Source organism: Rosenbergiella metrosideri (genome assembly GCF_022602565.1).
Taxonomy (GTDB): Bacteria; Pseudomonadota; Gammaproteobacteria; order Enterobacterales; family Enterobacteriaceae; genus Rosenbergiella; species Rosenbergiella metrosideri.
The window spans coordinates 173015-213389 of record NZ_JALBCV010000004.1 but is presented as its reverse complement, the minus strand read 5'-3'; the positions used below and the strand labels follow the sequence as shown (position 1 = coordinate 213389).

General features: G+C 47.3%; 37 protein-coding genes, 1 rRNA gene and 1 riboswitch (1 of these 39 only partly in view). Of the genes, 27 read left to right on the top strand and 11 right to left on the bottom strand.

What is annotated here, in order from left to right; translation table 11 throughout:
* The 3 genes from rrf to MKR94_RS06645 all read left to right on the top strand — a co-directional run.
* Positions 1-78, top strand: a 5S ribosomal RNA gene (gene rrf / locus MKR94_RS17160); the annotation flags it as partial.
* Between the two features lie 166 nt (positions 79-244).
* Entirely contained in the window at positions 245-1174 is a 930-nt protein-coding gene (gene metA, locus MKR94_RS06650) for a homoserine O-acetyltransferase MetA (RefSeq protein WP_241646219.1), read from the top strand.
* 88 nt (positions 1175-1262) lie between these two features.
* Positions 1263-2882 (top strand): Na/Pi cotransporter family protein, encoded by a 1620-nt coding sequence (locus MKR94_RS06645; RefSeq protein WP_241646218.1) that lies wholly within the window; start codon positions 1263-1265, stop codon positions 2880-2882.
* 43 nt (positions 2883-2925) lie between these two features.
* On the opposite strand, the gene panS is transcribed toward MKR94_RS06645, so the two are convergent.
* Together panS and lysC are read right to left on the bottom strand one after the other, a co-directional pair.
* Positions 2926-3837 (bottom strand): ketopantoate/pantoate/pantothenate transporter PanS, encoded by a 912-nt coding sequence (panS, locus tag MKR94_RS06640; RefSeq protein ID WP_241646217.1) that lies wholly within the window; start codon positions 3835-3837, stop codon positions 2926-2928.
* A gap of 11 nt (positions 3838-3848) precedes the next feature.
* Positions 3849-5204: a lysine-sensitive aspartokinase 3 gene (lysC, locus tag MKR94_RS06635; protein WP_241646216.1), complete on the bottom strand. Its 1356-nt coding sequence runs from the start codon at positions 5202-5204 to the stop codon at positions 3849-3851.
* Between the two features lie 78 nt (positions 5205-5282).
* Positions 5283-5475, bottom strand: a riboswitch (Lysine riboswitch).
* Between the two features lie 351 nt (positions 5476-5826).
* Here lysC and pgi point away from each other — a divergent pair.
* From pgi to ubiA, 4 genes are all read left to right on the top strand, one after another.
* Positions 5827-7473 (top strand): glucose-6-phosphate isomerase, encoded by a 1647-nt coding sequence (pgi, locus tag MKR94_RS06630; protein ID WP_241646215.1) that lies wholly within the window; start codon positions 5827-5829, stop codon positions 7471-7473.
* A gap of 140 nt (positions 7474-7613) precedes the next feature.
* Entirely contained in the window at positions 7614-8033 is a 420-nt protein-coding gene (gene psiE, locus MKR94_RS06625) for a phosphate-starvation-inducible protein PsiE (protein WP_241646214.1), read from the top strand.
* Positions 8034-8118: 85 nt separating this feature from the next.
* On the top strand, positions 8119-8682 hold the full coding sequence (gene ubiC, locus MKR94_RS06620; RefSeq protein ID WP_241646213.1) for a chorismate lyase: 564 nt from the start codon (positions 8119-8121) through the stop codon (positions 8680-8682).
* Positions 8655-9536, top strand: a complete 882-nt coding sequence (gene ubiA, locus MKR94_RS06615; protein ID WP_338328011.1) for a 4-hydroxybenzoate octaprenyltransferase — start codon at positions 8655-8657, stop codon at positions 9534-9536. Before ubiC ends, ubiA begins: the two co-directional genes overlap by 28 nt.
* Positions 9537-9587: 51 nt before the next feature.
* Here the strand turns inward: ubiA and plsB are convergent, their stop codons facing one another.
* Entirely contained in the window at positions 9588-12026 is a 2439-nt protein-coding gene (gene plsB / locus MKR94_RS06610) for a glycerol-3-phosphate 1-O-acyltransferase PlsB (RefSeq protein WP_241646212.1), read from the bottom strand.
* A 124-nt stretch (positions 12027-12150) separates the two neighbouring features.
* Between plsB and MKR94_RS06605 the strand changes: the two genes are divergently transcribed.
* From MKR94_RS06605 to dinF, 3 genes are all read left to right on the top strand, one after another.
* Positions 12151-12531, top strand: a complete 381-nt coding sequence (locus tag MKR94_RS06605; protein ID WP_241646211.1) for a diacylglycerol kinase — start codon at positions 12151-12153, stop codon at positions 12529-12531.
* Between the two features lie 88 nt (positions 12532-12619).
* On the top strand, positions 12620-13234 hold the full coding sequence (lexA, locus tag MKR94_RS06600; protein WP_048911306.1) for a transcriptional repressor LexA: 615 nt from the start codon (positions 12620-12622) through the stop codon (positions 13232-13234).
* A 10-nt stretch (positions 13235-13244) separates the two neighbouring features.
* Positions 13245-14576 (top strand): MATE family efflux transporter DinF, encoded by a 1332-nt coding sequence (gene dinF, locus MKR94_RS06595; protein WP_241646210.1) that lies wholly within the window; start codon positions 13245-13247, stop codon positions 14574-14576.
* A gap of 1 nt (position 14577) precedes the next feature.
* On the opposite strand, the gene zur is transcribed toward dinF, so the two are convergent.
* On the bottom strand, positions 14578-15105 hold the full coding sequence (gene zur / locus MKR94_RS06590) for a zinc uptake transcriptional repressor Zur (RefSeq protein WP_241646209.1): 528 nt from the start codon (positions 15103-15105) through the stop codon (positions 14578-14580).
* A 222-nt stretch (positions 15106-15327) separates the two neighbouring features.
* Between zur and MKR94_RS17155 the strand changes: the two genes are divergently transcribed.
* Entirely contained in the window at positions 15328-15465 is a 138-nt protein-coding gene (locus tag MKR94_RS17155) for an ArsR/SmtB family transcription factor (RefSeq protein ID WP_422047510.1), read from the top strand.
* A 326-nt stretch (positions 15466-15791) separates the two neighbouring features.
* Positions 15792-16832 carry a tRNA dihydrouridine(20/20a) synthase DusA gene (dusA, locus tag MKR94_RS06585; RefSeq protein ID WP_241646208.1) on the top strand — a complete coding sequence of 347 codons (1041 nt, stop codon included), beginning with the start codon at positions 15792-15794 and terminating at the stop codon, positions 16830-16832.
* Positions 16833-16946: 114 nt separating this feature from the next.
* Here the strand turns inward: dusA and MKR94_RS06580 are convergent, their stop codons facing one another.
* Positions 16947-17930, bottom strand: coding sequence for an NADPH:quinone reductase (locus MKR94_RS06580; RefSeq protein WP_241646207.1), 984 nt, complete (start codon positions 17928-17930; stop codon positions 16947-16949).
* 105 nt (positions 17931-18035) lie between these two features.
* Between MKR94_RS06580 and dnaB the strand changes: the two genes are divergently transcribed.
* From dnaB to MKR94_RS06565, 3 genes are all read left to right on the top strand, one after another.
* Positions 18036-19439: a replicative DNA helicase gene (dnaB, locus tag MKR94_RS06575; RefSeq protein ID WP_048911313.1), complete on the top strand. Its 1404-nt coding sequence runs from the start codon at positions 18036-18038 to the stop codon at positions 19437-19439.
* A 128-nt stretch (positions 19440-19567) separates the two neighbouring features.
* Positions 19568-20752 carry an amino acid aminotransferase gene (locus MKR94_RS06570; protein WP_241646206.1) on the top strand — a complete coding sequence of 395 codons (1185 nt, stop codon included), beginning with the start codon at positions 19568-19570 and terminating at the stop codon, positions 20750-20752.
* Between the two features lie 571 nt (positions 20753-21323).
* A complete protein-coding gene (locus MKR94_RS06565; RefSeq protein ID WP_241646205.1) occupies positions 21324-21746 on the top strand; it encodes a secondary thiamine-phosphate synthase enzyme YjbQ in 423 nt (140 codons plus the stop codon).
* A gap of 38 nt (positions 21747-21784) precedes the next feature.
* Here the strand turns inward: MKR94_RS06565 and MKR94_RS06560 are convergent, their stop codons facing one another.
* Positions 21785-22837 (bottom strand): NAD(P)-dependent alcohol dehydrogenase, encoded by a 1053-nt coding sequence (locus tag MKR94_RS06560; RefSeq protein ID WP_241646204.1) that lies wholly within the window; start codon positions 22835-22837, stop codon positions 21785-21787.
* 53 nt (positions 22838-22890) lie between these two features.
* Positions 22891-25719, bottom strand: coding sequence for an excinuclease ABC subunit UvrA (gene uvrA, locus MKR94_RS06555; protein WP_241586875.1), 2829 nt, complete (start codon positions 25717-25719; stop codon positions 22891-22893).
* A 224-nt stretch (positions 25720-25943) separates the two neighbouring features.
* On the opposite strand from uvrA, the gene MKR94_RS06550 reads away from it, so the two are divergent.
* Both MKR94_RS06550 and tssH read left to right on the top strand, forming a co-directional pair.
* Positions 25944-26474: a single-stranded DNA-binding protein gene (locus MKR94_RS06550; RefSeq protein ID WP_099825125.1), complete on the top strand. Its 531-nt coding sequence runs from the start codon at positions 25944-25946 to the stop codon at positions 26472-26474.
* 523 nt (positions 26475-26997) lie between these two features.
* Entirely contained in the window at positions 26998-29622 is a 2625-nt protein-coding gene (tssH, locus tag MKR94_RS06545) for a type VI secretion system ATPase TssH (RefSeq protein WP_241646203.1), read from the top strand.
* A 489-nt stretch (positions 29623-30111) separates the two neighbouring features.
* On the opposite strand, the gene MKR94_RS06540 is transcribed toward tssH, so the two are convergent.
* Positions 30112-31572: a peptide MFS transporter gene (locus tag MKR94_RS06540; RefSeq protein WP_241646202.1), complete on the bottom strand. Its 1461-nt coding sequence runs from the start codon at positions 31570-31572 to the stop codon at positions 30112-30114.
* Positions 31573-31740: 168 nt separating this feature from the next.
* Here MKR94_RS06540 and MKR94_RS06535 point away from each other — a divergent pair, with 168 nt between their 5' ends.
* The gene (locus MKR94_RS06535; protein ID WP_241646201.1) at positions 31741-32163 is read left to right on the top strand and encodes a GNAT family N-acetyltransferase; all 423 of its coding nucleotides are present in this window, start codon (positions 31741-31743) and stop codon (positions 32161-32163) included.
* Here the strand turns inward: MKR94_RS06535 and MKR94_RS06530 are convergent.
* Positions 32152-32790: a glutathione S-transferase family protein gene (locus MKR94_RS06530; RefSeq protein WP_241646200.1), complete on the bottom strand. Its 639-nt coding sequence runs from the start codon at positions 32788-32790 to the stop codon at positions 32152-32154. The genes MKR94_RS06535 and MKR94_RS06530 overlap by 12 nt on opposite strands.
* A gap of 80 nt (positions 32791-32870) precedes the next feature.
* Here MKR94_RS06530 and MKR94_RS06525 point away from each other — a divergent pair, with 80 nt between their 5' ends.
* The 6 genes from MKR94_RS06525 to MKR94_RS06500 all read left to right on the top strand — a co-directional run bounded on the left by MKR94_RS06525 (position 32871) and on the right by MKR94_RS06500 (position 36534).
* Positions 32871-33143 carry a putative quinol monooxygenase gene (locus tag MKR94_RS06525; protein ID WP_241646199.1) on the top strand — a complete coding sequence of 91 codons (273 nt, stop codon included), beginning with the start codon at positions 32871-32873 and terminating at the stop codon, positions 33141-33143.
* A gap of 4 nt (positions 33144-33147) precedes the next feature.
* Positions 33148-33705, top strand: a complete 558-nt coding sequence (locus MKR94_RS06520) for an isochorismatase family protein (RefSeq protein ID WP_241646198.1) — start codon at positions 33148-33150, stop codon at positions 33703-33705.
* Positions 33686-33997, top strand: a complete 312-nt coding sequence (locus MKR94_RS06515; RefSeq protein WP_241646197.1) for a cupin domain-containing protein — start codon at positions 33686-33688, stop codon at positions 33995-33997. The genes MKR94_RS06520 and MKR94_RS06515 overlap by 20 nt, the downstream gene beginning before the upstream one ends.
* 336 nt (positions 33998-34333) lie before the next feature.
* A complete protein-coding gene (gene mdtJ, locus MKR94_RS06510) occupies positions 34334-34687 on the top strand; it encodes a multidrug/spermidine efflux SMR transporter subunit MdtJ (RefSeq protein ID WP_241646196.1) in 354 nt (117 codons plus the stop codon).
* Complete coding sequence (gene mdtI, locus MKR94_RS06505; protein ID WP_241646195.1) at positions 34684-35019, top strand: multidrug/spermidine efflux SMR transporter subunit MdtI; 336 nt, start codon at positions 34684-34686, stop codon at positions 35017-35019. Before mdtJ ends, mdtI begins: the two co-directional genes overlap by 4 nt.
* Before the next feature lie 78 nt (positions 35020-35097).
* Positions 35098-36534: an MFS transporter gene (locus tag MKR94_RS06500; protein ID WP_241646194.1), complete on the top strand. Its 1437-nt coding sequence runs from the start codon at positions 35098-35100 to the stop codon at positions 36532-36534.
* A 29-nt stretch (positions 36535-36563) separates the two neighbouring features.
* Here the strand turns inward: MKR94_RS06500 and MKR94_RS06495 are convergent, their stop codons facing one another.
* Complete coding sequence (locus MKR94_RS06495) at positions 36564-36845, bottom strand: YdgH/BhsA/McbA family protein (protein ID WP_048913693.1); 282 nt, start codon at positions 36843-36845, stop codon at positions 36564-36566.
* 183 nt (positions 36846-37028) lie between these two features.
* Positions 37029-37892 carry a helix-turn-helix domain-containing protein gene (locus MKR94_RS06490; RefSeq protein WP_241646193.1) on the bottom strand — a complete coding sequence of 288 codons (864 nt, stop codon included), beginning with the start codon at positions 37890-37892 and terminating at the stop codon, positions 37029-37031.
* A 178-nt stretch (positions 37893-38070) separates the two neighbouring features.
* On the opposite strand from MKR94_RS06490, the gene MKR94_RS06485 reads away from it, so the two are divergent.
* From MKR94_RS06485 to MKR94_RS06475, 3 genes are all read left to right on the top strand, one after another.
* Positions 38071-39012, top strand: coding sequence for a DMT family transporter (locus MKR94_RS06485; protein WP_241646192.1), 942 nt, complete (start codon positions 38071-38073; stop codon positions 39010-39012).
* 287 nt (positions 39013-39299) lie between these two features.
* On the top strand, positions 39300-40220 hold the full coding sequence (locus MKR94_RS06480) for a 2-hydroxyacid dehydrogenase (RefSeq protein WP_241646191.1): 921 nt from the start codon (positions 39300-39302) through the stop codon (positions 40218-40220).
* Positions 40221-40367: 147 nt separating this feature from the next.
* Positions 40368-40375, top strand: partial view of a membrane-bound PQQ-dependent dehydrogenase, glucose/quinate/shikimate family gene (locus MKR94_RS06475; RefSeq protein WP_241646190.1) — the beginning only. The gene runs 2392 nt beyond the window's last position; the window shows 8 of its 2400 coding nt (coding positions 1-8); its start codon is at positions 40368-40370; its stop codon lies beyond the right edge, outside the window.

Here is a 40375-nt window from a genome sequence, read left to right as displayed (position 1 = left end):
GCCGAACTCAGAAGTGAAACGCCGTAGCGCCGATGGTAGTGTGGGGTCTCCCCATGCGAGAGTAGGGAACTGCCAGGATCCTTTTAAAAAAGGCCACCTATAAAGGTGGCCTTTTTGCTTTTCTCTTTTTGTTCTAAGCTAAGCTGAAATTATTTCACCTACCCCTCGCATTGCTCGACAGCCTTTCGCTGCCACGCTATATTGGCTATCTGGACGTCTAAATAGAGTTTGAGGATTAAAGGTTATGCCGATTAAAGTACCTGATGAGCTTCCTGCAGTGAATTTTTTGCGTAATGAAAACGTGTTCGTGATGACCGATACACGTGCGCATCTCCAAAATATTCGCCCATTGAAGGTACTGATCCTCAACCTCATGCCGAAAAAAATTGAGACTGAAAATCAGTTTTTACGGTTATTATCGAACTCTCCATTGCAACTCGATATCCAACTCCTCCGTATCGATAATAGAGAATCACGTAACACGCCCACAGAACACCTTAATACCTTTTATCGTAATTTCGACGATATTAAGGATGAGAACTATGATGGCCTCATCGTGACCGGGGCTCCATTAGGTTTAGTCGATTTTGACGATGTCGCCTATTGGCCACAGATCAGTGAGGTATTAAGTTGGGCGAAAAAACATGTGACATCAACACTTTGTGTATGTTGGGCGGTACAAGCGGCGTTAAATATTCTTTATGATGTGCCTAAACAAACATTGGAAGAGAAGATCTCTGGAGTGTATGAGCACCTGAACTTAGAGCCTCATGCCTTACTGACTCGCGGTTTTGATGAAACCTTTCTGGCTCCCCACTCTCGCTATGCTGCTTTCCCCATCGAGACGATTAAAACGTATACTGATTTAGATATCTTAGCGAGCTCTCAGCAAGCAGGGGCTTATCTTATGGCCTCTCGAGATAAAAGATTAGTATTAGTGACGGGGCATCCAGAATACGATGCGCATACATTGGCGGCAGAATTTATTCGCGATACAGAAGCGGGATTATCACCTATCTTACCCGATAATTATTTCCCCGATAATAATCCTGCGAATAAGCCGAAAGCGACATGGCGCAGTCATGGCCACCTACTTTTTGCTAACTGGCTCAATTATTATGTCTACCAAATCACGCCGTTCGACTTACGAGAGATGAATCCCACTCTAGATTAACAGGGCGAGTTGCGGCATCCCTGAGGTTGTTTGATCATAACTTTCGTCTACGCTTTTACGCATAATAGTAACGATAAAGCGGGATGAAATGCTTATATTACTTAATCTACTGGCCGCAATAGCCCTATTGGTATGGGGGACTCAGATAGTACGCTCCGGAATAATGCGTGTTTTTGGCGCAGATTTACGACGTGTGTTAAGCCGAAGCGTGGAGAAAAAGCCTTTCGCCTTCTTGGCAGGAATAGGAGTAACGGCACTGGTACAGAGCAGTAATGCGACCACGTTATTAGTGACTTCCTTTGTTGCTCAGAATCTTATGACGCTCACCCCGGCGCTCACGGTAATCTTGGGAGCTGATGTCGGTACTGCGTTGATGGCAAGGGTACTGACCTACGATCTCTCTTGGTTATCACCGTTATTTATTTTTATCGGCGTGATGCTTTTTATTAGCCGTAAGCAGACCCGGATCGGTCAGATAGGCCATACACTCATCGGTCTTGGCCTAATCCTCTTAGCGCTACAATTAATAGTCGAAGCTTCTCGCCCCATTACCCATGCTGCAGGCGTTCAGGTCTTATTCTCATCGTTGACCGGTGATATATTATTGGATGCCCTGGTTGGGGCATTCTTTGCGATGGTCAGTTACTCAAGCCTAGCGGCAGTCTTGATTACCGCCACGCTGACCGCGACAGATGTAATTGCGTTAAAAGTTGCCCTGTGCTTAGTGATTGGCGCGAATATAGGTAGTGGGATTCTTGCGTTATTGAATAGTGGTAAGGCGAGTGTCCAAAGTAAGCAAGTCGCGTTAGGAAGCTTACTCTTCAAGCTCATTGGTGCTGTAGTGGTATTACCGTTTATTGGTATTTTTGCCCATCATCTCGATAAATTGACGGTATCGAACGCTGATTTGGTGATCTTATTCCACGTATTTTACAACGTAGTACGCTGCCTACTGTTACTCCCCCTGACCGAGAAGATGGCGCGTCTGTGTGAGCGCTGGATCCCGGCGGCTACCAACGAAACAGAAAAATTCACCACAAGATATCTAGATCGTGCGGCACTTGATACTCCCTCCTTAGCGCTGGTCAATGCTGCCAGAGAAACTTTGCGTATGGGGGATATCATCGAAAAGATGATGATCTGCCTCAAGCGGGCTTTTCAGGGACATCAAGGCGAAGAGAAGGTGATAACCCGTTATGACGACCAAGTGGATGCCTTATATACCGGAATCAAACTCTATCTGGCGCAAATCCCTAGAGCAGAGCTTCAAGAACAAGAATCTGAACGCTGGGCTGAGATTTTTAATACGGCTGTTAATTTGGAACAAGCAGGGGATATTCTAGAGACGATGACGGTAGATATTGCAGCGAAATCACTGGCTAAGCAACGCCCCTTCTCTACGGAAGGCCTCGAAGAACTCGCAACGTTATACGATAATCTTCTGGAAAATCTACAGCTTAGTCTATCCGTCTTTATTGCTCGTGATCTGGATGCTGCACGGCGGTTACGACGTTCCAAGCACCGTTTTCGTCAGCTGACCCAGCGTTACTCTTTAACTCATGTTGAGCGATTATCGCTACAAAATAAGCAGAGCCTCGAAACCAGTTCACTACATTTAGGATTACTGGGAGAGATGAAAAGATTAAACTCCCTATTTTGCTCAGTGGCCTATGGGGTACTTAACCAGCGTGAGGCAGAAGAGGAATAAAAGACAGGCTCGACAGCAAAACGTTGTCGAGCCAAAGAAAGGTCTAAGACGTTTTCTTACCAGACCAATAACCGGACAACAACGACCCGGAAATATTATGCCAGACCGAGAAAAGTGCACCTGGTAATGCGGCCAAAGGCGAGAAATAGAGTTTACCTAAGGTTGCCGCGAGTCCTGAGTTTTGCATCCCCACCTCCAGAGCCAAAGTACGGCATACCGACTCATCAAAGCCAAAGAGCTTGCCTCCCCAATAGCCCGCCATTAAACCTATGGCGTTATGCAGTACTACCGCGACAATAACGGTTAACCCCACGCTTGAAATATACTGTTGGCTTCCCGCCACCACGGCTGCAATGATGAGTAAAATAGCGACCATCGAAAGTGTGGGTAAAAAGGACTCAATCCGCTCGACCAGCTTTTTACAGCTATGATGCACAATCAATCCTAAGCTGATGGGGATCAGTACGATCTTGACGATGCTCCACAACATACCGGCAATATCGACTTGAATATGAGTATCGACATACAACCTTGTCAATAACGGAGTTGCTACCACCCCAACGAGGGCTGAAACAGAAGAGATCGTCACGGATAAAGCGACATCTCCCTTAGCCAGATAAATCATCACATTCGACGCCGTACCACTCGCGACACTGCCGACCAATATCATTCCCGCCGCAAGATCGGCGGGCATATGCATGATTTTAGCCAAGCCATACGCGGCCGCTGGCATAACTAGGTAGTGTAGAAATGTCCCTGCCAATACCGGAGCAGGGCGATTCAGTACTCGACGGAAGTCGTCTAAACTTAAGGTTACTCCCATCCCGAACATTATCAGCATCAAAAGCTCACTGACCCAAGGCCCTATTGCTGTGAAGCCAGTCGGTCGCCAATAGGCGGCCGCTGATAATGCTACTGCCCATAACGGAAACAACCGTGTTACCTTGGCTAACATTACACTCTCCCTTATTCGAAGAGATGTCGGTGCAGGGTTTGTACCGCCGCTTCCGCATCCTTACTTGGCAGCAAGAAACAGAGGTTATGTTCACTCGCACCATAACAAATTAAACGCAGGTTAAAGGCGGATAACACCCCGAATACTTCCTTTCCTACCCCTGGAGATTGCGAGAGTTGATTTCCAATCAATGCCACTAAAGAGAGATCTTCTTCAACCTCGACGCGGCATAAGGCCGATAATTCAGTAAGTAGGGCTTGGGTTAATAACCCCCGTGCTTGGCCACTGGTATCGGTCGTATCCAAGGTCAAAGCGATACTGACTTCTGATGTGGTAATCAAATCAACCGAAATATGGTGGCGAGCCAGAACAGCAAAAACTTCCGCTAAGAAACCTCGTGCGTGCAGCATCTTTAGGCTATGAAGCGTCAATAGCGTTTGGCGTCGGCGCAGGGTTAAGGCTCTAAACAAAGGCTTTTCATTCGTTTCGGGGTAGACAAACGTACCGCCATCGTTTGGCGCTTTGCTTGAACCTACGAAGACTGGAATATTGTTGCGTACAGCAGGAAGTAGCGTCGCGGGGTGGAGAACTTTCGCGCCAAAGGTTGCCATCTCAGCGGCTTCCTCAAAAGAGATCTCGGCAATACGCTTAGCTGTGGGGACAACCCGTGGATCGGTAGAGAAAATCCCCGTCACGTCCGTCCAGATATCAATACGACTAGCATGTAGGGCTTCGCCGAGTAACGCGGCAGTATAGTCACTGCCTCCGCGACCTAGCGTAGTGGTGCGTCCTTTTTCCTCACTACCGATAAAGCCTTGGGTGATCACAAGATTATCATTTAAGAGCGGGGCCAAATATTGTGTTGCCAGCTCACCAACGCTCTTAAGCTCAGGTTCTGCACTGCCAAAACGATCACTGGTGCGCATAACTTTACGGACATCAAACCATTTGACGGCAACGTCACGCTCACGGATGAGTTCGGTGAACAACAGTGTCGACATCAGCTCACCATGGCTAACGAGTTCATCGGTAAGCGCTAAAGATGTCGCAAGTGAGGCTGCTTCGGATAACGTGGTGATACTTTCGAGGATGCGGTCAATTTCATCGCGGACAACATCGGCGCTACGGAGATTATTGACAATTGCATACTGAATACGACGGACTTCGTCGAGTAAAAAAGCCCGACGGGCGGTCTCTTGACCTGAGGCAAGTTCAACCAAAATATTGGTGATGCCGGCAGATGCCGAAAGAACAACAAGCTTAACGTCTGGACGACTGAGTACAATATCGGCACTGCGGGACATTGCTTCGAAATCAGCAACACTGGTACCACCGAATTTTGCCACAATAAATGTGGATTGGGACATGCTTAACACCCTCGATTCTAAAAAATAAATAAACAGATCATTTTTAAGTGAGGGGTGAAGATACAGTCTAACTGTTCTCTACTCAGAAGCCCCCCACCTAACGTCATTAACATCAACTGATGTATTGGTGACAACTCAAGGGATTCAGCCCCTGTAGCCGACAAATAAACAGCCCGTATGTTTATCGTCTCGGCGTCACTCCCCCTGATATGCCGTCAATGAATACGGATTCTCTGACATACTGCCTGGGTGACGCGCCTCTTCTGGTGCAACGATTGAACGCCGCCAAGTACAAATATCGTTTAATACCGGTGCTGTCAACGCTAAATCGTCTATCACAGAAATTAATTAGTAAAGTTTTAGTATGACTCGGTGACTCGGTATTATATTCACCACTAAATAGCACCTCCTAGCAAACCCCTTAAGGTTGGACGTTCTAGAGTAAGGGATAATCAAGAGGCATCCGAGTCGCAAGACTATGGTTATCTCCCCCATTTTCGTTCAAGATGGGAGCGGTTGCACCGGAGTGTTAAATTTCAACCCAAACATTGACGCGAAACTGGTTAACAGTGCGTAAAGTGTGTTTAAGTCGACAGATTATTAACTAACTAAGAGTGTTGTTATGAAAAATATTAACCCTACACAAACAGCAGCATGGAAAGCCTTAGAACAGCATTTTCAAACGATTAACCAAACAGATATTACCTCACTTTTTGCTGAAGACCCGCAACGTTTCACGCATTTCTCGACCACCTTTGAAGATAAAATTCTCGTCGACTACTCCAAAAACCGTATCACTCAAGAGACCTTAGATAAGCTTTTAAATCTGGCTGAAGAGTGTGATTTATCAGGTGCAATTAAGTCGATGTTTGCCGGTGAAAAAATTAACCGTACCGAAGACCGCGCTGTGCTACATATTGCGCTACGTAACCGTAGTAATTCGCCAATCATGGTAGACGGTAAAGACGTCATGCCAGAAGTGAACGCGGTACTGGAAAAAATGAAACATTTTTCAGCACGTATCATTAGTGGTGAATGGAAGGGGTACACCGGTAAAGCGATTACTGACGTGGTCAATATCGGTATCGGCGGATCTGACTTAGGCCCTTATATGGTCACCGAAGCGTTGAAACCGTATAAAAACCATCTCTCGATGCATTTCGTCTCCAACGTTGATGGCACACATATTGCGGAGACCTTAAAACCGCTAAATCCAGAAACCACCCTTTTCTTGGTCGCCTCTAAGACCTTTACCACGCAAGAGACCATGACTAACGCTCACAGTGCGCGTGATTGGTTCTTGGCGAAAGCCGGTGATGCGCAGCACGTTGCCAAACACTTTGCCGCGCTATCCACGAATAGCTCAGCGGTCAGTGAGTTCGGAATCGATACTGACAATATGTTTGAATTCTGGGACTGGGTAGGGGGGCGCTATTCGCTCTGGTCTGCGATTGGGCTGTCTATCGCGCTGTCGATTGGGTTTGATAATTTCGAGCAGCTATTATCCGGCGCTCATGCGATGGATAACTATTTCGCCCAAACACCCGCTGAGAAGAATTTACCTGTAACGCTGGCACTTATTGGTCTGTGGTATAACAATTTCTTTGGCGCAGAAACCGAAGCTATCCTACCTTACGACCAGTATCTGCACCGTTTTGCCGCCTATTTCCAACAAGGCAATATGGAATCGAACGGTAAATATGTTGACCGTGACGGTAACCCAGTGGACTACCAGACAGGCCCGATCATTTGGGGAGAGCCAGGCACCAATGGCCAACATGCTTTCTATCAATTGATCCACCAAGGGACCAAGATGATCCCCTGCGACTTTATTGCGCCGGCAGTCACGCATAACCCATTAAGCGATCATCACGACAAGTTGCTGTCTAACTTCTTCGCACAAACGGAAGCCTTAGCGTTTGGTAAATCGAAAGAAGCGGTAGAGAAAGAGTTCGCGGATGCAGGAAAATCTGCGCAAGACGTCGCACACATCGTCCCATTCAAAGTCTTCGAGGGGAACCGCCCGACCAACTCTATCTTATTGAAAGAGATCACGCCTTATAGCCTCGGTGCGCTGATTGCGATGTATGAGCACAAAATCTTCACTCAAGGCGCGATTCTCAATATCTTCACCTTTGATCAGTGGGGGGTTGAGCTAGGGAAACAGCTTGCGAACCGTATCCTGCCTGAATTGAAAGCTGAAGAGAAGATCTCGTCACATGATAGCTCCACCAATGGGCTAATCAACCAATATAAATCTTGGCGTTAAACTGAGATAGCAGTGGAGAAAAAGCGGTGATGGTGCCGCTTTTTTTTTTATTTCTAAGAAAAAACATCATTTATTGAGATATCTGTCACATTAAAGCATTATTATTTTGGCTCTCCTATTATAAAAAATGAGTAAAAATAATGAATGATCACGTTGTTACACCAAAAGTTCCGCGGGCGATTGCTAACTTCTTACAGTGGGTATTGAATATTGGCCTGATCGCTTTAGCCGCAATCTTAGCGGTCTTTTTAGGTAAAGAGACGATTAACTTGGTGGCTGTATTATTTCATCGGGGTGAGGAGCAATCGTCTTACCTATTGATTGAAGGGATCGTGATCTATTTCCTCTATTTCGAATTTATTGCCCTAATCATTAAATATTTCTTATCGGGCTATCATTTTCCCCTACGTTACTTCATCTATATCGGTATCACCGCGATTATTCGCCTCATTATCGTCGACCACAAAGACCCATTGGATACGCTGTTCTATTCTGCTGCGATTTTAGTGTTGGTGGTGACGCTTTGGTTAGCAAATAGCCGACGCCTTAAAAGAGAGTAGGGGACAGGTTCTGGTTATCTGCAGAAGATGGGTTCATACTCTGTTATGATGAGTGACATTTCCAAGAAGAATACGGAAGCGTTTCATGCAAGACCTCTCAGTACAGCGATTGCTGACCGATCAATTTCGCGCCCTCAATGAATCTGACTGTGCTCCAGATATTTATTCATGGCTGGTGGATGAAACATCAATGACGGCACGATTAGAAGCGTATTGTCAGAAACTAGAGGTTACTATCGTTAAAGAAGGATTCTTTTCTGAGCATGCGCTGACGCCTCAAGAGCATGCGTTAGTTGTAGGTCATCCGGAAAACACGCAATTTTGGTTGCGAGAAGTACAACTTCTAGCGGACGGAGAACCTTGGCTTGCGGGGAGAACGGTGATACCTGAAAGCAGCTTACAAGGTCCTGAGGCTTCGTTGATGGCATTAGGTACTCGACCCTTAGGACATTATTTATTTCAATCCTCGTCATTATGTCGAGATTTTTTATCGCCAGGCACGATGAGTGGATTGTGGGCAAGACGTTCCTTGTTACGCCTCGCAAATAAACCGTTATTATTGACCGAAATATTTTTACCTGCTTCACCACTTTACCCGCTATTGGCAAAAGGATCTTTACCGTGCATTCTGCAACCTCTTCAAAAATAAAAGCTTACCTGCAATTAATGCGGCTGGATAAGCCTATCGGTACACTTCTCCTACTCTGGCCAACATTTTGGGCTTTGTGGCTATCGGGAATGTCTTTTCCGCCACTTCAAGTACTGATTGTCTTTACCTTAGGGGTTATTTTCATGCGGGCGGCGGGTTGCGTGGTGAATGACTATGCCGATCGGAATATTGATGGGCATGTAGAAAGAACTAAGAATCGCCCGCTGGCGAGCGGGCGGGTAACGGCTAAGGAAGCAAAAGTTTTATTTATCGCCTTAGTGCTGTGTTCATTTTTACTTGTGCTGACCATGAATCGTATGACGATCTTGCTTTCAGTCGGTGGTGTGGCGCTGGCGGCAATCTATCCTTTTATGAAGCGCTATACTCATTTGCCACAAGTGGTGTTAGGTGCGGCATTTGGGTGGGCGATTCCGATGTCATGGGCAGCTGTAACGGAAACACTACCCGGTGTGTGTTGGTTACTGTTCTTCGCTAATATCTGTTGGACCGTAGCGTATGATACGCAATATGCAATGGTCGATCGGAATGATGATCTCAAGATTGGGGTGAAATCGACAGCCATTCTCTTTGGTAAGCATGATCGGACAATCATCGGATTATTACAGCTCAGTACTTTAGTACTGCTGGTTTTAGTCGGCCGGTCTTTGCACCTGAATAGCTTTTATTACGGTGGTTTAGTGGTCGCCGCGATACTGTTTGGGTGGCAGCAAAAGCTTATCTACTTTCGCGAGCGAGGGGGCTGCTTCCAAGCCTTCTTAAACAATAACTACGTTGGATTAGTAATCTTTGCTGGAATAATTTTAAATATTCTGCCGTTTATTAATTTGATGTAGAAAGAGTAATAAAGAAAAGGCGACCAGTAGGTCGCCTTTTTTGATCGCTTGTTAACTATTTTCAGGAAGAAGATTATCTGAATTTTCAATCGTCTGCCTAACATCTCGATTCATCAAGTTGAGGAGTAGGTTACGCATCACAATGGATTTATCGATATCCGCATCATCTCGGTCGCTGATATAGCCTTCATCACGTAACGTTAAGACCAAGCCAGTAAAGACTGCCTTATCGAAGAACTCAGGCGCATTAATTCCGTGTAAAACCGATAAGCGCTGGGCCAGTGTACGACTCTCTTTTTCGAGAGTACCACGGTTAATGGTCGGTTTCGCACTGAGGATTGTGAAGGTGATGGCGTAACGCTGTAGCGTTTCACGTACCCCTGCGGCGAGAAGCTGTAAAGTACGATATCTCTGTGTTGAGGTCGCGGCAATCACACCTTCAGATTCGGTAATCAACGATTGGCGACACAATTCTTCCAGTAAGCGCTTAATCTCTGGCTCAAGTTGTTCATCACTCCAATGTAAGAATAGCTCGCGTTTAAGCATTGGATAAATCATTCTAACTTGCTGCAGTAACTCTTCATAGGCCAACGACTTATGTTGCAGAACGATGCTTGCCAACAACGAAGGTAAGACCAGAAGGTGATGAATATTATTACGATAATAGGTCATCAGCACTGCTTGTTCGCGAGGCAATACAATGATTTCACCTAAGGTATCTTGCTCAATAGAGAACTTATTCATCTCAAGAGCGTGATCAAGCAGCTGCTGTGGGGTCATATCGGGCAGCGTCGATTCTGACGAATAAGGTACATTGCGTAAGAGATCGCTATAGCAGCTAAGCTGATCAAGTAACTGCTCACGAGTTAAAGAACGCTGACGAGAAGCCAATAATGCGGTTACGCAGAGGTTCATCGCATTTGCCGCGCCAGCGTTATTGATTCGGGTCATAACTTGTTCCGCGATATCGTTCACCGCTGGGGTCAACCACGTCGGGCGCTGCACTTCAATCGGATCAATATCATCACGCCAGTTTGGAACATGCTGATTAAGATAGGCATTAAGGGGTAAAGGTTCACCGAAGTTAACAAAACCTTCGCCGAGATTACGCAGTTTTCTTAACCCGCGGATCATCTGTAAGAATCCTTCTTTTTCCTTCGCTGCACCGCGTAATTCTTTGGCGTAAGTCGCGACCTCCATCACATGCTCATAGCCAATATAGATCGGCACTAAGGTGATAGGGCGATTGGTTCCGCGTAACATCGCTTGCAGGGTCATGGTTAGCGTACCGGTCTTAGGATCTAACAAACGACCCGTTCGAGAACGCCCGCCTTCAACAAAATATTCAACCGAATACCCGCGACTGAATAATTCACCGAGGTATTCGCGGAAGACTGTAGAATAGAGTTTGTTACCCTTAAAGGTCCGGCGAATGAAGAATGCGCCCAAATGACGGAAAATAGGACCGGCTGGCCAGAAGTTAAGGTTGATACCGGCTGCAATATGGGGCGGAACAAGGCCTTGGTGGTACAGCACGTAGGAGAGCAGTAAATAGTCCATATGACTACGGTGGCAAGGGACATAGACGAGTTCATGCCCATCTTGCGCAAGTTGGCGAATACGCTCGCCACCGTTTACGGTAATCCCTTTATATAAACGGCTCCATAACCAGCTCATCACTCGGTCAGTAATACGAATGGCTTCGTAGGTAAAGTCAGCCGCAATCTCTTCCATCATCTCGACTGCGTTCTTTTGCGCTTCGTCATGAGAGATTTTTTTAGTACGAGCTTCGTCCTCGACGGCTTTCGCAATCGCAGGCGATTGAAGCAGTTTGGTAAACAGTTGTTGGCGAGCAGGTAAACTCGGCCCTACCGCGGCAAGCCGTTGGCGCGAAAAATGGATATGGGCGACTCGTGCTAATTTTTGCGCGATTGATTTATCGGTGCCGTGTTCGTCAGCCATTTGGCGCATGGAGACTTTAGCTGAGAAGCGCACAAAGCTATCGCGGCCCAACCACAGTACTGCAAACAACTTTTGTACCCCGTTCAGTTCGCGTAAAGATGGGCCTGGCTCGCCATTAATCTCGCGGGCGGGCGCACGGCCAAACATCACTGAGACAGGCACTAACTGAATATCTAATGCAGGATTATTTTTATGCAGATCAAGATAGTCGTGAAAAATTTTTACCGACTCTTGATTAGGGGTAAATGAAGGGAAGACACGTGGGCCGTCATGCATAAAAACATAGCGTGGGAGTAGTACGCCGTCTATCTCGATAGGGACTAACGGATCGGGAAGATCATGCTTCAAGCATTGCGTTCGCAAGGCGAGCAAATCCGTTTTGGAATCGTAGGGGAAAACGTACATAATAGGACGCGTTGAGTCGAGACCCAATTCTGTGACTGGATCTCCAGGAATTACCCGACTTTTCACGATGAATGAAAGGGGTAAGTTTAATAATTTATAAAGTAAATCACGCCAACCTGACATAGTTGAATTCAAAGCCTCTTAAATGAGCAAAGCGCGGTCATCATAACAGAAACGTTTGCGAAGATCTGTCCAGTAAAAATGTAATATCGGGCTGTATCACAGCTCTTCATGGAGAAAAGAGTTAATGACTAACCAAGTTACCGGACTGCGTCGTATTATTAACGCAGCAGGTTATTCATGGAAAGGGTATAAAGCCGCTTGGCAGCACGAGGCGGCCTTTCGGCAAGAAGTCATTTTAGGAACCTTTGGGACAGTGATTGCACTGCTACTGCCGGTATCTATTCTTGCAAAACTGGTCCTTATCGGCTCAATGGTATTAGTGATTATTGTTGAACTATTAAACAGTGCGATTGAAGCAGTAGTGGACCGTTTCGGGGATGAGTGGCATACACTCTGCGGTCGCGCTAAGGACATGGGATCGGCGGCGGTATTACTCGCACTTCTCTTGTCATTAGCGGTCTGGATAGCCTTACTGGTTGAGAGTTGGCACTATTATTTCCACTAAACCCCAGCAATTTATCGGTGATGCCGGTTTCTATTTATAAAATACCTGTATATACTCACAGAGACTGTATAAACAACCAGGGGGTCGGATGAAAGCGTTAACAGCAAGGCAACAGCAGGTTTATGACCTGATTCGTGATCATATTAACCAGACTGGTATGCCTCCGACCCGAGCCGAGATCGCTTCGCAACTCGGTTTTCGTTCGCCTAACGCCGCTGAAGAACACTTGAAGGCCCTTGCCCGGAAAGGTGTGATTGAAATTGTCTCAGGAGCTTCGCGAGGCTTACGTTTATTGCTGGAAGAGCCAGAAGTCGAAGGCCTACCATTAATTGGTCGCGTTGCGGCGGGTGAGCCTATTCTGGCGCAAGAACATATTGAAAGCCACTACCATGTCGATCCGGCATTGTTCAAACCCAATGCTGATTTCTTATTGCGTGTAAGCGGAATGTCGATGAAAGATATCGGCATCATGGACGGTGATCTGCTTGCTGTTCATAAAACACAAGAAGTCCGTAATGGACAAGTTGTTGTTGCACGTATCGACGATGAAGTGACAGTGAAACGTTGGAAAAAAGAAGGTAGCACGGTCCACCTGCTTCCTGAAAACAGCGAGTTCAGCCCGATTGTTGTCGACACTCGTGAACAGAGTTTAATGGTCGAAGGGCTAGCAGTCGGGATTATTCGTAATGGTGAGTGGTTATAGGTAATAGTTGATGTTAACAGGATTCACGGCAACAGATAAAAAACTGTGGCAACTCGCGGTGCCGATGATCCTGTCTAATATCTCAGTCCCACTGCTGGGACTGGTCGATACGATGGTCATCGGGCATTTAAGTAGTGAAATCTACTTAGCCGGGGTGGCGATTGGCAGTAGCGCGACCAGTTTCGTCTTCATGTTATTTCTTTTTTTGAGAATGGGTACGACAGGAATGACGGCCCAAGCTTGGGGAGAGAAGAGTCAGCAGAAAATAGTGCAGGCTTTTTTCCAGCCGATGATTTTGGCCTTAGGCGTAGGCACTCTCTTTGCGCTATTCCATCAACCGATCACTGAGCTCATACTGAGTGTAATGGGCACGCAGCACGCAGCCCATCAGCAAGCCTCACTCTTTCTTTCAATCCGCTGGCTCAGTGCCCCAGCCACCCTAGCCAATATGGTCATCTTGGGGTGGTTGTTAGGCGTACAATATGCAAAAGCGCCGTTAATTCTGCTGATTGGGGGAAACACAGTCAATATTGTGTTGGAGTTACTCTTCGTGTTGCATTGGCACTATGCAGTGAGTGGCGCTGCTTGGGCGACTGTTATCGCAGAGTATGCTAGCTTAGGGTTAGGCCTTTATTTAGTCTGGCGGGCTTCACAACAGCGTAATTTATCCTTTATCCCCAAGCTGTCTCATTTACGTCAGGGATTGGCTCGGCTCTTCCGCCTTAATCGCGATATTTTGTTACGTTCACTATTACTCCAGCTCTGTCTGATCAGCTTCACTATTATTGGCGCGCGATTAGGGACCACTATTGTCGCCGTTAATGCCATCCTGTTGATGTTTTTAACCTTCACGTCCTATGCGTTGGATGGTTTTGCTTATGCTGTCGAATCTGTTGCTGGCGAAGCTTTCGGTGAGCGAAATGCTGATTCCTTAAAGGCAATATGGCATTCAGCCTGTAAGCAAGCCATTGCCGTGGCTCTGCTATTTAGCGGTGTTTATGCGTGCTGCGGCCAATATATCGTACAGCTTCTCACCTCGATTCCCGCTTTACAGCAAGGGGCTAACCATTACCTCGTTTGGCAGGCGATTTGTCCGCTAGTGGGGGTGGGGTGTTACCTGCTTGATGGCCTATTTGTTGGCGCTACGCGTGGTCGAGAAATGCGGAATAGTATGCTGATCGCAGCAATAGGCTTTGCACTAACCTTATTATCCGTACCCTTGATCGGTAATCATGGCCTCTGGCTGGCATTAATGGTGTTTTTAGCCTTGCGTGGAATTACGCTAGGTTATGCATGGCGTCAACACCAGCGACAAAATAGCTGGTTTGATCTGAGTCGCTAGGTTAGGCGCGTCCAGCTTTACGCTTAGGCTCAACCACATTCTGGTGGTCATGATGACAATGTTCTGGGTCTTCACAGTGTAGGATGGCGCTACACTGCTGGCATAATCCGTGGGCTTCAATAATGCTATGACGAAGCGTAAAGCCAGCCTCAGTCGATTGCTCGGTAATCCATTTCTCAACGCCTTCCGCAGGTTTCTCCGTTACCGAAGCGCACTGATCGCAAACGAGTAACATTGAGGTGTGAGAAGGGTGGTCGAAATGCGGGCAGACCACATAACTATTGTTAGACTCAACGCGGTGAATAAAGGCCTGTTCCAGCAAAAAGTCTAAGGCTCTGTAAACGGTGGGCGGCTTCGCTTGAGGTTCACTTATGCGTAATTTATCCAGAAGATCGTAAGCGCTGATCGCGTGCGGATGTTCAATCATCAAACGCAATACTTCTGCGCGCTGTGCAGTGAGCCGAACACCACGCTGAATACACAGTTTCTCAGCCTCAGCGATTATCTTTTTGGCAGAACATGGCTGCATAAAAAACGCCTCAATCGTTAAATTCATTGCTTAGATTCTAACACATATCTTCGCTGAAGCGCAGAACATGCCTTCTACTCAAGCCCCGAGCTAACAAGTTAATATATATCAACTTATTGTAGGGTAAGTTGTGGCGGCGTATAGCGATAAGCGTAAATCGAGAGGAGGGTCACCTATTATGCATGACCTAAGTGATGAATTTCAGCACGCTAATGAAGCGCAATTTTTTTAAAATCAATTAGCAATCCCAGCCGTTTATTCATCCTCTGCGCGTTAATGAAAACGCCGGGGGTGACTAATAGCGAAATCGCTATCCTATGTGGAATGAGCGTCTCGTCGACATCTCAATACTTAGTGTAAATGATCGATATCGGGATTCTTGAAAGAAAAAAAATGGGTAAAGAAGCCCACTATTCCATTAAAGATGAACGCGTAATCGAAGTATTAACTATCCTCAAAAAAATATTTTAGGCCTGCGGGTTAGCCCTCCTGTAGTGCGGGGGGGGGGGTTATTATCGTGACTCACGGCAGAGATGCCCTGCGCGACGTGCTTAGGATGAAGTCCTCGTCGCAATGAATTTTGTGATATAGTGATGCGGTTTCTATAGACCTGTAACGCGCCTCATCAAGCATCGGCATTGCTGGGGAAAATAACCCGTAATACGATGATTTTAAAAGACTAAAAAATGTTAGATAAAAACCGCCCGCAAGAGTTAACGTCACCTCACAGCCAAGTGTCCTTTCCCAGTAATCGTTTTTCCGTTGCCCCAATGCTCGATTGGACGGACCGCCACTGTCGCTATTTTTTAAGACAGCTGACACAACACACATTGTTGTACACCGAAATGGTGACTACTGGTGCGATTATTCATGGTAAAGGCGATTATCTAGCATACAGTGAAGAGGAGCATCCTGTTTGCCTGCAGCTTGGCGGAAGTGACCCACATGACCTTGCCCACGCAGCGCGTCTTGCTGAGGCCCGAGGTTATGATGAAATTAACCTCAATGTGGGTTGCCCCTCTGACCGAGTACAAAATGGTCGCTTTGGTGCTTGTTTAATGGCCGATGCCGCATTGGTGGCTGACGCTATCAAAGCGATGAAAGATGCCGTTTCCATTCCCGTGACGGTCAAGACGCGTATCGGTATTGATGAGCAGGACAGCTACGCCTTTCTCTGTGAGTTTATTAATACCGTGGCAGAGCGAGGTCAATGCGATACATTTATCATCCATGCTCGTAAGGCTTGGTTATCGGGATTGAGCCCGAAGCAAAATCGGGAAATACCGCCGTTAGATTATCCACGGGTCTACCAGCTAAAGCAGGATTTTCCGCAACTCACGCTGGCGATAAATGGTGGCATTAAAACGATCGACGAGGCAAAAGAACATCTTACCCATCTCGATGGCGTGATGATTGGTCGCGAAGCCTATCAAAACCCTGGTATGTTAGTGGAGATTGACCGTCAACTGTTTGGCGCGACGACGCCGAGTGTTGATTGCGTGGCTGCGGTGGAGGCCATGTACCCCTATATTGAAAAAGAGTTAGCGCAGGGGACTTACTTAGGGCATATCACTCGCCATATGTTGGGACTGTTTCAAGGAATTCCTGGATCGCGTCAATGGCGACGTCATCTTAGCGAGAACGCGCATAAAGCGGGTGCTGATGTTACCGTACTTGAACAGGCTTTGGCTAAAGTCGCACAGCAATACCGAGAAAGTGTGAGTTAAGTTAAGTTTTTCTTAACTTAATTCTGTAATGATACGGGTAAGCGCTTAAGTATTCATGTGCCCTCTGTCCCTACATTTTTACCTAAAAATCGCCTCCCATTTGGGAGGCTTTTTTTATGGGATCAACAAGCATGCCCCTGTGGTCGTGCGACTCTCTAATGCACGATGCGCGCGTTCTGCATCACGCAATGCAAATTGTTGGCTGGTCGCTACACTTACCTCAATTTTCCCTTCGCTAATTAGGGTAAACAGGGCGGTGCTAGCCTGATCAAGTTGCTCAGGAGTGGTGAGATAGCCATTAAGAGAAGGCCGGGTGACAAATAACGATCCTTTCTGATTAAGTATTGCCAAATCGACACCGGTGACGGGGCCAGATGCATTACCGAAACTGACCAATAGCCCGCGGGGGTGCAAGCAGTCCAACGATGCCTGCCATGTTGCTTTTCCTACCGAGTCGTAGACTACGGGCACTTTCTGCCCTGCAGTTAATTCACTGACACGCTTTACAATATCTTCGTGCGAGGTATCGATGGTCGCCCAGGCGCCTGCCTCACGTGCCCGTTGGGCTTTACTTTCTGAACTCACGACGCCAATCAGCTGAGCACCTAAGGCTTTCGCCCACTGGCAGGCGATCAGGCCTACGCCTCCAGCTGCGGCATGGAAGAGAAGCGTTTCACCGGCTTGCACCTTATGCGTCATATGGAATAGATAATAGACCGTTAACCCTTTTAAAAACGAGGCGGCGGCACTTTGGTAACTTATCGACTCTGGTAGGATCACCGCTTTTGACTGATCGACATGATGATATTCACTATAGGCCCCCAAGCCAGACTGACAGTAGACGACACGGTCTCCGACCTGAAACCGTGTTACTCGACTCCCCACGGCAACCACCTCACCGGCTGCCTCAGTACCTAATCCCGAAGGAAACTGACTCACCGGGTAAAGGCCACTGCGCACGTAGGTATCAATATAATTGAGGCCGATGGCGTGGTGGCGAATGATAATGTCGTTCTCTGCCGGTTGGCCGATATCATGGGTCGCCCAGCGCATCACTTCTGGCCCACCATGCTGGTGGAATTCAATACGATTTGCCATAGATTCTCCATAAGGATAGGGGAGTCTTCTACAAGACTTGGGGCGACAATCAGCGTGAAAACCGTATAATGGGCTCGCCCCTTACTGACGACTGGTATCAATACTATGGCAGGAAATAAACCCTCTAACAAACCGGCTCCTCAAGATAAACAGCTTGAGGGGATAAAAATGCCGCCACACTCCGTGGAGGCTGAACAGTCGGTCTTAGGCGGGCTGATGCTCGATAACGAGCGCTGGGACAATGTTTCAGAACGCGTTGTCGCGGAAGATTTCTATAGCCGTCCCCATCGTCTTATCTTCTCTGAGATGCATCGGCTATTGGAGCAAGGGCAACCAATTGATCTGATCACACTGTCGGAATCCCTTGAGCTGCGTGGCGAGTTAGAACTGTCCGGTGGATTTGCTTACTTAGCCGAACTGGCCAAAAATACCCCTAGTGCCGCGAATATCGGTGCGTATGCCGACATTGTCCGCGAACGTGCAGTGGTGCGTGAGATGATCTCAGTAGCCAACGAGATCGCCGATGCAGGGTTTGATCCTCAGGGGCGTTCTAGCGAAGATCTTCTGGATCTCGCCGAGTCGAGCGTATTTAAGATCGCCGAAAAACGGGCAAATAAGAACGAAGGTCCGCAAAATATCGAGCAAATTCTTGAAGCGACGATCAATCGTATCGAAGCCTTGGTATCGACGCCTCATGATGGTGTTACCGGGGTTGATACGGGTTATCAAGATCTGAATAAGAAAACCGCCGGGTTACAGGGATCGGATCTGATTATCGTCGCGGCTCGTCCATCGATGGGTAAAACCACTTTCGCCATGAACCTCTGTGAAAATGCGGCAATGCTACAAGACAAGCCGGTACTCATCTTCAGTTTAGAGATGCCCAGCGAACAGCTGATGATGCGTATGCTGGCTTCCTTATCACGTGTCGATCAGACCAAGATTAGGACCGGGCAACTTGATGACGAAGATTGGGCGCGCATCTCCGCAACGATGGGGATTCTGTTAGAGAAAAAGAACATCTTTATTGATGATGCTTCTGGTCTTACCCCGACGGAAGTACGTTCACGTGCAAGAAGAATCTATCGTGAGAATAATGGCTTAAGCATGATCATGATCGATTACCTTCAGTTGATGCGAGTGCCTGCGCTGACCGAAAACCGGACCTTAGAGATTGCTGAGATCTCACGATCCTTGAAAGCCTTAGCGAAAGAGCTGAATGTGCCAGTGGTCGCCTTATCACAGCTTAACCGCTCATTGGAGCAGCGCGCAGATAAACGGCCAGTCAACTCAGATTTGCGTGAGTCAGGATCGATTGAGCAGGATGCCGACTTGATCATGTTTATCTATCGTGACGAGGTGTATCACGAAAACAGTGATCTTAAAGGCATCGCGGAAATTATTATCGGTAAACAGCGTAATGGTCCTATCGGTACGGTGCGACTGACCTTTAATGGGCAATGGTCACGTTTTGATAATTATGCTGGTCCGGATTACGACGAAGAATAGCGATGGTAGTGACCTAAAGTCTACTTTTGCGAGATTACATCTTCTTTCTTGATGCAATTGATAATAAGGTAGGGTAACGCTAACTACGGCGCTTATCGTATTTCAGCCCCCTGATGGAGATTTCTACTGTGTTTCAGAATGTTGATGCTTACGCTGGCGATCCAATCTTGTCGCTAATGGAAAAATTCAAACAAGACCCGCGTGACGAAAAAGTTAACCTAAGTATTGGTCTGTACTATACCGAAGAAGGTATTATCCCGCAGCTTAACGCCGTTGCCGAGGCTGAGACGCGTTTACAATCATCCATTAATGAAGCATCGGTTTATCTACCGATGGAAGGGCTGGCGAACTATCGTAAAGCCGTAGGCCAACTGCTGTTTGGGGCGCAGGCCGATACCGCAAATATTGCGACGATTCAAACGTTAGGCGGCTCTGGAGCATTGAAAGTCGGTGCCGATTTCCTAAAACGTTATTTCCCAGAATCTGAGGTATGGGTGAGTGATCCTACTTGGGAGAACCATATTGCCATATTCAATGGTGCAGGATTCCCGGTACATACTTATCCTTGGTACGATGCTGCCACGCAAGGCGTAAATTTTAGCGGTTTCATCGACAAGCTAAAAAGCTTGCCAGAACAGAGCATTGTCTTACTCCATCCATGCTGTCATAACCCTACCGGTGCAGACCTAACGGATGCACAATGGGATGAAACCCTTGCTTTACTTAAAGCGCGTAAGCTGATTCCTTTTATGGATATCGCCTATCAAGGCTTTGGCGCAGGTCTTGAAGCGGATTGCTACGCGATCCGTCAAGCGGCGCAACAGGGGTTACCGGTTATTGTCAGTAACTCATTCTCGAAAATTTTCTCGCTGTATGGCGAGCGTGTGGGGGGCTTGTCTGTTGCCTGTGATAGCAGCGAAGAAGCTGATCGCGTGTTAGGGCAACTCAAAGCGGCGGTACGTCGTAACTACTCTAGCCCACCCGCGTTTGGGGCGAAAGTTGTCGCCACGATCCTGACCGATGCGCCATTATTCGCAGATTGGAAAGCAGAACTCGACGCAATGCGCCTGCGGATTTTAGCGATGCGTGAAGCCTTAGTTAGCGCCTTACAGCAGAAAATTCCTGGCAAAGATTTCAGTTTCTTAACCCGTCAACGCGGTATGTTCAGTTATACCGGTTTGAGCCCAGAACAAGTCGTTCGCTTACGTGAAGAGTTTGGTGTTTATCTTATCGGAAGTGGAAGAATGTGTATGGCAGGGTTGAACCAGAAAAATATTGAAAAAGTCGCTTCAGCTATGGCCGCAGTGATGTAATAAGCAGGGCGCCTAAGGCGCCCTTTTTTATGGGGGTTATTGAGCAGAGACGTCGAGTCGTACTAGGCTGTCAGGACCTTTAGCCGAATAGTCCTTATTTAATTCTTGTTTCACTGTCACTCGCGCCGTTTAATGTGCTGCTATCTTGCCCGGTCACAGTAAGTGTCTGTGTCGGGGTCTCTGCCGCAAAGGCCATACCCGTAGTAAGTGCTAACCAACAGCTATATTCAGCAATAAGAGGGCTGAGGGCCTGTTCCCTGATGTGATAAATTGCGATGTCATGTGTGTTACCTAATTATAATGGGCAGTTAACCCTTTCTGCTGTGTTCTCTCGCTCAATAGATAAACGATGGCGAATCCTAGTGATAATTATTTTCATTATCAATACTTACAATACGTTCAATTGATTGTGTTTACAGATATAAATGCTAAGCCATTAACGGGGTGAGTTATTTTTTTCATTAGCTGAAAAATCGTTGAGCTGATTTGTCATTTCATCAATTCAGCATCTGATAGCACAAGGAGTTCGAGAGATTGCTACACTGAAGGGAAAGCTATAAAGGAGAGCGCTATGTGGGTTCAAAAAACGATCCAGTTAAAAGAAAAAAAACGTGGATTCCATCTTATCACTGACGAGATCTTGTCGGCTATTCCAGAGATCGCCAGTATCAAGGTAGGACAATTACAGTTATTGCTTCAGCATACCTCGGCATCGTTAACGCTAAATGAAAACTGTGACCAGACAGTGCGGGCCGATATGGAGCAGCATTTTCTGCGTACTGTACCGGATAATGGGGCGTATCAACATGATTACGAGGGGGTAGACGACATGCCTGCTCACATAAAATCGTCGATTATCGGGGTATCATTAGTCTTACCCCTATCGCAGGGCAAAGTGATGCTCGGGACATGGCAAGGGATCTGGTTAGGAGAGCATCGATTCCACGGCGGTGGCCGTAGCATTATCGCCACGATTCAAGGCGAGTCGAGATAAGAGTACCGTTCCCTGTGACGGGAACGGTAAGTGATCACTTACTTTCTTAACGAGTTGTTATCAATGACAAAACGGTATTTTACGTCGCTTTTTAGCATACGCTCGTAGGCATCATTGATTTGATCGATATTAATTAACTCAATATCTGCGGTGATATTGTGTTCGCCGCAGAAATCGAGCATCTCTTGGGTTTCCGCGATACTGCCGATAAGTGAGCCACCGACGGTCCGGCGCTTAAAGACTAACTCGGCGACGCTCGGTGCAGGATGGTCGTGTTCTGGAACCCCGACTAAGGCTAAGTGTCCATCACGTTTCAGTAAACGAATAAATTGCGTTAGGTCGTGTTGAGCCGCAACGGTATTGAGGATTAGATCGAAGCTATTGACTTGGGCTTCCATCTGCTCTGCATCTTTAGAGATAACCACTTCGTCAGCCCCTAAGCGCTTTCCATCTTCAATTTTCGAGGCGGAAGTGGTGAATAACACCACCTTGGCGCCCATCGCATGAGCGAGTTTAACGCCCATATGGCCCAGTCCGCCTAACCCGACAATACCGACTTTCTGCCCTGGACCAACTTTCCAATGGCGTAGAGGGGAGTAGGTGGTGACCCCGGCACAAAGTAGTGGGGCAACCCCGGCAGGATCGAGGTTCTCAGGGACTTTTAGTACAAAGTCTTGGTCGACCACAATATCGGTTGCATAGCCGCCATAAGTAATGGCTTCTGAGTGACGGTCTTTGCTGTTGTAAGTGGCCACGAAACCATTTTCGCAGTAGTTTTCCTCGCCTTCTTCACAGCTTGAACAGGTACGGCAGGAGTCGACCATACAACCCACGCCGACTAAATCACCCTTTTTGAATTTATTTGCTGACGGACCCGCCTCAACAATACGTCCAACGATTTCATGACCGGGGACGATAGGGTATTGCGTACCTTTCCACTCGTTACGTGCCATATGTAGATCAGAGTGACAAACGCCGCAGTATAAAATCTCAATTTTGACGTCGTTATCGCGCACGTCCCTAGATGAATAATCAAATGGGGCTAGGGGGGATTTTTCATCCTGTGCTGCATAAGCATGAATCTCTGCCATGATAACTCCTCATAGTGAAATAGAAATTGCCCAGAATTTCTGGGCATATCGTTTTACTGATTTAGTAGGGGTTTAAGGAAGCGAGCAGTGTGCGACTTCTCACATTCCGCGACAGTCTCTGGAGAGCCAGCAATCAGAATCTCGCCACCACCACTTCCGCCCTCTGGCCCCAGATCGACAATCCAATCTGCCGTTTTAACCACGTCCAGATTATGTTCGATAACAACAATGGTATTACCTTGGTCGCGTAACTGATGTAATACCACCAGTAGTTGTTGTATATCCGCAAAATGTAGACCCGTTGTCGGCTCATCGAGGATATATAGCGTCTGACCCGTGCCGCGTTTGGACAGTTCACGAGAGAGTTTGACCCGCTGGGCCTCCCCTCCCGAGAGGGTCGTTGCCGATTGACCTAAGCGGATATAGGAGAGGCCTACGCTGATCAAGGTTTGCAGCTTTCGCGCTAGCGCAGGAACCGCCTCGAAAAAGTCTTTTGCCTCCTCGATGGTCATCTCCAGCACTTCGTGAATATTCTTCCCTTTATATTTGATCTCTAGGGTCTCACGGTTGTAGCGCTTGCCTTGACACTGATCGCAGGGAACATAGACATCGGGAAGAAAGTGCATCTCAACTTTAATCACGCCATCACCCTGACAAGCTTCACAGCGGCCACCTTTCACGTTGAAACTAAAGCGACCGGGTGTATAGCCTCGCGAACGGGCTTCAGGTACACCGGCAAATAGCTCCCGTACTGGCGTAAAGATGCCGGTATAGGTTGCTGGGTTGGAACGCGGAGTACGTCCAATAGGGCTTTGGTCGATATCAATGACTTTATCGAAATGTTCGAGACCATTGACCTCATGGTAAGGAGCCGGTTCAGCAATCGTCGCGCCATTCAATTGGCGTTGCGCGATAGGAAACAGAGTATCGTTGATTAAGGTTGATTTACCGGAACCGGATACCCCCGTCACACACGTAAACAGTCCTACCGGTAGCGAAAGCGTAACATTTTTTAAATTATTACCGCGCGCGCCAGCAATCCGCAGCATTTTCTCTGGATCGGCTTTAACGCGTTCTTTCGGCACTTCGATAGCTTTTTTGCCGCTAAGGTATTGGCCAGTTAGGGAATCTTCGTTGGCCATAATTTGGTCAACATTCCCTTCAGCGACCACCGAACCCCCGTGCACACCGGCGCCTGGGCCAATGTCGATCACATGGTCTGCGGCACGAATCGCATCTTCATCATGCTCGACCACTATCACGGTATTACCGAGATCACGCAGATGAATCAAGGTATTGAGTAGGCGCTCATTATCGCGCTGATGCAGTCCAATTGAAGGTTCATCGAGCACATACATTACCCCGACAAGCCCTGCACCGATTTGACTGGCGAGACGAATACGTTGTGCTTCCCCCCCTGACAGGGTTTCGGCCGAACGCGATAAGGAGAGATAATTCAGCCCGACATTGACTAGAAAGCCGAGCCGCTCGCGAATCTCTTTCAATATTTTTTCCGCGATTTGCGCTTTCTGGCCGCTTAGCGCGAGTTGTTCGAAAAAGTCACTGGCATGGCCAATACTCATCTCCGAAATCTCTGGCAGCGTATTTTCAGCCACAAATACGTTACGCGCCTCTTCCCGCAAACGCGTACCATGGCAGCTACTGCAGGCGCAGTTACTGATAAATTTCGCTAATTCTTCGCGTACCGCGTTGGACTCGGTCTCTTTATAACGACGTTCCATATTATGGAGTACCCCTTCGAAGGGGTGGCGCCGAACAGAGGTATCGCCTCGGTCATTGACATATTTAAATTCAATATTGGTTTTCCCCGAACCATAAAGGATGACCTTCTGCGTGTCAGCACTTAAGGATTCAAAGGGCGCTTCAATATCAAACTTGTAATGTTCGCTGAGCGAACGCAGCATCTGATAATAATAGAAATTACGACGATCCCAGCCACGGATAGCGCCGTTTGCTAAGGAGATTTCGCGATTTTGGATGACTCGCTCGGGGTCAAAATATTGTTGTACACCAAGCCCATCACAGGTTTGGCAAGCTCCGGCGGGGTTGTTGAACGAGAACAGGCGTGGCTCAAGCTCTCGCATACTATAACCGCATAGTGGACAGGCAAAATTGGCCGAGAACAGCAACTCTTCTGCTTTGTCATCATCCATATCGGCGACCACCGCTGTGCCCCCTGATAAGGCCAGAGTGGTTTCGAAAGATTCAGCTAGGCGAGTGCCAATATCGTCACGGACCTTGAAGCGATCCACCACGACTTCGATGCTGTGTTTTTTCTGTAGCTCAAGCTTTGGCGGATCGGACAGATCACAGACCTCGCCATCAATACGTGCGCGAATATACCCTTGTGCCGCAAGGCTCTCGAGGGTTTTAACATGCTCACCCTTACGATCTTTCACGATAGGAGCAAGTAGCATTAACCGCTGCCCTTCCGGTTGTTTTAACACCTGATCAACCATCTGGCTGACAGTTTGCGCCGCCAGTGGTTGGTGGTGAGTAGGGCAGCGTGGTTCACCGACTCGCGCAAACAATAATCGCAAGTAGTCGTGAATTTCGGTAATAGTCCCTACCGTCGAGCGTGGGTTATGCGAGGTCGATTTCTGCTCGATTGAGATAGCCGGTGAAAGCCCCTCAATATGATCGACATCCGGTTTTTCCATCAACGAAAGAAACTGTCGCGCATAAGCCGATAATGATTCGACATAACGTCGCTGCCCTTCGGCGTAAAGGGTATCAAAGGCCAGCGAGGATTTACCTGATCCAGAAAGACCAGTGACGACCACTAGCTTGTCACGGGGGATGGTGAGGTTGATGTTTTTTAAATTATGGGTTCGTGCACCCCGTACTTCGATCTTATCCATTCACATTTCCCAATTTGATTGCCTATACGCTGAGATGACATCGCTCTGCATCGATTTCAAGCAGACTCTATAGTATGGCACAAAAAATAACCTGAATAAATATCCAGTACTTTATGCAAAAAGGATTGCCTTTGTGCGGTTGCTCTAAACTACCCAACTTAAGCCGTGACGTGCTATCATCCGTTAGATAGTATCTGTGTAATTTTTCATCAGGAGAGAGTGCAATGGCCAGTCGCGGCGTAAACAAAGTGATTCTTGTCGGTAATTTGGGTCAAGATCCAGAAGTCCGGTATATGCCAAATGGAGGAGCTGTGACAAACATTACACTGGCAACCTCTGAAAGCTGGCGTGATAAGCAAACCGGTGAAAATAAAGAGATTACTGAATGGCACCGTGTCGTACTGTTCGGTAAGTTAGCAGAAGTTGCTGGCGAATATTTGCGTAAAGGCTCTCAGGTTTATATCGAAGGCCAACTGCGCACGCGTAAATGGCAAGACCAAGGTGGCCAAGATCGTTACACCACAGAAGTGGTTGTTAACGTTGGCGGTACCATGCAGATGCTTGGTGGCCGTCAAGGCAACAACGCCCCTCAAGGCGGTGGTGCACCAAACAATAATAACGGTTGGGGTCAGCCACAACAGCCGCAATCCTCCGGTGCACAATTTAGTGGTGGCGGGCAAGCGCCACAATCTCCTAAAGCGCCTGCAGGCGGTAATGAGCCACCAATGGATTTTGATGACGATATCCCGTTCTAAAATCTTTTTCTGGTTGACCAATAAGCCCTCGTTTCGATGAGGGTTTTTTTTGGGAGGGGTTTGGGACTACGCTGATATTATTTAGTTTTTGAATTAATTCTTCGAAAATTAATTATCAAACATAATAATTACATTGAGCAAAAAAATATTTATCACCGTAATTTCAGTCTAATTTTATTTATATAACGGTAATTCAATTAGATTATTCGTTTATATTAACTCCGAATAAAATATTTCCTATTGAGAACAGTTAATAGCTATGCCACTCTATTCATTGGTATTAAAATAATTACTAAAGAATGAGGGTTGAATACGTGAGAGAATGCTAATTCTCTGATTAATAAGATCGTAATAGAGTACTCGCACCACTCAATAATAGATTTAATTATCATTTTTATTAACGATTTTGTTGCTTTTAATGTGGGGATAAGTGCTGATATTCGCTACTGTTCACCCATATCACCTCCTTGAATCCCCCCTTGTTACCCTAAGTAAGCGATTAATCTTATCAATGGAACTGAATATGTCAGAAATTAGTCGAGCCGTACTTTTCGGCAAACTGGAACCCTTACTCTTTTCCTCGTTAGAGAGCGCGACGGCATTTTGTAAGTTGCGTGGCAATCCTTATGTAGAGCTTGTGCATTGGATACATCAACTGATGCAGCAGCAAGAAGGCGACCTACAATATATCATTCAGCACTTTGCATTAGATGAGGCCGCGCTGACCCGCGATATTATTGCCGCATTGGATGCATTACCACGTGGCGCCAGCTCTGTCTCTGATTTGTCGGAGCATATCGATAGTGCGGTAGAACGGGCCTGGGTGATAGGATCGCTCAAATTTGGCGTGAATCGTTTGCGGACCGGGCATTTACTTATCGGGATCCTAAAAACATGGAATCTCGCCACCGTTCTAAAGGGGATATCGCCTCAATTCACTCGTATTAATCTGGAACTGTTAAGTGAGCAGTTCACGACCCTACTGTCGCAGAGTAAAGAAGCTCAGCAGGCTTCTGTCGGGGTAGAGACTCCGCACGGTGTCCCCACAGCCTCCCAGACCTTGGCTCAGTATGGCCAAGATATGACTCAGCGTGCGCGAGACGGGAAGATTGATCCGGTTGTCGGACGTGATGAAGAGATCCGTCAACTGATCGATATTTTAATGCGACGTCGGCAAAATAATCCGCTACTGACCGGTGAGGCTGGGGTAGGGAAGACTGCAGTAGTGGAAGGCTTTGCACGCCGTATCGCAGCAGGCGAGGTGCCGGAACCTTTACAAAATGTCCAGTTATGGCTGATCGATATCGGCTTATTACAAGCTGGCGCAGGGATGAAGGGGGAGTTCGAGGCACGTTTACAATCGTTGATCAACGAAGTGCATTCCAGTCCAACACCGATCATTCTTTTTATTGATGAGATTCATACCCTCGTTGGCGCAGGGGGGCAGCAAGGTACGGGCGACGCAGCTAATTTGCTTAAACCTGCATTGGCACGAGGCCAGCTGCGGACGATTGGTGCCACCACGTGGGCAGAGTATAAAAAATATATTGAGAAAGATCCCGCCCTGACGCGCCGTTTCCAACCGATTCAAGTCCCTGAACCGGATGAAAATAAAGCGGTTCTGATGCTACGTAGCACGGTATCACCGTTAGAAAAGCACCACCAAGTCCTGCTATTGGATGAAGCGGTCAGCGCAGCGGTAAAACTTTCTCATCGTTATATTCCTGCGCGTCAACTTCCCGATAAAGCGATTGCCTTATTAGATACAGCCTGCGCTCGCGTCGCGGTCAGTCAGAGCGCTCCTCCCGCGCAACTCGACGACTATCGCCAACACATCGCGGCGCTTGAAGTCGAGATCGAGATTGCAAAGCGAGAAGCCCGTGTCGCACTCGGGGATGATCAGCGCGTCGAGCAGCTAGAATGTGCGCGGGTGGCTCAACAAACGGAATATGAAGCCTTAGCGTCACGTTGGCAGCAAGAAAAAGTATTAGTGGGCCAGCTTATCGCACAACGGGCGCAGCTTCACCAAGCCAACCCTGAGGCGCTGCCCGAGATCCGCGAGCAATTACTGGCGACACAGCAACAATTGACCGACCTACAGGGGGAAGATCCCCTACTGTTTACCGCTGTCGATGAAAACGTCGTGGCGGCCGTTGTGTCAGATTGGACCGGTATCCCGTTAGGGCGGATGGTTAAAAATGAAATTGATGCGGTATTAACTCTCGCCGATACCCTCAATCAACGGGTCATTGGCCAACGCCATGGGCTCGATCTGATTGCCAAACGTGTTCGTACTTCACGAGCGCGTCTTGATGATCCGAACAAACCCGTTGGGGTCTTTATGTTGTGCGGGCCATCCGGTGTCGGAAAAACGGAAACCGCCTTGGCCTTAGCGGAATCTCTCTATGGGGGTGAGCAAAATGTTATTACCCTTAATATGAGTGAGTTCCAAGAAGCCCACACCGTATCGACCTTAAAAGGTGCGCCTCCTGGTTATGTTGGATACGGAGAGGGCGGCGTCTTAACCGAAGCGGTTCGCCGACGTCCTTATAGCGTGGTGTTGCTCGATGAAATTGAAAAGGCGCACCCTGATGTCCACGAAATCTTCTTCCAAGTGTTTGATAAAGGTTGGATGGAAGACGGTGAAGGACGACATATTGATTTTCGTAATACGCTGATTATTCTGACCTCAAATGTTGGAACGGACCTCACCAGCGGAATGTGTGCCGATCCGGACCTGTTACCTGATGCAGAGACACTTGCCACCGCTTTACGCGGCCCACTCTTACAGGTCTTCCCGCCTGCATTATTAGGTCGGTTATTGGTGGTGCCTTATTATCCATTGAACGATCAGATGCTCGGCGAGATCGTCCGCTTACAATTAGCCCGTATTCAACGACGTTTACTGGACAATCACCATATCGTGACCGATATCGACGATAGTGTTATCACGCAAATCGTCCAACGTTGTACAGAAGTGGAGTCTGGGGGAAGGATGGTCGATGCGATCCTCACCAATACCTTATTACCCCAAATCAGTCAGAAGTTACTGACTGCAAGCCGCGATGAGCAACAATACCAATCGTTACACCTCAGTGTTGAACAGGGCGAGTTCCGCTGTCAGTTTTTCGCCAGCCATAATGGTTAAGTGAGCCTGAATGCTGCGTTATAAAATATTGTCGCAACGTCATAAAGCTGTTGGTTAAATAAATTATTTGATAGGGTATTTATATCTTATTTTATGATTCGGTCAGGAGATTAAATAGAGTCTTTAGTCATTGAGTATTTGCTGAAGACTCTATTTTCTTATTTTTATATCTCCGATATCTTCGAGTTAAAATATAGTAATAATATCGGCTCCACATATTTTGATATACCTGAATGGCATTTCGCCGGCCCCCCTTTACTTAGCCTGTAACCGATCTGTACGAGCAGTTCGCTAATAGGTTACAGCCACTTTAGTCTAGTGAAGGGCACGTAAATATTATTATTGATCGATATCGATACCTAGCAGCTAAGTTACGATTGGCTATTATCACAGTACTGGGGGAATGTGTTGAACAGCCTGAAATTCTAGGCGCGAAGCTCTAGTGAACCCTTGGTCGACCTAGGGTCGCCAAGGGATGTTCTGAGGTAATTAATTGGCTTGTACTGGCCCAATTAACCGGCGTAATAACGGGATTAAGAGCATCAGCACCACTGCCGTTAATCCCGAGGCGATGGCCAATAAGATAAATAAATGGCTATAGCCGGGATTAGTTAATAGAGGGGTGGAACCCTGTGCAGTCGGCATCGCTTGCGATAAATAACCAGCAAGGATAGAAGCAACACCGGAAATCATCATCCAGGTCCCCATCAACAAGCCTTGGTATTGCTGCGGAGCCAGACGACCAATCATCGCGTAGCCTATCGGCGAGATCAGTAATTCACCGATACTTTGCAGTAAGTAACTCCAAAATATCCATTGAAAATCGACTAAGCCATTAGCACCGGCAAGGCCAATACCGATAGGAAGTACTAACATACCTCCACCCATAAACAGCAGTGAGGCTGCAAATTGACTGGGGATATCAATCGTGATGCCCTGCGCGCGCAGCCGTTTAAACAGTAGGGCAAGCAGCGGGCCCCCTAAGACAATCACCAGCGTATTAATATCTTGTATCCACTGCGGGGCGATATGCCAGCCAAATAGCTGTAAATTAAGATTATTTTCGGCAAACAGCATCAGTCCCATCGGGGCAAGTTGATACAGTGACCAAAAGACCAAAGACCCGAGGGTAAGGATGAGGTAGGCGATCATTCGTGAACGTTCCGCGGCAATTTTATGCCGACCAGTGATAATACAGAGAGCCACAAGAACTAAGGTGCCTAGGCCTAGAACGAAGTAACTACTTACTTCTGAGTGGGTCAGCATCACTTTTACCACGGGAAGCAGCAGTAATAAGATCACACAGCCTATTGCCAAGCGTTGGCGCATCTTCGGTCCTGAAGCTTGACTCAGCGGCGTATTAAGGTCGGCCAAATGACGCCAAAATATGCTAGTGAGCACGATAGCAATAAGATTACCGAGGGTGGCAAATAAAAATAGGGCGTGATAATTCAGGCTTAACTGAAAATAGCCGGCAGCGGTGAAGCCCATAAAAAAGCCCAGATTCATCCCCGCATAATTCCACAGAAAAGCTGATTCGCGACGCGGGTCATTGGGGGTAAACCTTTGGGTCAGCATCATATTTATACACGTAACATTTAGACCACTACCAGTTAAAAAGAGTGCGAGTCCCCAGTAGAGGCCGTCTATCTGCGCGCTTGATAACAGATAACAACCGATGACCTGTAATACCATACCGAGAACAAAGAGATTACGGTTACTCAGAAATCTGCCACCCAGATAGCCGCCGAATAAATGAAGTCCATAATTAAAGGCACCAAAGATCCCCATAATGGCGTTAGCCGAGTATTCGCTGAAGCCTAATTTTTTGGTGGCGTAAAGTACCAGCGAAGAATAGAGTACTGCAAATCCCATGGTGGAAAACATCTGTATGAAGCAAAGAATATTTGCTCCAGCAATGTTATTCTGTTTTTGAAGTGTAACGTCCAACCTAACCCCTTAATGCTAATTTCGTTTTGACCACAAGCTGATTAGGAAAATTGCCAGTTTTTGATCGCGCAAACAACTATTAAAAGAATAAAAAATGCTGTAAATAAGTTATATCAGAGGCTTTAACTGTAATTTTTTATTACCGCCGCCGAAAAGTGAGGATCAACGATGCAATATATTCTGACCCCAACGCTCAATATTACCGACCAGCAAGAGCTATTTGTTGGGTTACGTCGTTACAATCACACATTTCTCCCCCCTCAAGAGGTGGGGCATTTCGGGGTATATTGCCGTGATGCGCAGGGAGTGATGTTAGGGGGACTGAATGCCTCGATTAAAGGCCAGTGGTTATGCATCGATTATTTATGGGTGGATGAGTCAGTAAGGGGGCAGGGAGTGGGTGGGCGGTTATTACAGCAAGCGGAAAGCCACGCGAAACAGTTAGGATGTCAACTAAGCTTAGTCGATACTTTTAGCTTTCAATCCCCTCTATTTTATATAAAAAGTGGTTATCAAACAGTAATGACGCTGGCAGATTTCCCTAAGGTCGGCATGCAACGTCATTACTTACGGAAAGACTTAAACGCGTAGCGATTGATAACTGACCATCACGTGACGTTGATAAGCCGGCCGTTGGGTAAGGCGCTGGTAGTACGCGTCAAGCGCAGGGAGAGGTTGCTGAGCAATCCCCAACTGATAATAGCGGTAGAGAAGGTGGCCTAATTGAATATCGGCTAGGCTAAAATGCTCACCGGCTAAAAAGGGGTATTGGTTTAGCTGTTGGTCGGCGATGGCTAATTTACTCTCAAACCGATCAATCGCTCGCTTAATCGCGGGCAGATCACGCTCGTCAGCGGGGGTACGAACGAGTTGCCAAAAAATAGGTTGCGTAAAGAGTGATACAACACTGACTTTTGCCCATTCTGCCCAGCGATCCACTTCACAGCGAGCAAAAATCTCTTCAGGCCAAAACGTCTCTGGGGCATAACGACTGGCTAAATAGCGCAGGATTGCCCCACTTTCCCATAGCGGAGCATGGTCATTGTCCTGTAACACCGGGATGGTACGATTGGGATTCAGCTGATAGAACGCGTCACTATCCAGTCCGCCGAAGTGGTGGCCGTAATCATAACGTTGATAGTCTAGCCCCAATTCCCCGATACACCACATAACGGCTTGGACATTGGAAGAGGTTTCTCTTCCCCATACTTGCAACATAATAAGCCTCCAGAGCTATAGCCTTTTTACCCATAATCTCTTAACGTAGAAGCTTCATGGCCGGAGGTAAAGGAAAACTGATGATTACATTGAGTGGTTTTTTACGTTGTCGCACACCCGAAGCGTCGCAAACTGTCAGCCACTATCTTCCTGAACACCAGCAGCTGTCGCGCGCTGAGGCAGGATGTTTATCTTTTTCTGTTACCCAAACCGCCGATCCCTTGGTCTGGCGGGTCGACGAATCCTTTACGGACAACACTGCGTTTGCTTTGCACCAGCAACGTGTCGCCGGTTCAGAATGGGGCCGTAAGACCGCCGGTATCGACAGGGATTACAAGATGAGTGAGGGGTAGGACTATGGCTGATGCGCTTTTAATCATTGATATGCAGAAATTTGTCCAACAGCGTATCGATCAAGGTGTCGACACATTTCCTCACCGAGCGATTGAGAATGGGCTATCGATACTCAATGCTTATCGACAGCAGCAGCGCCCGGTTATCCATATCTATCATCACGACCTTGATACTACTGGGACCTTGCATCCTGATCAGGCGGCAGCCATGCCGCTTGAGGGCTTCCAACCGCTACCAAATGAAAAATTTTTTATTAAATACGGCTCTTCTGCTTTGAGTCATACCGGGCTTTATTCACATTTGATGACTGCAGGGATCTCACATCTCACCGTTATTGGGGCGGTGGCAGGCTTTTGTGTCAACTCGACCGTACGGGCGGCGGCTGACTTAGGGTTAAGCGTAACAATTATCGACGATGCGGTGGTCAGTTTTGCCCTCGCGGGAACGCCGTTTACCGCCGAATTATTATGGCAGTCGACCCTAGCCCTTCTTGCTGCGGATTTCGCGGCTCTGAGCAGCCTAACGCAGTGGCGGAGTGAAAATGAAAATAGTGTCGAGTAGTCGCTTTACCGGGGAACGTGCTTGGCAAGCACTTGATATTGCAGATTTTGATGGAACTTCCGTCCGATTACATTGGACCGACCAACCCTATAAATGGCATATCAATGATGGCCAAGAGGTGTTCGTCGTATTGCAGGGCTGTGTTGAGATGTTCTACCGAGAGGCGGGGGAAGAAAAATCGGCGATGCTAGAGGTCGGCGATATCTTTTATGCCAGTGTCGGTACTGAACATGTCGCCCATCCCCGCGGAGAAGCGCGGATTTTAGTAATAGAAAAAGCCGGTTCAGTCTAATTACTGGCTCAGAGCCCTAAAATGGTAGGTAAAGATTCGCAAAGCTGCGGGATTTATCGCCATGGCTGTGCCAGAATTACACTAACACAACTGCCAAGGACAAATTTTTTCCGCAATGATGAGAAGCAACCCCGCGGATAAATTGTAATTTTTATGCGTATGCTGATCCAAAAAGAAGGATTCTTTTGTTCGACTTTTTTATCCCCTTTCTCTAGCTCTGCGAGTGATCAACACTGGCGCTCCGCGCTTTAGTTCCTCTCTTCCTAATCGTTTTGACTCTTATCTCTCACCTACTTGCGGTGCAGAGGCTCTTTACCATGATTTGGAAGAATCACCATGTTTTATTGGATGCTATTATTACTCGCCATTATTTTTGAAGTCACTGGGACGTTATCGATGAAGTGGTCCACGCTCAGTGGGTCCGCCAGTGGCTATTACATTATGTTATTAATGATTGGATGTTCTTATCTCACGTTGTCGATTGCGATAAAAAAAATCGCATTAGGCGTCGCCTATGCCATGTGGGAAGGTGTGGGAATTATTTTAATCACCTTATGTAGCCTATGGCTATTCGATGAATCATTGTCAGCTGGCAAACTCTGCGGTTTAGTACTGTTGATCCTTGGGATCACCTTGATCAAAATTGGGACACGTTCAACCGATCCTAAAGCACAAGGAGTGATGCAATGATCGCCTTCTTACTTGAGTGGCAACATAGCTTATGGTTGTTACTGGCGGTGATCGTCGAAATTATCGCTAACGTTTTACTCAAACTCTCCAATGGCTTTCAGAAAAAAAGCTACGGCATATTGTCACTTATCGCGGTATTGGCCGCTTTCAGTGCGTTGGGACAAGCTGTAAAAGGAATAGACTTAGCGGTGGCATATGCCCTGTGGGGCGGATTGGGGCTTCTGGCGACGATCGCTTTTGGCTGGATCTTATTCGGTCAACGGCTTAACTGGATCGGCGGCATAGGGATCTTGTTGCTACTGCTGGGGATGGCGATCATAAAATTGGCCTAAGATGATTAAAAAAACTTGCCATGACTATAACAATAAAGGAGTCTAGACGTCTAAACATCTATGGTAGTGAGTAATGTTATGACGGATAGCGCTGCACAGCCCTCGTACATCGTACGCAATGCGGCTGATGTTAATCGATTGATTAATACCTCCTCGTTAACGAGTCATCATGCACGAATGATTATTACGATAGCGCTGGGGGGAATTTTTCTTGATGCTTATGACCTTGGGGCACTTGCCTTTGGCGTTAAAGACATCACTCGGCAATTTGCCTTAAGTGCAACGCAGGTTGGTATGGTGGTCTCTGCGATTACTTTTGGTGCAATCATCGGCGCACTACTCGGTGGCTATTTAACCGATAAAATTGGCCGTTACCGAGTCTTCATGGCGGATATGTTCTTTTTTGTCTTTGCGGCAATTTTAGGTGCTCTTGCCCCTAATGCAGAAATTCTCACGCTTAGCCGTTTTATCATGGGGTTAGGTATCGGAATCGATTTACCCGTGGCGATGGCTTTTCTGGCTGAATTCTCTCGCTTAAACGGTCGAGGTAATAAAGCGGCAAAAATAGCGATGTGGTGCCCAACTTGGTATGCCGCCATCTCTGCAGCCTATCTACTGGTTTTAGCGCTATATAGTTTTCTACCAGACAGTCAATCGGCCTATTTATGGCGCTATATTGTAGGATTTGGCGCTCTGCCCGCGTTAGCTATCCTCCTTATCAGAAAAAAATATATGACGGAGTCTCCCATATGGGCGGCACAACAGGGTGATTTAACTACTGCCGTAGCCATTCTGAATAAAACTTATCGTATTCCGGCAACAGTCGGTGAGGCGGGAGTCAGCCCCGTATCGTCGGGCCAAACAGCAAGCCCTTGGATCGCCTATCGCGCGCTTTTTGGTAGCCGGTATGCAAAACGTACAGTACTTAGCAGCATACTCTCATTTGTCTCGCCCTTCGCCTACGCCGCGATCGCTTTTGGCTTACCTATCATTATCTCCACACTTTTTGAGCAATCGTTATTAACCACTATCTTGGTCTCCCTTGTTCTAAATTTCTTTTTTGCTTTTACGGGGGGCATGTTGGCGGTACGTTGGGTTGCTATAATCGGGGCGAGGCCCTTGGCGACGGCGGGTTACCTCTGCCAAATTGTAGCCTTGGTTGGCCTAGCTTGGTTGGGAAAACCGCAAGATAATTTACACGCGCTTTCCTGTTTTGGATTATTGGCTCTGTTTTTGTTCGGGCAAGGGGTAGGGCCTGGCGCGCAATCGATGGTCTATGCATCATTGAGTTATCCAGCCTCGCTACGCGGAGTCGGCGTGGGGCTGAATCAGACAGTGACTCGTATTAGTTCGACGCTTGCACTATTTATTTTTCCGCTTTTAACGCTTTATCTGGGCACACACCTATTTTGGGTGATTGCCTGTGCACCGGCGATAGGGTTGATCGCTTTGCAGTTATTAGGCTGGGAACCTGCTGGTTATGATGTTGATGCGGAAGATTACGCCACTAACTGAAAAGGGGGGAATTATTCCCCCTATCTTACTTATTTATATAAATCGACCACGGCATCGAAGTTTGGACCGTGTTCACGTGCCGCAATGATCACGTAGTACTTGGCACCTTTATCGTCCGCACGTTTAGAGATCTCTTCATGCAAATCGGAAGGCGAAGAGATGCTACCCCCGGTTTCCGCTACTGAGATGGATCCCACTTTGGTTAATTTGAAATGTTTCACTTCTTCTTTTGAGATATTTTGAGCTGCCTGTGCAGCAAAGCAGGTTAAACCAAACAAACCTGCGAAAAGCATCGAACGTGTTATTTTCATTTTTCTTCCTTCTTCTCGATAGAGAAACATGGGCAAGCATCATTGCATCGTTATCTCATTTAACAAGATAAGATGATTCTTTATAATTAAACAACTGTTGTCATAATCGAGATAAAATTAGCATTTTTCGCGAAGTATTTGTGAGTTCAATCACAACAGGGGTTGATCTACGTCAGGAATTTTTCACTGTTGTTGGCGAAAGACTGTTGGCGTTACGCCCGTATCGCGTTTGAATCTTTGGCTTAAATGACTCGCTGAACTAAAACCACATTGATAGGCAATGTCCGTCATGCTGTATTGACTGGTCGCAAGGAGCTGTTTGGCCCGCTGTAAACGACGCTGCATCACATAGTGGTGAGGGGGAATGGACATTGAGGCGCTAAACATCCGCGCAAAGTGGTATTCACTTAACGCCGCCTGTTGCGCTAAGACCGTTAGCGTCAGTGGCTCGGCGAGATGGGCGTCAATATAGTCGCAAATGTTACGAAGCACATAAGGCGATAAGCCACCCGTCACCGTCGGTAGACGCCATGTGACTTGGCTATAATGTTGAATAAGATGGGTTAATAATAGTGAGCTTGCTGAACTGAGTACCAGCTGGTTTGCATTATCCAGCCAATCGTAGCTAAGTAAAAAATGACGATACAGCGCCGTCACCCTGTCATCACGCTGAAAACTGGTTTCTACCAGACTCAATTCCGCTGGGCTACGGTCCCAAATCTGCTCGCCGATATGCCGAAGATGCTGCTGGGTACAATAGAGATGCACAAAGGACAACGGCCCCCGGATATCCCAATGGCTCTCTACGTCTTTAGGCATGATACAAAGTTTATCCGGGCCTCCACCATTCTGCCAACTTCCGTGGCGTTTTTGAAAACTTTGATAACCACCATGCGTATAAAGACTCAGGGTATGGTGATCACTTAACACCTTGATTTGATCGCACTGGTTTGACCAGGAGGCCAGCTGAATACCTGTATTCAGCGCAACTTTCTGATGCAAGGTTGCTCGCTGCTGACTTAGGGTGTCGAACGTTTGATAATGCATGCAACGCTCCAGATAATCAGGGAATAATGCAGTGTATGAATCGATAGGGGGAATTACTAGTCTTTCGCTTCACTGCCTAACAAAAAACCGCAAGAATATATAAATCACCCTCATGCAGATGACAGCATTTTAGCTGCGCTGAGTGCACAGTGGTTCAGATAACTGAGTGAGGATGATGATGAACGGATTATTATATTTATGTGTAGTGGGGATTTGGGGCACAACGTGGTTAGCGATTGCCTTACAGCAAGGTGAGGTTCCTCTCTTGGTCTCGATTTTTTGGCGTTTTGCGCTGGCCGGTGGCCTACTGTTGGTGGTGAGTCGCTGGCGGTTAGGTAAGAATCACTTATCGTGGCGTGATCATGGGTTTTGCTTATTACAGGGGCTATGCGCCTTCAGTCTTAATTTTTTCTGCTTTTACCTTGCCGCAGCACATATTACCACTGGAATAGAGTCGGTGATCTTTTCGATGGCAGTCCTGTTTAATGCCATCAACCAAGCACTTTTTTATCGCACCACGCCGGTAAAGCGGTTTTGGCCCGCCGCAGCGCTGGGAATTATCGGTATTGCCATACTCTTTAGCGATCAATGGCAGGCTAAACAGTTCTCGACATCCTTAGGCTTGGGCATCGCACTAAGCTTATTGGGAACCTATGGTTTCTCACTGGGGAATATGTTGAGTATTCGCCATCAGCGACGGGGCTTAGCAATATTGACGACCAACAGTTGGGCGATGTGTTACGGCGCGGCAGTAGCCGGTGCTGGCGCTTATCTACTCGGCTACTCTTTTGTTTTACCGGCACAGCCTCTTTATCTTGGTGCTTTAGGGTATCTTGCGCTATTTGGCTCAGTAATCGGCTTTGGTGCTTATTACTTATTAGTGGGACGAATTGGAGCGGGGCAGGCGGCGTATGCGACGGTACTGTTTCCCTTAGTTGCCTTGGCTATTTCCACCCGCTTCGAAGGATATCAGTGGCATCTGCATGCGGTAGTAGGACTGGGGGTGATTTTACTGGGTAATGTTATTATGTTTTTCCCCCTACATAAGATTAAAAAAAGCCGGCTCCGTTCCCTCTTCGCGTCTGTAACGATAGAAGGGAAACGGAGCGACCTTCCCTGAGTCTTATCTGTTATAAGCAGCTTTAGCTGTTGCAGTAGAAGAGAACGCTCTTCTTGCCCTGGTGAGGCGGATAACCCATAACGTGACAACGCACGTATAGGGCCTCTTACGCAATAATTTTTAATTGGCGATAAAGACTCAGACACGAATTATAGAGATAGCTCGTTAATGCAGCAATATCTGATGCTTACAGGAGATTGATTGATATCAATTCAATTAGACTTTTTTAACAATCGATAAATTATTATAACATTAACAAAACTCTACTGTTGACGGAGGCACACTCTATGTACCCCATTGCTTTTTACAGCCGTCATGCTGAAACGGATTTATGGCTAGCTCCACTCAAGGCGGCATTACCTGAAGCTACCCTTAATGTGTGGCCTGTCCACGATGAACGGGCGACGGTTGCGCTGACTTGGGCGCCGGATCAAGCCTTTATCGATGCCCATCCAAACCTTAAGGTGATTTTTAATATGGGGGCTGGCGTTGATGCTATCTTGTCCCTCAACTTACCCCCCGATATTGCGATTATCCGTGTAAAAGATGGCGGGATGGCCGTGCAATTAGCGGAATACTGCTGTGAGGCAGTGATCCGATTTTATCGCGAGTTTCCGCAGTACGAGCAACAACGCCAGCAACATCGGTGGCAAAACAACTTACTCCATCATCGTGAAGATTATCCGGTTGGCGTGATGGGGCTAGGAGTACTGGGTAAGAAGATCGCTCAATCTTTGCGTCAGTTTGATTACCCGGTGAATGGCTGGAGCCACAGCCGCAAAGCGATCCCTGGAGTAACTTGCTACGACGGGCAGCAGCTTGAAGCTTTTTTACGCGCGTCACGCATACTGATCTGTGTGCTACCTTTGACCGATAAAACGCGAGGGATCCTTAACTTTCGCCATCTCTCTCTGCTTCAAGACGATGGTTACTTGATCAATGTCGCTCGAGGCGGTCATCTGATTGAGCAGGACCTGATTCAGTTAATCCAAACGGGGAAAATACGGGGCGCAACGCTAGATGTAACACAGAATGAACCTTTAAGTGACGAGGACCCTCTGTGGCAAGTGCCGCAAATTCGCATCACCCCCCATATCGCGGGGAAAACCCAAGTCGAGCATGTTTTGGCACAGGTCGTGCCACAAATAACTCGCTGGTTTATGCAGGGGGAAATTGACGGGGCGATCGATTTACATCAGGGATATTAATCAATTTTTGCTCAAAATGGCATTTTTTGAGCGGAAAAACTGTCGTGTCAGCCCTATTATTCACAATTACATAGATAACTTTACACTTGTTTAACCTCACGCTCACACGACAGCTTTTTCACTCACTCTTTTGCACAGGTCATCGCCATGAAAGG

Coding starts and splice junctions, on each gene's coding strand:
- MKR94_RS06490 (WP_241646193.1), bottom strand. CDS start 37,892: ATGCATTATCAAACGTTCGACACCCTAAGTCAGCAGCGAGCAACCTTG.
- plsB (WP_241646212.1), bottom strand. CDS start 12,026: ATGTCAGGTTGGCGTGATTTACTTTATAAATTATTAAACTTACCCCTT.
- psiE (WP_241646214.1), top strand. CDS start 7,614: ATGAATGATCACGTTGTTACACCAAAAGTTCCGCGGGCGATTGCTAAC.
- MKR94_RS06525 (WP_241646199.1), top strand. CDS start 32,871: ATGATTACATTGAGTGGTTTTTTACGTTGTCGCACACCCGAAGCGTCG.
- zur (WP_241646209.1), bottom strand. CDS start 15,105: ATGCAGCCATGTTCTGCCAAAAAGATAATCGCTGAGGCTGAGAAACTG.
- MKR94_RS06645 (WP_241646218.1), top strand. CDS start 1,263: ATGCTTATATTACTTAATCTACTGGCCGCAATAGCCCTATTGGTATGG.
- lysC (WP_241646216.1), bottom strand. CDS start 5,204: ATGTCCCAATCCACATTTATTGTGGCAAAATTCGGTGGTACCAGTGTT.
- mdtI (WP_241646195.1), top strand. CDS start 34,684: ATGATCGCCTTCTTACTTGAGTGGCAACATAGCTTATGGTTGTTACTG.
- ubiC (WP_241646213.1), top strand. CDS start 8,119: ATGCAAGACCTCTCAGTACAGCGATTGCTGACCGATCAATTTCGCGCC.
- MKR94_RS06550 (WP_099825125.1), top strand. CDS start 25,944: ATGGCCAGTCGCGGCGTAAACAAAGTGATTCTTGTCGGTAATTTGGGT.
- MKR94_RS06560 (WP_241646204.1), bottom strand. CDS start 22,837: ATGGCAGAGATTCATGCTTATGCAGCACAGGATGAAAAATCCCCCCTA.
- MKR94_RS06495 (WP_048913693.1), bottom strand. CDS start 36,845: ATGAAAATAACACGTTCGATGCTTTTCGCAGGTTTGTTTGGTTTAACC.
- MKR94_RS06535 (WP_241646201.1), top strand. CDS start 31,741: ATGCAATATATTCTGACCCCAACGCTCAATATTACCGACCAGCAAGAG.
- tssH (WP_241646203.1), top strand. CDS start 26,998: ATGTCAGAAATTAGTCGAGCCGTACTTTTCGGCAAACTGGAACCCTTA.
- MKR94_RS06565 (WP_241646205.1), top strand. CDS start 21,324: ATGTGGGTTCAAAAAACGATCCAGTTAAAAGAAAAAAAACGTGGATTC.
- pgi (WP_241646215.1), top strand. CDS start 5,827: ATGAAAAATATTAACCCTACACAAACAGCAGCATGGAAAGCCTTAGAA.
- MKR94_RS06515 (WP_241646197.1), top strand. CDS start 33,686: ATGAAAATAGTGTCGAGTAGTCGCTTTACCGGGGAACGTGCTTGGCAA.
- mdtJ (WP_241646196.1), top strand. CDS start 34,334: ATGTTTTATTGGATGCTATTATTACTCGCCATTATTTTTGAAGTCACT.
- MKR94_RS06530 (WP_241646200.1), bottom strand. CDS start 32,790: ATGTTGCAAGTATGGGGAAGAGAAACCTCTTCCAATGTCCAAGCCGTT.
- lexA (WP_048911306.1), top strand. CDS start 12,620: ATGAAAGCGTTAACAGCAAGGCAACAGCAGGTTTATGACCTGATTCGT.
- MKR94_RS06580 (WP_241646207.1), bottom strand. CDS start 17,930: ATGGCAAATCGTATTGAATTCCACCAGCATGGTGGGCCAGAAGTGATG.
- dnaB (WP_048911313.1), top strand. CDS start 18,036: ATGGCAGGAAATAAACCCTCTAACAAACCGGCTCCTCAAGATAAACAG.
- dinF (WP_241646210.1), top strand. CDS start 13,245: ATGTTAACAGGATTCACGGCAACAGATAAAAAACTGTGGCAACTCGCG.
- dusA (WP_241646208.1), top strand. CDS start 15,792: ATGTTAGATAAAAACCGCCCGCAAGAGTTAACGTCACCTCACAGCCAA.
- MKR94_RS06520 (WP_241646198.1), top strand. CDS start 33,148: ATGGCTGATGCGCTTTTAATCATTGATATGCAGAAATTTGTCCAACAG.
- MKR94_RS06605 (WP_241646211.1), top strand. CDS start 12,151: ATGACTAACCAAGTTACCGGACTGCGTCGTATTATTAACGCAGCAGGT.
- MKR94_RS06485 (WP_241646192.1), top strand. CDS start 38,071: ATGAACGGATTATTATATTTATGTGTAGTGGGGATTTGGGGCACAACG.
- MKR94_RS06500 (WP_241646194.1), top strand. CDS start 35,098: ATGACGGATAGCGCTGCACAGCCCTCGTACATCGTACGCAATGCGGCT.
- MKR94_RS06480 (WP_241646191.1), top strand. CDS start 39,300: ATGTACCCCATTGCTTTTTACAGCCGTCATGCTGAAACGGATTTATGG.
- uvrA (WP_241586875.1), bottom strand. CDS start 25,719: ATGGATAAGATCGAAGTACGGGGTGCACGAACCCATAATTTAAAAAAC.
- metA (WP_241646219.1), top strand. CDS start 245: ATGCCGATTAAAGTACCTGATGAGCTTCCTGCAGTGAATTTTTTGCGT.
- panS (WP_241646217.1), bottom strand. CDS start 3,837: ATGTTAGCCAAGGTAACACGGTTGTTTCCGTTATGGGCAGTAGCATTA.